Raw genomic sequence first — 57,671 nt, 5'->3', positions numbered from 1 at the left:
TCAGCACGATCACACCCAGGCCCCAGGCGATGACCATGGGCCGGCGCCCTACCCGATCGGACAACATTCCGCAGACCGGCAACCAGCACACACACAGAATCTGTGCCAGGAGACTGGCCACATAAGCACCCGTGGCGTCCATACCCTGGGCAATCGCCGTCGAAGCGCCGAACGTGACCCAGGCGTAGTAAGTGACATTGGCAGCAGCAGCAAGCATGACGATGTTACGCGCGACGCGTAGCATCTCCCCCATGGACAGCTTGCGCGGCGGCAGCGCTTGCGCCTGCTGCTCTACGAACACATGAGATTCCTGTGCACCGCGGCGCAAAAACAGCGCGTAAATACCGAGCACTCCACCAATGGCGAAGCCGATCCTCCAGCCGTAGTCACCCATGGCCTGCGCGCCCAGCATCCAGGTCAGCGCTGCCGCCACGGCCGTCGCCGCCATCACTCCCAGCGTCACCCCCACATAGACCGAACTCGACCATAAACCACGGTGCTTGCTTGGGGCGATCTCGGCGACATAGGTGTAGGAAACCCCTGTCTCGCCACCATGGGCGAGCCCTTGCATCAAGCGGAAAAACAGCAGCGCGACCGAGGCATACAAGCCAATGCTCTGGTAGTCAGGGATAAGCGCGATGCCCAGGCTGCTGATCGCAAGCAGCAGCATGGTAAGCACCATGATGGCCCGACGCCCCAGCCGGTCGCTCAGGCGGCCAAACAACCATCCACCGACAGGGCGTGCGACAAAGCCAACCGCAAACACAGCCAGGGTCGCGAGCATCGCCGAGCGCGCATCGGTCTTGTCGAACAGATTGCTTGCCAGATACACCGAAAAGGTTGCGTACAGGGTCCAGTCAAACCACTCGAGCGCATTGCCGATACCTGCCGCGCGCAACGATTTGAGGCGTCCTTGGTGAGACGTCGTATTGTTCATGGATTAACTCCTGATGACGGACTGGATCGAAGCGGTTTGGCAAACCGGATCAAAGGTGCAACGCGGGTTTGGCCTGGCGAACGCCATGGGCAGAAGGCCCCCGAACACGCAGCGCAATCAGCAGCGCGGCCAGCAGCATCAGCACGGCAGCCGCGACGAACACGCCTGCGCTGCCACCGAAGCTGAACACTGCACCGCCAGCCGCGGCGCCCGTTGCGATGGCTGACTGCACAGATGCCACCACCATGCCGCCGGCGCTTTCCGCCTGATCAGGTACCGCACTGGCAACCCAGTTCGACCACGCCACCGGCACACCACCAAAGGCCAAGCCCCAGATCGCCAGCAATACCGCCTGCCCCGGCAACGAGGCCGGCAACAGCACCAACGCCAGTGCTGCAACGCCGACCAGCGCGGGCATCAACACCAGAGTGGCCAGCGGGTGGCGCTCCAGCAGCTTCCCGGCCAACAGCGTGCCGGCGAAGTTCGCCACACCGAACCCCAGCAGCATCAGTGACAGGCCTTGCGGGCCGATGCCGGTAGTCCCTTCAAGGAATGGCCGAACATAGGTAAACATCGCGAAGTGGCCGCTGTGCACCAGCACACAACCAAACATCCCCATGGCGATGCCCGGGCGCTGCAACACCTCGAGTACGGTACGCAGACGTGCGGGCCGGCGCGGCGCAAGGCGCGGCAGAGTGAACGACTGGAACGCCAGGGTCACCATGCCGACCGCCGCCGCTGCAAAGAACGCGCTGCGCCAGCCATATAGACCACCCAGATAGCTGCCCAACGGCACCGCAACGACCGTCCCGATGGCAATGCCGCTGAAAATGATCGATAGCGCTCGGGGCAACAGAGCACTCGGCACCAAGCGCATCGCCACCGCCGCTGCCATGCTCCAGAACCCACCAAGGGCAATGCCCAGCAAGATGCGCATCAGCAACAGCACCGCGAAACTGGAGGAAATGGCGACCAACAGATTGGAGGCGACCATCAACGTGGAAAAGCCCAGCAACACCCAACGGCGATCGACGCCGCGAGTCAGACCCGGCACCAACAAGCCGGCGAACAGCGCTACCACTGCAGTCACCGTTACCGCCTGGCCGGCCAGCGCTTCGGACACTCCCAGGTCAGTCGCCATCAGCGTCAGCAGACTGGCCGGAAGGTACTCAGCGGTCAGTAATCCGAACACCCCCATTGCCAACGAGAAGACGGCCATCCACGCCGGGGTCACAGGCTCTACGTCCGAGCCGACGCCGGGATGGCGTTCGGTTACGGCATTACACACACAGTCAGTCATTGCACGAATCTCCCAATTTTCATTGCGAGCCGAGTCTAGGCGGGGAAAGCTGGATGATCTATGATCAGAAATCTCTACTTTTTGACTAAAACACCTGAACAATGCCTGCAGATCAGTTTGCTCTTTCCTCGGATCTCATCAACGAGCTGTTGCGCGGCATGCGCCTGCGTGGCGTGGAATACCGGCGTATCCAGACGGGTCCGACCTTCGGTTTGGGCTTCGCGGAAAAACCTGGGCACGCCTGGTTCCACTTCGTGGCCGTCGGCACTGCGGTGCTGCAAATGGAGGACGGAAGCACCTACGCGCTGTCCGCTGGCAATGCCGTGTTCATCTCCCATGGCGCGGCCCATCAACTGTTTTCCCATGCGGACGTGCCTGTTCAAGACATCGACCTTTTAGATGGCGCGCCCCTCGGTGACACCGTCAGCGCGGTGGATACCGGAACCCATGCCAGCCCCACGCCGAGCACTATTTTGTTCAGTGGTTGTATGGAGTTTGAACTGGGCAGCATCCATGGTCTTGGTCGGCTGATGCCGGGCCTGATGCTGATTGATGCCGGCGGCCAGCGTTACCCCGGATTGGTGCCTATCCTGACCACCATGGAACGCGAGGTCAGCGCCGCACGTGTCGGCTTCGCCGGTATCCTCGCGCGGTTGGCCGACGTGGTGGCGGCCATGGTCGTTCGCGGCTGGGTGGAGTGCGCCTGCGGGAATGCCTCTGGGTTAGTCGCCGCCTTGCGCGATCCACGCCTGGCCGGTGCACTGCTTGCGCTCCATCAACAACCGGGCCGCGACTGGACCGTTGCGCAGCTGGCCGAGCACTGCAATACCTCGCGCTCGGTCTTCGCGGATCGCTTCCAGGTGACGATTGGCATGACCCCGCTGCGCTATGTCACCGAACTGCGAATGCGGCTGGCGAGCCAGTGGCTGACCCTCGAAAGGCTGCCGATCGAAGAGGTGGCGCAGCGTTTGGGCTATACCTCCCAGGCCGCTTTCAGTCGCGCATTCAAGCGTATTACGGGCAAGACACCCGGATTGAGTCGCAAGGTGAGGCAGCCCACTGTTACTTGAAGCCGAGCGCAGGGAGCCGATGATCCGGGCCTTTGACTCATTTACCGCCCGTCACGTCGAGGAAGGTACCGGTAACGAATGATGCCTCCGCGCTCGCCAGCCACAGAATCGCGCGTGCCACTTCCTCCGGCTGACCACCCCGCCCCATGGGGATCGAGTCCTTGACTCGATCGACCCGCCCCGGCTCACCACCACTGATATGCATTTCGCTGCATCCGCTCGAAGCCGAGGTCCTCCAGGCGTGACTGAGGCGACAGCATCCCGGCGTTGTTGACCAGTACGTCGATGCGCCCGAACGAGCGATCGATGGCCGCGAACAAATCGGCCACCTGGTGGGGGTCCGCACTGTCGGCCCGCATCGCCAACGCCCTGCGCCCCAATGCTTCTACATCCGCAACCACCGCCAGCGCCGCGGGCTCGTTGGCAACGTAGCTGATAGCGACGTCATAACCTCTTGTGGCCGCGAGCCGGGCTGTGGCCGCACCCACTCCTCGACTTCCACCGGTGATTAGAATCAGCGGTGCCTGTGAGACGTTGACCATTAAACCTACCTCCTGTGTCAGCCGATGATGAGGGTGCCGCTGGCGATCACTACGCACGCCAGTATCCGGCGGGCGGTGAGCGTCTCGCCGAGGAACACATGGCCAATCAACGCCGCTACGCAGCAGCGCATTCCAGCTGGCGTGCAGGAGCGCGGCGAAAAGCACGAGGAAGATGAGATGAAAAGGCATGCGCCACTTTAGGTAATCCGGCGCCGAGACTAAAGCGAAGTCTCCTCATCGCAGCATGAACGGATGCTCATGACTACTGGTCTACACGTTGTACTTTCACGCCTCACCGACCAGCCATTGGCGAAAGCTGACGATATGCGGCTGCGATTCATCGACCGTCATATTGGTATCGCCAAATCTGACGCTTTCCTGGAGCGGCACATAGGCCAGTCCGACGGCTTGAAACCATACCTCCCATTTTGACACCAACTCGGCACCATCCCGAGTCAGCAGGGGGAATGCAACAGTTCTGCGGGGCTCTGCGGAGTTCCGACGCGCCGCAGCAGTTCGGGGCTGGCCACAGGAAATACCTGCTCCCCAAACAGGAACTCCGAATGCCGGTCCATCAGCGTCATGCCCCAGCCGTCAGGCAGCGAATCATAGACCGGTCCCGGAAGGCCGAATTGATGGTTTGGGAAGCCTCGACGTAAAGGAACACCCTCCAGCGGCAGCGTATAGGCCGACAGTTCCAGGCCCTTACTCTTCGCTTCACTGCTGTACTCAAACAGGATCTGCGGACGATCGGTGATTGCAGTCGTAGACACCAGTGTGCCCCACAACCAGCGTTCCCCCCAGCCAACGTAGAAAACCTCGACCTCATCAAGCATCGGTGATCCTCCGTTTGATACGCTGGCGTTTGACACTGGTTTCGTATCGGCGAATGTCGTCAAGGCTGTCGAGCTTTGGCATGAACAGCCCTTGGAGCTCTTTGGTACGTCCTAGAACCATCGCTACACGGATTACGGTTTCGAACCCGACATTGCGCCCGGCTTCTAGGTTCGACACAGTATTGGTGCCAATGCCGGCGCGTCCGGCGACATCGGCTTGCGTCAATTGCATAGCCAGGCGCTCTTTGCGCAGGCGATCACACAGACGTTCAACCAGCTCGCCTGGGGTAACAAAGTTTAACTCCAGCATATTGGGTCTTCCATCGCTTAACTCGACTTAATACCCAGAATCATGGAGTTACTAGAGTCGACTCAGTCAGAGTTCCTTATGTTTGTTCGCGCGCATCACGCGTTTAGAGCTCCCAATTCGCGAAGGCGTGCAAGTGATTCTTGCGACGCACGCAACACAGCATTACCCTCAAACCAATTGATAGCCGCCTAACTAAAGGTGCATGCTAGAGAGCTTGATTCGGCCTCGTATCATTCCGAATGATAGTTACCTTCGCCCCATTCGATTCGTGTGATACACCCCTCGCCGAGCATCATCCGCCCATTCTCAATACATTGGCGGATGCTTCCATGGAACAATCACTTAAACATTTGCGCTTCCCGTTGGCCTTGTTGGCCGTACTGGTGATGAGCGCGTGTGGCAAGACGCCGGACACGGCTGCCGCTCCACCAGCCGCCAAAGTAAGCGTGGCCAAAGTGCTGGAGCAGCCCGTCAACGAGTGGGACGAATTTACGGGTCGCCTTGAAGCACCGGAAACCGTGCAGATCCGTCCGCGAGTTTCTGGCCAGATTGACGACGTGGCCTTTACCGAAGGCGCACTCGTCAAGAAAGGCGACTTGTTGTTTCAGATTGACCCGCGTCCGTTCCAGGCAGAGGTGCGCCGCCTCGAAGCCCTGGTCTCTCAGGCTCGCGCCACCGCCACCCGCAGTGAAAACGAAGCCCAGCGCGGTGAACGCCTGCGCACCAGCAACGCAATTTCCGCCGAACTGGCTGACTCGCGCACCAGCGCTTCCCAAGAAGCCCGCGCCGCGGTCGGAGCGCTGCAAGCGCAACTGGATCTGGCCAAACTGAACCTGAGCTTCACCCGCGTGACCGCGCCGATCAGTGGCCGCGTCAGCCGCGCCGAGATCACCGCCGGCAACCTGGTGACCGCCGACACCACCGCGCTGACCAGCGTCGTCTCCACCGACAAGGTCTACGCCTACTTCGACGCCGATGAGCGTGTCTTCCTCAAATACACCGCCCTCGCCCGCCAAGGCAAACGCGGCGCCACCACCCCGGTTTACCTGGGCCTGTCGAACGAAGAAGGCAACCCGCACCAGGGCGTGATGAACTTCGTCGACAACCAGGTCAACCCGCAGACCGGCACCATCCGCGGTCGCGCCGTCTTCGACAACACCGATGGCACTTACACCCCGGGCCTTTATGCACGTCTGAAGCTGGTCGGCAGCGGCACTTACTCCGCGGTGCTGATCAATGACGAAGCGGTCGGTACCGACCTGGGCAAGAAGTTCGTGCTGGTGCTCGATGGCGAAAACAATACCGCGTACCGCGCCGTTGAGCTGGGTCCGAAAATCGAAGGCTTGCGCATCGTGCGCAGTGGCCTGAGCAAGGATGACACGGTCATCGTCAAGGGCCTGCAACGCGTACGGCCTGGTTCACCGGTCACCCCTGAAGTTATCCCGATGGCCAGCGAGCAAACCCTCGCCGCGCTGGCTCAACAACGACAAGCGCTGGAAGCCAGCAACCTGCCCCAAGTCGCGCCTGCCAAAGCCGCGCCGGGTACGGTTGTGAAAGTGGCTGCCGCGACCCCACGCGGTTAAGGGACGACAAACCAGATGAATTTTTCCCAATTCTTTATTTCCCGGCCGATCTTCGCAGCGGTGCTGTCGCTGCTGATCCTGATCGCCGGCTCCATTTCGCTGTTCCAGTTGCCGATCAGCGAATACCCGGAAGTCGTGCCGCCAACCGTTGTGGTCCGCGCGAACTTCCCGGGTGCCAACCCGAAAGTCATCGGTGAAACCGTGGCAGCTCCGCTGGAGCAGGCCATCACCGGCGTCGAGAACATGCTCTACATGTCCTCGCAGTCGACCGCCGACGGCAAGATCACCCTGACCATCACCTTCGCGCTGGGTACCGACCTGGATAACGCGCAGGTGCAGGTGCAGAACCGCGTAACCCGGACCGAGCCGAAACTTCCCGAGGAAGTGACGCGCATCGGTATCACCGTCGACAAGGCTTCGCCCGACCTGACCATGGTTGTGCACTTGACCTCGCCGGACAAACGCTACGACATGCTCTACCTGTCCAACTACGCCCTGCTCAACATCAAGGATGAGCTGGCGCGGCTGGGCGGTGTCGGTGATGTGCAATTGTTCGGGATGGGCGACTACTCGCTGCGGGTGTGGCTTGATCCGAACAAAACTGCTTCGCGCAACCTGACGGCAACCGATGTGGTGACGGCGATTCGCGAGCAGAACCGTCAAGTGGCGGCCGGTGCACTGGGCGCTCCGCCTGCGCCGAATGCCACCGCGTTCCAGCTGTCGGTCAACACTCAGGGTCGTCTGGTCTCGGAGGAAGAGTTCGAGAACATCATCATTCGCTCCGGCGAAAACGGTGAGATCACTCGCCTCAAAGACATCGCGCGCATTGAACTGGGGTCATGCCGAGATAAAGGGGAAATTCACTCACTTCGCTCGTAAGATGCTGATGCTGAACGATTTTCTAAATAGCCCGCACAGCCCCTGATCGTGGACTATCTTTTCTGATTCCTCAGAAAAGGAGGTCCTATGGCTTCATTAGAGCGCACGGCGTACCCCACTCTGCCAAAGACGTATTCAAAAGCTGAGCTGCAGCGTGATTTTTCCTTCTCAGATGATGAGATTAAGTGGGTACGAAGCAAGTCCAAGGCCCCCTTTCACCTCAATCTCGCCGTCCTGCTCAAGACCTTCCAGGTACTTCGATATTTTCCTGACATCACCGACGTGCCTGATCAACTGGTGGAGTTCATTCGCGGAGAGTTGGGTCAGCGTAGCAAGGTGAAATTCGCGGAATACAAGTGGTTTCAGCAGTATCGCCACATGAACGCGATCCGAGCTCGCCTCGGTGTGACTGCATTCTACGGCTCTGATGCTATCGAGCTCGCCGAGCGGCATGCCAAAGCAATGTCGTTCGTGCTTGACCAGCGTGCCGACATCATCAACTCCGTGATTGAAGAACTGATCCGCCAGGATTATGAGCTCCCTGCGTACTCGACCCTGAATGATCTCGCTGAGCGGATTCATGCCGAAGCCCAAGAGACAATATTCAACCTCGTGGTAACCAGAACGCCAATCGAGGTGATCCACAAGCTAAAGGAGCTGCTCGACACGGACTTCGGCCGACGCCAGAGCGACTTCAATGCGCTGAAACAGGCGCCCAAGAAGCCCTCCCGCAAGCACCTGGAAGTGCTGATCGATCATCTGGCTTGGCTTGAGAGCTTCGGGGATCTGGGTGCCATTTTTGAAGGGATCGTCGATGCCAAGATCCGCCACTTTGCTGCCCAAGCTGCTGCGTCGGACGTCGCCGAGTTGAAGGACTGCTCGCTGCCGAAACGCTACACGCTGATGCTTGCCTTGATCTACCGAATGCGCGTGCGGACTCGGGATCACTTGGCCGAGATGTTCATTCGGCGGATTTCGACGATCCACAAACGCGCCAAGGAGGAGTTGGAGCAAATTCAGGCGCGGCAACGCCAGAAGCTGGAGCAGTTGGCAGCGACCCTGAACGGCGTAGTGCAGATTCTGGTTCAAGAACCGGATGATCAGGAGGCTGGCAGCCTGATTCGGGAATACCTCTCCCCCGATGGCAATCTGGATCGGTTGCGTGAGACTTGCGCCGAAGTCCAGGCTACCGGCGGTAATAACTACCTGCCGCTGATCTGGAAGCATTTCAGGTCCCATCGCTCACTATTATTCCGTCTCAGTCACCTTCTCCAACTGGAGCCCACGACTCAGGATCGATCGCTGGTTCAGGCACTGGAATTGATCCAGGACAGCGAGAATCTACACCGCGAATGGATCGACGAGCACGTCGATTTGTCGTTTGCGTCGGAGCGCTGGGTCAAGGTCGTTCGTCGTCCTTCCAGTGAGGGGCCACCGACCAACCGGCGCTATCTAGAAGTTTGCGTATTCTCCTACCTGGCCAGCGAGCTGCGATCCGGTGACATGTGCGTACAAGGGTCGGAATCCTTCGCCGATTACCGCAAGCAGTTACTGCCTTGGGAAGAGTGTCTCCAGCGACTACCAGTCTACTGCGAGAAAGTGGGTCTGCCTGCCAACGCGACGGAATTTGTCGCCTCGCTCAAGAGCCAGTTGGAAGAAACCGCACAGCAACTGGATGACAAGTTTCCCTCCTGTCGGGGGGATGTGTCGATCAACGAGGCCGGCGAACCGGTACTGCGTCGTGTAACAGCACGGGACATCCCACTTTCGGCCATCTCGCTGCAGACAGCGCTTATGCAGCGCATGCCGGCTAGGCATGTGCTGGACATCATGGCCAACATCGAACATTGGATTCAGTTCACTCGGCATTTCGGCCCCATGTCCGGCAACGAGCCAAAGCTCAAAGAGCCGGCCGAGCGCTATCTGATGACTATCTTCGCCATGGGCTGCAACCTGGGCCCTAACCAGGCCGCACGGCATCTGGCCGGTAATGTCACGCCACACATGCTGTCCTATACGAATCGCCGTCACCTCTCGCTGGAGAAGTTGGACAAAGCTAACCGCGAGCTGGTGGAGCTCTACTTGCAACTTGACCTGCCTAAGCTCTGGGGCGATGGCAAGGCGGTGGCCGCGGACGGTACTCAGTTCGACTTCTATGATGACAACCTGCTAGCCGGCTACCACTTCCGCTACCGCAAGATGGGGGCCGTGGCTTATCGGCATGTGGCCAACAACTACATCGCGGTGTTCCAGCACTTCATCCCACCTGGTATCTGGGAGGCGATTTACGTAATTGAGGGGCTGCTCAAGGCTGATCTCAGTGTCGAGGCAGACACTGTGTATTCCGATACTCAGGGGCAATCGGCGACGGTCTTTGCCTTCACCCATCTGCTGGGCATCAACCTGATGCCACGTATTCGCAACTGGCGGGACCTGGTGATGTGCCGGCCGGATCGCGGCGCTTCGTACAAGCATATCAACCGTCTGTTCACCGACACTGCCGACTGGAACCTGATCGAAACCCACTGGCAGGATTTGATGCAGGTCGCGCTGTCTATCCAGGCCGGCAAAATCTCCTCGTCTATGCTGCTGCGAAAACTCGGTTCCTACAGCCGGCGTAACAAGCTCTACCATGCGGCACAGGCACTGGGCAGCGTGATCCGTACGATCTTCCTGCTCAACTGGATCGGCAGTCGCGAGTTGCGCCAGGAGGTCACCGCGAACACCAACAAGATCGAGTCCTACAACGGTTTCTCCAAGTGGCTATCCTTCGGCGGCGATGTGATCGCCGAGAACGATCCGGACGAGCAGCAGAAACGCCTGCGCTACAACGACATGGTGGCCTCGTCGGTGATCCTGCAGAACACCGTGGACATGATGCGCATCCTGCAGAAACTGGCCCGCGAGGGCTGGCAGTTCACCGATGAAGACGTGTCGTTCCTCAGTCCCTACCTGACCAGCAACGTCAAACGCTTCGGCGAGTTCAACCTCAAACTCAATCGGCCGCCGGAACCATGGATCAAGGATTCGGTGTTTCAACAAGCCGCCGGCTCGCTGCGGGTCAGCACGACCCGCCAGGCCGATACCGAGATGACCTCATGATCAACATATCTCCCACATCTTTTCGCGTTACGCCGTGTGGAGAGGTGGACGTCGCAGCATTGGACAAGCTTCGCAACAGCTTCTACACGTCACAGCTACTTGAACTTGTCGATCGACTGGACACTAGCCTGGCTGAGGTGGGTGGGATGATTGCTGTACGCGACGACTTGCTGAAGCTGCATACGATGGCTCAGGCGTTGGTCGAAGGCACTCTACCGCCGGTTACGACCGAGGAATCCTGCGTCTGGGAGGTAGCCGAATCAGTGCTATTAGATCTTGAGACGTTGAGCTCCTGGATTCGCACTGCTCAGATGATGATCGCGCCGTTGGTCGATCTGGTGCCAAAGCATAGAGTCATTGAGTCGCCAGATCGCGAAGGCAACTGAGCAGGTAATTACCGGAGATAGATCAGCGTTCTGGCTGACTCGGGCTTTTACACTGCGCAATCGGTTTGATTGGAATCCATAAGTGGAAGCTCGCTCTGAAAATTTGTGATCGAGAACTGGCCATTTTTTGCCAAGATGCCCAATTGCTCCTGAGGTGAGGTCGATACCTACCGGGCTGAAGGGCCTGGCTATATCGATGTCGGTTTGCCTACGACATGCGCAAACGCAATGAGCGTATTGCGTACCATGGAGCTGACCACCAGCAAATTGCCGTCAGCTTCAATAACCCACCTGGAGATAATGAGCGGCTTGCGATGCGCAATGCTTACGACGATTTTCGCGTCACGATCAAAGTTGGTATCGAGGACACGATCCTCAATGAAACCGTGGTGCGGTTCCATGACGGCATCTCGGTCGGCTAACAGCTTTTTGTAACGCAACCAACCGAACTCCTGCGAAACATCGAGCCCGTCCACGCCCTGTGTCACGATATCCGCCGGCGCAGGGGTTAAGCTTCGCGCCATCACTAAATTGGCGCAGGGAGTATCTGTTGGTCGGTAGCTGCCTATCATATAAAGCCGCCCGCCCTTCCGGAACGGTTGTTCGTTTTAGCGGAAACGTTCACTGGCTTGGCATCACCGTAATCAGCCCTGAGGACTGCGCTCAACCTGTTCGCAATAGCGACGGAAATTATCCGTCAGGTCGGGTGGGCAGACGCCGCACAGGCGATTTCCAGGCACGGCGTGATCGATGAACGCGGGATAGGGCAAGTTCAATTCCGCCATAATTTCTCGGAAGCGCTCCAGGGTGATCGCTTCACCGAGTCGGGGGTTGCGCTGCTTTTCCTGGGCGATGGTCGAGACTCGACGACCGCTGTAGTCATGGCCGGGATAGACCAGGGTGTCGTCTGGCAGCGTGAGCAGCTTGTTTCTAACGCTGTGAAACAGATCGTCGGCGCTGCCGTTCTGAAAGTCGGTCCTACCGCAGCCGTCGATGAGTAATGCATCACCGCTGAACAGGCGATCACCGAGGAGATAGGCAAAGTGCCCGTCGGTGTGCCCGGGGGTATGCAAGGGTGTGAACTGCAGGCTGCCGACGATGAAAGGAACACCGTCCTCAATGCCCACATCCGTGCAGGGCAATTTGTCGATAGCCGGCCCCGCGATACGGCAGCCGGTCTGCTTCTTCAGTTCCAGCGCGGCGGTGATGTGGTCGGCATGTATGTGGGTGTCCAAGGTGAACGCCAGCTGCAGGTCCAGCCTGGCTAGCTCGGCCAGGTCGCGGTCCGTTGCGGAAATGACCGGGTCGATGAGCACGGCCTGGCCGGTGCCCTCGCACCCGAGCAAGTAGGTATAGGTGGACGACACGGGCTCGAACAGCTGGCGAAATATCATGATGGTCTCGGCTAATGGTGAGTGTTCAGCGGTGCCTGTTCCAGCGCCCTGAGCAGTGCATACTTTTCCTGATCGATCTCGCCCCGCGTGCGAATACCCAGCCGGCGCAGAATCGCCAGCGGCGGGCACCAGCCCTGCAAACCGTGTTGCAGAAGAAACGGCAGCACGACGCCAGGCAGCAGAAACCACTTTCGGTTCGCTGTCAGGCCAAGTAGCAAGCCAGACAGCGCGAGCGAGGAGGCATTGACCTCGAGCACGCGCTCCACGTCCCACTCGCGATCCAGGGCGTCGATACGCTGAAGAATTGCGCTTCGTCCCATCCCGCTGAATCGACGAACGTTCGCGTCCGTTTGCCGATCGATTTCTTGGTTCACAGGTTGGGACGTTGAGCGGCGAACCCGGTCCGCCTGGTCATGATTCGTACTGTTTTGCTGTATCGATAACATGTCTATCTCCTGGTTCGCGCCGACGGGGGCGCAGCGAGGTGAAGAGAAAAGCGATGCCGCACAATTTTAGGTGCCTGTAGGGGACGTCGAGTTCCGAGCCGGGCGTCCGCTGTCGCGTCGATACTATATATTGAAATATATATTGATAAATTATATTGTCAAATCCACCTGACCAGCTGAAGAAGAATGGCCGACATGGCAGATCTCGATATCGAAACCCTCCGCCGCAGTGCTGCGGACGCCTGCGGCTTGCTGAAGGTGCTGAGCAACCCTGACCGCCTGTTGTTGCTGTGCCAGCTGACCCAAGGGGAGCACTGCGTGGGTGATCTCGCCAGTGCGACGGGCATCGAGCAACCGACCCTGTCCCAACAGCTAACCGTGCTGCGTCACAACGGCTTGGTCAGCACCAGGCGCGAAGGCAAGCAAGTGCATTACAGTATTTCCAGCCATCAAGCGATGGAGGTCATGCAGGTGCTTTACCGGCTCTACTGCCAGCATCCCGAACGTGAGGAATCCACGACATGACGATCGACTGGGCGAATTTCACACCGTGGTTCTCGCTCGCCGGGGGCACGTTGATCGGCCTCGCTGCGACCCTGTTCATCTTGTTGAACGGGAGAATCGCGGGCATCAGCGGCGTGGTCGGCGGGTTGCTGCGGCCTGCCAAAGGCGATGTGCTCTGGCGTGTTTCATTCATCGCCGGACTGGTCATCGCGCCGGTGCTGTTTCAGGCCGCGTTCGAGCAGCCAGATATCCAGATTGATGCGAGCACCTTGACCCTGATCGCAGCCGGATTGTTGGTCGGGGTCGGCACGCGGTATGGCTCTGGTTGTACGAGCGGGCATGGCGTATGTGGATTGTCGCGCCGGTCGCCGCGCTCGCTGGTCGCGACGGCCGCATTCATGGCCAGCGGCTTTCTGACCGTATTCGTCATCCGCCACCTGCTGGGCTGAGGAGTTGCCATGAAATTGCTAAGCGCATTTGTAGCTGGGTTGGTTTTCGGCCTCGGCCTGATCCTGTCAGGGATGGCCGATCCATCCAAAGTGATCGCCTTTCTAGACCTCACCGGGCCGTGGGACCCCTCGCTTGCGTTCGTTATGGGCGGTGCGATCGTGGTCGCCAGTGTCGGGTTCTATTTCGCCTCCAAACGGTCCCGGGCGGTGCTGGGAGATGTCATGCGGATGCCCACCGCCACCCGAATAGATCGTCGTCTCGTGCTGGGTAGCCTGGCGTTCGGAGTGGGTTGGGGGCTGGCCGGTTATTGTCCAGGACCGGCGGTCGCGACGCTTTTGAGTGGCCGGAGCGAGCCGCTGATCTTTATTCTCGCGATGCTAGCGGGCATGGCGCTGTACGAGCTGCAGACTCGCTTAGCGGATAAGCCGCAGTGATTAGCTGCGTTAGTATCCGCATGACTCGGCCGAGGCGCCCGGACAGGGCGGCTTATGGTCATTGAGTTTGGACTCGGCTTGCTCGTTGGCATTGTCCTAGCGCTTACAGGGGCGGGGGGAGGCATCCTGACGGTCCCCTTGTTGGTGTTTGTGATGGGCCTTGGTTTGCCTCAAGCGGCACCTATTGGCTTGCTTGCTGTTGGTTTGGCGGCCTGGGTGGGGGCGGTTATCGGTCTTAGGGAAGGAATAGTTCGCTACAAGGCGGCTGTACTGATGGCCTTCTGCGGCATGTTGCTTGCTCCTGCGGGTGTCTGGGCTGCGGGAAGATTAGAGCACAGCATGCTTGCCATGCTGTTCGCTCTTGTTTTGTTTTACGTAGCGTTCCGTTCCGTCCGGCAGCCAAGCCGTCATGCTATTCATGCGCGAGCAATTCCTTGTCAGCTCAATCCTCAGACGGGGCGGTTTCGTTGGACGTCTCGCTGCGCAGCAATTGTCTCAGCGTCGGGTTCGCTGGCTGGTTTCCTCTCCGGGCTTCTCGGCGTAGGCGGGGGATTTGTCCTGGTACCGGCACTGGGCCGTTACAGCGATCTGTCTATGCGATCTGTTACTGCAACATCATTGGCAGTCATAGGGCTTGTGTCGGTTAGCGGCGTATCGTCTTCAGTGTTAGCTGGCAATCTTGACTGGACAGTTGCTCTTCCATTTTCTGCGGGTGCGATTGCAGGAATGCTGACGGGGCAATCAATTTCTGCGCGCTTGGACGGCAAGAGGCTTCAGAAAGGCTTTGGGTTGATTGCATTTATTGCAGCGGTCGCCTTGATGATCGAAAGCATCCGGTATTGACGTAGGTTATCCGGGCATATGCTTGGTTTTAGCGCTGCAACGGCAGAGCTGCGCTTGGTTTGGCAGGATCAGCCGGCCAAGCGCTTCTGGAAATAGCGCAGGAATAAGGCGCATTACTGCACGGCTTCGAACAGATACCGTAATCAGTCTCCTCAGGAGAGAAAAGCCTTTATATCGGCAAACGACTGACCTCTATCTAGAATCCGATTCCGACAGCGCCTCGGACTGATTTGTGGTTTTTTTATCAACAACACCGGGAATGGATCGGGTGGGGCGTTCAAATTGGCCCTTGAGCGCATCCACGCCGCTCTGGGGCTTGGCCAGTGGCAAAAGGTCCTGTCTGGCGTTACGACGTTCCTCCGTATTGATATCCATACGCTTGTCTCGGCTTTCCACCAATCCCTTTTTGGCCTCACCAATCCGATTAAACGACCATGCGAGCTTCGGTTCTCCAAATGGCAACGACTCGCCTGGCTTGCCATGGGTTGCATCCCACGTATGCCAAGTCTTACCGTAGCTGTTCATTTTGCTTTTCATAAGTTCATGGTCTGCTTTAACCGGCAGGCCAGGTGCAACCAGCTGTCCCGAAAGAATCTCTCCATTATGGGGATGCCAATACTGTTTTTCTGATTCCGGTAAACTTTCGAAAATCTTTTCAGAAATTATGTATTCGATACCGTTCAAATTCGCGCTTCGTGTGTTTCCATCGAACAATGCGCATTGCGCAAAATCTTCGTTGGCTTGAGTGCAAAAATGATGCGCTTCCATTTGATGTGATGGATCATCTTTCATGGGATGAAAGCCGACCAAATAGACGTTCATGGGATCCAGAGGCGAATCCGTTTGGAGCATGGCTGCTCCTGCCTCCAAAACATTGGTTTTGGTAGATTCTGCTCTTCCAGCGGGTTCAGTTGACGAGCTGACCGTGCCGAAACCGGTACAGCCCGAAACCATCGCCATGGTTGCGATGCAGAAAACTTTCCTGTTCTGCTGAGCTAAATATTTTCCGCAAGTGGGCAAACGCTTATAGGTTGATTTCAGGGGCGCCAGTGGATTGCTGCAACTGGCGCGTCAATTGGTGCGGCATCAGGCGTTCAGCCGGTCAGTCGCGGCGCTAGCCGGGGTATGGGGCGTGGCGCTGCTGCTGGGGGCGGCTGGCGGCGCGCAGGATGTCATGCGGCCGCTCGGTGTGTTCACGGGCGGCGTTGCGCCCTCGCAGGGTGTTGAGTCTGCCCACGGATTTGTCGGTTTCAGCGAGCCGGCCGACCTTGATCGTGAGCTGGCTGCCGCCAAAGCCGCCGGCCAGTGGGTATTGGTGGACTATTACGCGGACTGGTGCGTGTCCTGCAAGGTCATGGAAAAGGAAGTATTCGGCGACGCGCAGGTGCAAGCCGCGCTCACTGGCGTGCGGATTCTGCGGCCGGACGTGACGCAGACCGACCCCTCCAGTCGCGAGCTGCTAAACCGCTATCAGGTCATGGGGCCGCCGACGCTGCTCTTCATCGGCCCGGACGGGGAAGAAAGACGTATCCAACGCATCACCGGCGAGGTCGACGCGATCCAATTTCTAAGCAGATGGAACGAAACAATGGAGCGAGGCTGATGCTGACAATTAATGCGGGGCCCTTGGCACTCGCCGTTCCGCATGCGCTCATGTTGGTGAGCCTGTTTCTGGCGATGCTCACCGGCTGGTGGGTCGGGCGGCGCAGCGAGCGGAATCCGGAACAGCAGCTGTTCAGGCTGCTGCTGGTGGCGCTACTGGTCGCTCGGCTGGCCTTCGTGCTGGTGTATGTCGAGCATTTCCGAGAAGAGCCCTGGCGCGTGATCGACATACGTGACGGCGGGTTTATTGCCTGGCCAGGCTTGTTGGTGGCGGTGCTGTTGGGTACTTGGCTTGCCTGGCGCGATAGCGGTTTGCGTAGACCACTTGGCGCTGCGGTGATGGTAGGTATGCTCAGTTGGGGATTTGGGACATTCGCATTGCATGCCTTCGAGCAGGGCACGCGGCTGCCCGAGATGGGGTTGCGAGACATCCAGGGCAAGCCGGCCGCCTTGCAGGATTACGTCGGCAAGCCGCTTGTGGTCAACCTGTGGGCCACCTGGTGCCCTCCCTGCAGGCGGGAAATGCCGGTCCTTGCGAAGGCGCAGCAAGACAACACCGAGGTGAATTTCCTGTTCGTCAACCAGGGTGAGGGCGAGCGATTGATCGCCGACTTCCTTGACGCCGAAGGGCTCAGCCTGGAAAACGTCCTGCTCGACACCGGCGGTCGCCTCGGCCAGCATGTAGGTTCTGCAGCACTGCCCACCACGCTTTTCTATGACGCCGAGGGACGCCAGGTTGGCAGTCATCTCGGTGAGCTTTCTCATGCCAGTCTGGCGCGCGCTCTTGAGCAATTTAAGGTAAAAAACCAGCCATGAAATCCGTACGATCACTTTCCTTTTTCATTTCTACGCTGGCCTTGCTACCGGCACCCCTGGTGCTGGCAGAGGCCCTGCCTCCTGCGGTTCAGGCCATTGAAGCGCGTGGAGCCAAAGTAGTCGGCAGCTTCGACGCACCGGGCGGATTGAAGGGCTATGCGGCGCGTTATAACGGAGAGGGCATCGCGCTGTACCTGACACCGGACGGCGATCATGTCGTGATCGGCAGTTTGCTGGATGCCGCGGGTGAAGACCTGACCAAGGCACCGCTTGAAAAACTGGTGTATGAGCCGATGAGCAGCGAGATGTGGCAGCGGCTGGAGAGCAGCACCTGGATAGCTGACGGCGCGGCCGAAGCGCCACGGGTCATCTACATGTTTTCCGATCCGAACTGCCCATTCTGCAACATGTTCTGGAAACAGGCGCGGCCCTGGGTCGAAGCGGGTGACGTTCAGCTTCGTCACGTCATGGTTGGCATGCTGCGTCCGGACAGCGCCGGTAAAGCCGCCGCGTTGCTGGCCGCCAAGGATCCCGAGGCGGCCCTCAATGTACACGAAGCAGCGGGTAAGGCGAGCACGCTCAAGCCGATCGAGGGCATCTCGCCAACAGTGAATGAGCAGCTAGAGGCGAACCTCACCCTGATGGGTGAAATGGGCGCCTCGGCTACGCCAGCGATTTATTACCTGGACGATGACGGACGGCTGCAGCAACATCAGGGCGCGCCTCGCCCCGATGCATTGAATGAGATCATGGGGCCGTTGTCAAAGCGCTAGATCGGCAAAGGTCCGCCAGCACCGATGCTGCATAAAATAATAATGATATGGAGGCTATATGAACGTCCCCCTATTGCCCTTGGCTGGGCTCTTTCTTGTGGTTTCCGTGTCCGCGCAAGCTGCGGATGCGACTGCGGTTTACAGCAAAGGCGGGGCCAACCCCGCCGCCATGGCGTGTGTTACCTGTCACGGAGCCGAGGGTGGGGGGATGGCCGCTGCGGGCTTCCCCCGCCTTGCGGGCCTGTCAGCCGAGTACATGCGTAAGCAGCTGGCTGATTTCGCATCCGGTGCACGCGCCAACCCAATCATGCAACCCATTGCCGCGGCGTTGAGCGCCGACGAAGCCGATGCGGTCACAACCATGTTGGCCGGCAAGCCGCATCCGCAGCCTGATCGAGTCGACCGTACCGCTTTGGCCGATGGACCTGGCGAGACACTTGCCCTGCGCGGTGCGTGGGATCGCAATATTCCAGAATGTGTCGCCTGCCACGGTCCCAGCGGAACAGGAGTCGGCGACGCCTTCCCACCGCTGGCCGGGCAGTCGGCACAGTACCTGTCGTCGCAGCTGACCGCCTGGCGACAGGGCACCCGCAAGAACGACCCCAACGACTTGATGGGCCACATCGCACGTAGCTTGACCGAGGACGAGGTAACGGCGGTCTCGACGTACTTCGCAGGCCTGACCGACAAAGGAGCAGCCAAATGAAGACCCATACAACCGCACTGCTGTTGATGTCATTGGCCTTCCCGGTGCTCGCGGACGACATCGCGATGGAAGATCAGTCGCAGATCCTGACCGGGGCCGGTGATCCCGCTAGCAGCAAGTACTTCCAACCGCCAAAGGAAAGCGAACTGCCTGACAACGCCTACGGGCAACTGGTACAGCAAGGTCGGGCCATATTCGTCGATACCAAGACGCATGCGCCCGACTATGTGGGCAACGGCCTAGCCTGTGCGAACTGCCACCTCGAACAGGGCCGGAAAGCCAACTCTGCACCGCTCTGGGCCGCCTACACCATGTACCCGGCGTACCGAAAGAAGAACGACAAGGTGAATAGTTATGCCGAGCGCCTTCAGGGCTGTTTCCAGTTCAGTATGAACGGCAAGGCACCCGAGGCTGACGGCCCCGTTATCGCCGCGCTTTCAGCCTATTCATACTGGCTTGCAACCGGAGCACCCACGGCGCAAGAGCTACCAGGTCGGGCCTATCCGGAAGTGCCACAACCCGAAGGCGGATACGACCTGGCAAAGGGAGAACAGGTCTACGACGCACAATGCGCCGTCTGTCATGGGCCGAACGGGGAAGGACAGAAGTCTGGTGACCTTTATGTATTCCCGCCACTATGGGGGGCGGACTCGTTCAACTGGGGTGCAGGCATGCATCGGATCAACACAGCCGCGGCGTTTATCAAGGAAAACATGCCACTGGGCAAAGGCGGCACCCTGTCAGACGAAGACGCTTGGAACGTGGCGGCATTTATGAATAGCCACGAGCGACCGCAAGACCCGCGCCTGGTCGATGGCTCAGTCGAGAAAACCCGTGATAAATACCATGCCAATGACGGCGTGAACCTTTACGGCGAAACCGTTAACGGCAAGATGCTAGGTAAGGGGATCTGACAAGCAAGCACGCGTTGGCGCACTTACATGCGTTTGGCGGTTAATCGGTCTGAACAGATGGGCTGAGGAGGCCCGCTTACCTGGCAGTCCGCTTTTGGCCTATTCCATTGAAAAACTAGGTTGAGTGAGCTGGCTGAAGCTGGCTCACTCAACCTCCATCAGCTCAGTGGAGTTCTCCACGATGGTGGGACGTCAGCAGGCCGCTCAGGCCCCTCTGTTCTACACGTTCAATCTGGACGATCACATTCCAGCCAATCACCTGTTGTGCTGTATCGATCAGTTCCTAGACCTGAGTGAGTTGCATCAGCATCTGGATTCGCACTATACGGCCCTGGCTATCGGAATGGTCATAGAGGCAGCTCAGGTCGCTGGGTGTATTGCAGAATTCACCTTGGGGCAAAACCTTCACCCTACTAGGGCAACTCGCTTAGAGATTCTGCTTTGCCCGACTGGGATTGCTTTGCTGCTGCCCGCGCAGCATGGCCGGCATTCGTGACAATGGCGCTGTACGGAGCTGGGAATGGCATCCTGACTATCACGGAGCGACTGTCGAAGGCCAAAGCACCGCGGTTCACCTGGATCATCACTTCGTGCCCAGCGGCTGCCTCAGCGAGAGTTCCCCAAGCACTTCGAACTGATCGAGATCATCGAGGCCCGTGCACAGCTCACGCTGGCGGCAACCTTTCAACAGCACGAGGCCTAGGATCACAGGTCAGGGCTTTTTGGCAATAACCAAAAGCCCGGCCACGATCAACCCGGCACCGGCCAGCATCCGCAGCGTGATCACTTCGCGCAGCAGTAGCCAGGCCATCAGCATCGCTACCACGACGCTGCCCTTGTCGATCAGCGCCACCGTGGCTACGTCCCCCAGCTTCAACGCCTTGTAGTAGAAGATCCAAGACAGCGCCGTGGTGATGCCGGAAAGGCCAAGCCACAGCAGGTTGCGCTGGTTGACCTCGGCAATTTGCTGCACGGGCACCGCCCAGACCGCAAAGATCAGCACGAAGGTGCAGACGAACAGGGTGCGAATCGTCAGCCCCAGCTCGCCGGGCAGCGTGAATCGGGCGTCCAGAATAGGATTCTATAATCGACTATAAAGGCCTATAAAGTTCATTCTAGAGCGGCTCAGCTGCCTGTAAACGCCAGCAGCGAGTCCGATTGCGGTTCATACGGCGCCGTTGTCCCTGATGTGTACCGGTGTTAATGAGAAGCTGAAATTTGGCCCAGAGGTCCAGCATGAAGCTCAAGGGCAGGTTTAGCTGCAAGGCCACCAAAGGATATGGCGGGGTCGATGTAGCGCATGGCGGACTTGATGTCTTTCCAGCCTACATAGGTCATCAAGGCCTTGAGATCCCAGCCATTTGCCGTGGCCCAGGTGGCGAAGCCTCGGCGTAGCGAATGGCTGGTGTACAACTCGGCCGAGACACCGGCGCGTTGCAGGATGTGACGCAACAAGCTGATCAGGCTGCCGGGGTGCAGGGCCTCGCTGCCCAGATGCCCCCAGCGATCCAGGCGACAGAACACTGCGCCACGGGCAATGCCGGCGGCACTGATCCAGTCGAGATAAGCCTGCACAGGACAGAGGCATTTCAAGGCTGGTACGTAATGAGTCGTGCCGAGGTTTTCCCGGTCACCCTTGCTCTGCGGCAGGAATAGGCTCATGCCCGCACCGGCTTCGGCTTGGATATGCTCGACCTGCAGTCGACAGAGTTCGTCGCTGCGAAAACCCCGCCAGAAGCCGATTTGCAGCAGCGCCGCATCGCGCCGGCTGCGCAGCAGGCTTGCCAAATTGCCGGACTGCTGAGCCCGTTCGGCTTCCTGATTCAGCCATTGAATTGCTTGCTCCAGGTGCTGCAACTGCAGCGGTGCAGCCTGCTTCGTTTGCGCCGGATGCAATGTGCGGATGCCTTTGAGCACCTGACGCACCGTGGGCGTCTTGGTCGGATCAGGAAAGCCCTGGGTGATATGCCACTGAGCCAGAGCGGCCAAGCGCTGTTTGAGCGTGTTGCTGCTTAGGGTGTCGGCGTAGTCCACCAGGTAGCGCACGATGCTATCGCTGGTGGCAGGCAGAAAGCCACCCCACGTCACTTCGAAGTGCTCGATGGCCGACTGGTAGCTGCGGCGGGTGTTTTCCCGCGTACCGGCTTGCAGATAGCGCCCGACGTCTTTCATCGCTCGAAATGCCCTTTGTGTACTTGAAAACGGCAGCTAAGCGACCGTTTGTGCCGATCTTATTGGATAACGCTCCATTATTTTATCTGATTTATACACTTGAGAATCGCTTTACATCGGATCGTTTTGGAATGTAAATACATGGTATGTAATCCACTACGAAATCGTAGGAGCAAACCATGGCTCGCGGCGGCATCAACAAGGCACTGGTTCAGAAGGCGCGACAAGCCATCCTGGCGCGGGGCGAGAACCCCAGCATCGATGCTGTACGAGTCGAACTAGGCAATACCGGCTCGAAAACCACCATTCACCGCTATCTAAAAGAACTCGAAGATGCCGAGCGCGGCCGGGTTGCGGCCTCGATCCCGCTCAGCGAACAGCTGGCCAACCTGGTCGGCCAGTTAGCGGATCAGCTAAAGGAGGATGCGCAGGCCGCCGTGGCCCAAGAGCGCGAGCAACTGGCACGTGAGCGGCTCGGCTACCAGAACCAGGCTCGGCAAGCCGAAAGCCGCATCCAGCAGTTGGAAAGTCAATGCGGCGGGCTCACGGAACAGCTTCAGGCTGTTCAGCAAGCGCTACAGCAGGAGCAGCAGCAACGCCAACAGGCCGAGGTTGAGAATGCCCGCCTATTGCAGGCCAACCGCGATTTGGAGGAGCGCCTGCAGGACCGCGATGGGCAGATTCGTTCGCTGGAGGAAAAACATCAGCACGCACGCGACGCCTTGGAACACTACCGACAGGCCAGCAAGGAGCAGCGTGAGCAGGAACAACGTCGACACGAGTCGCAGGTACAGCAGCTGCAACTGGAACTGCGGCAACTGCAGCAGACCTTGATAATCAAGCAGGACGAGTTGACCCAGTTGAACCGCGACAATGCGCGCCTGCTCGCCGAGGCGCGGCAGTTGCAAAAAGAGCAGCATGCGCAGCAACAGCTACTGGCGCAGAAGGTCCAGGCTTTGGAAGCCGCCCAGAGCGCGTTGACCGGCACTGAGCGAGCGAATGAAGCCCTGGAACAGCGTTGCAGCACATTGCAGGAGGAGGTGTCCCGGCTGGGCGAAGCCTCCGCGACCCAGGCGCAGCAAGCGCAGGGCCTGCAGGAGCGCTTGGTCGAAGCGACTACACAGCTGAAGCTACTCGGGGCGTCGCTTGCGAACAGCGATGGTGCACGTAGCACATGAGGAGAACTGTTCCTACACCTGTACGAGGCCGCTCTTCGTTTGATCAATGTCAGAAATGTTGCTAGGTTTCTGACATATCTCAAAAGCTAGCCTTCATCATGAAATCCCTTCCCGAGACGATCATCGAGCACAGCAGACTTCTCCCTGAAGGAGGGGCTCTTGCGCCAAAAGAGTTTCTTTATTTGGCTAGCCGAGCGGCGGTGGACCAAGCATTCTCCCGATTAGTCAAAGGCGGGAAGTTGATGCGAGTTTCTCGTGGCCTCTATGTGGCTCCGGTCACCGGTCGCTTCGGCAAACGTGCGCCGGCGACGGAGAAGGTCATCAGCGCAATGGCTTCGAAAAGCCATCAGGTAATCGCGTTGGGCGGTGCCCGTGCGGCGAACGCGCTAGGGCTGACGCAACAGATGTCGATTCGGGAGGTATTTGTCACCAGCGGACGGCCGAGAATCCTGCAGTTAGGCAAGACTCAGGTGAGAATCGAGCATGCGCCACAGTGGCAAGTCGCCCTCGGAGCGACCATTGCTGGCGACGCTGTACGTGCGCTTGCCTGGCTGGGAAAACCTCACGCCCAAGAGACAGTCGCAAAGCTACGCGTGTGCCTGTCGAGTAGCGATTGGCAGATCTTGAAATCGCATAGATCCAACCTTCCTCCATGGATGGCTGAAGCAATTGGGCGCGAAGCGGCCTTCGCTTGAGCAGGACTTCCAATCTACTCGTTTAAATACAGCAAGTTACAGAGCATATATCCTAATTTTTGCTTTTTCTCGGCATGCCCCATCTAAACGTCAGAATCGCTTCATTGCTACAGCTTTTCTTAATTCGGCAATGAAAATGTCCACATTTTAGAAAACCCAAACAAATCATGTAGATAGAAGAGAAGTGAGTGAATTTTTCCTTTATCTCGGCATGACCCCGAACTCGGTTCCAGCCAGTACGCGTTGCGTTCGCTGCTGAACAACCAACCGGCGGTGGCGATCCCGATCTTCCAGCGTCCCGGCTCTAACGCGATCGACATCTCCAACGATGTGCGCGGCAAGATGGCCGAGCTGAAAAAGAACTTCCCGGAAGGCATGGACTTCAGCATCGTCTATGACCCGACGATCTTCGTGCGCGGCTCCATCGAGGCGGTGGTTCACACGCTGTTCGAAGCACTGATCCTCGTGGTGCTGGTGGTGATTCTGTTCCTGCAAACCTGGCGCGCCTCGATCATTCCGCTGGTGGCAGTGCCGGTCTCGCTGATTGGTACGTTTGCGGTGATGCACCTGTTCGGCTTCTCGTTGAATGCCTTGTCATTGTTCGGCTTGGTGTTGGCCATCGGTATCGTGGTCGACGACGCGATTGTGGTGGTGGAGAACGTCGAACGGCACATCGAGCTGGGGGAGACGCCATTCGAAGCCACCAAGAAAGCCATGCGTGAGGTGACCGGGCCGATCATCGCGACGGCACTGGTGTTGTGTGCGGTATTTATCCCGGCGGCGTTCATTTCCGGACTCACCGGCCAGTTCTACAAACAGTTCGCCCTGACCATTGCCATCTCCACCGTGATCTCCGCGTTCAACTCGCTGACACTGTCGCCTGCCCTGGCCGCCGTGCTGCTCAGAAGCCACGACGCACCGAAAGACCGCTTTACCAAAGTGCTCGACAAACTGTTGGGCGGCTGGCTGTTCCGTCCGTTCAACCGCTTCTTCGAACGTGCCAGCCGTGGCTATGTCGGGACGGTGGGCCGGGTCATTCGCAGCAGCGGCATCGCCATGATCGTCTACGCCGGTTTGATGGTGCTGACGTTCTTCGGATTCTCCAGCACGCCGACCGGCTTCGTACCCGGCCAGGACAAGCAATACCTGGTGGCTTTCGCGCAATTGCCGGATGCCGCGAGCCTGGACCGCACCGAAAACGTGATCAAGCGCATGTCCGACCTGGCCCTGAAACAGCCGGGTGTGGACAGTGCCGTGGCCTTCCCTGGCCTGTCGATCAACGGCTTCACCAACAGCCCGAACGCCGGCATCGTGTTTGTGACCCTCAAACCGTTCAACGAGCGTAAAGACGCCAGCATGTCCGCCGGTGCGATTGCCGGTGCCTTGAACGGCCAGTTCGCCGAGATTCAGGAAGCTTACATGGCGATCTTCCCGCCGCCGCCGGTACAAGGCCTGGGCACCATTGGCGGTTTCCGTCTGCAGATCGAAGACCGGGGCAACCTCGGTTACGACGAGCTGTACAAAGAAACCATGAACATCATCAACAAGAGCCACAACGTGCCGGAACTGGCCGCGTTGTTCACCAGCTACACGGTGAACGTGCCGCAGGTCGATGCTGCCATCGACCGGGAAAAAGCCAAGACCCACGGCGTGGCCGTCAGCGACATCTTCGACACCCTGCAGATCTACCTGGGTTCGCTGTATGCCAACGACTTCAACCGCTTCGGTCGTACCTATCAGGTCAACGTGCAGGCCGAGCAGCAGTTCCGCCTTGAGCCGGACCAGATCGGTCAGCTGAAAGTGCGCAACAACAAAGGCGAGATGATCCCGTTGGCGACCTTCATCAAGGTCAGCGACACCTCGGGCCCGGACCGCGTGATGCACTACAACGGCTTCATCACCGCTGAAATCAACGGTGCAGCGGCCCCTGGCTACAGCTCTGGCCAAGCCGAAAAAGCCATCGAGAAATTGCTCGCGGAAGAACTTCCGAACGGCATGACCTACGAATGGACCGACATGACCTATCAGCAGATTCTGTCCGGTAACACCGCGCTGTTCGTGTTCCCGCTCTGCGTATTGCTGGCATTCCTGGTACTCGCCGCGCAGTACGAAAGCTGGAGCCTGCCATTGGCGGTGATCCTGATCGTGCCGATGACGTTGCTGTCGGCCATCATCGGTGTGATTGCATGGGGAGGCGACAACAACATCTTTACCCAGATCGGATTGATCGTACTGGTGGGACTTGCCTGTAAGAACGCGATTCTGATCGTCGAGTTCGCCAAGGATAAACAGCAGGATGAAGGCATGAGTCCGCTGGAAGCGGTGCTCGAAGCGTGCCGCTTGCGTCTGCGGCCCATCCTGATGACCTCCCTTGCGTTCATCATGGGTGTGGTGCCACTGGTGTTCTCCAGCGGTGCCGGTGCCGAAATGCGTCACGCGATGGGTGTGGCGGTGTTCTCCGGGATGCTCGGGGTGACCTTCTTCGGTCTGCTGCTGACGCCGGTGTTCTACGTGCTGATCCGTAACTTCGTGGAGCGCGGTGAAAAACGCAAAGCGGCCAAAGCGCTCAAATTGGATAAGCAACTGGAGGCGCAACAATGAGCCTGAAAGTCTTCCTGCCGAGTCTCTTGGTACTGGCCCTGAGCGCCTGCGCCGTCGGCCCGGACTATCAGACACCGGCCACCGAACGGGCCAATATCACCAGCGCCACCGACGGCGCGGCCGGTCAAAAGAATTACGACCGCGCACGTTTCGAAGGCATCTGGTGGCAGCAATTCGAAGACCCGACCCTCAACCGTCTGGTCACCCAATCGCTGCAAGGCAACCGCGATTTACGCGTTGCTTTCGCGCGCTGGAAAGCCGCCCGGGCGATTCGTGATGACGCCAGCAACGACGCCATGCCGACCATCACCAGTCGCGCCAGCAGTGAAGTGGGCAAAGGGCAGATTCCGGGCCAGACCACGCAACGGGTTAACAGCGAACGCTATGACCTGGGGCTGGACATGGCCTGGGAACTGGACTTGTTCGGACGCATCCAGCGCAACCTGGAATCCAGTGACGCCGAACAGCAAGCCGCTGAAGCCGATCTGTATCAGCTGCAAGTCAGCATGATTGCCGAGCTGGTGGACGCCTACGGTCAACTGCGCGGTGCACAGCTGCGCGAGAAGATCGCCCTGGCCAACCTGAACAACCAGCAGGAATCGCGCAAGATCACTGAAAGCCTGCGCGATGCCGGTGTCGGCGATCAGCTCGACGTGGTGCGTGCCGATGCCCGCCTGGCCTCCGTTGAAGCCAGCGTGCCGCAACTGCAGGCCGAACAGGTTCGCCAAAAAAATCGTATCGCCACCCTGTTGGGTGAGCGTCCGGACAAGCTGAGCGTTGACCTCAGTCCGAAAGATTTACCGGCAATCGCTAAAGCACTGCCGATTGGTGACCCGGGCGAACTGCTGCAACGACGTCCGGATGTGCGCAGTGCCGAACGCCAGTTGGCCGCAGCCACCGCGCGCATCGGTGTGGCCAAGGCTGATTTGTTCCCGCGAGTGAGCTTGAGCGGTTTCCTCGGCTTCACCGCCGGGCGCGGTTCGCAGATCGGTTCTTCGGCGGCCAACGCCTGGGCACTTGGCCCGAGCATCACCTGGGCAGCATTCGATCTGGGCAGCGTGCGTGCGCGGTTGCGCGGCGCCGATGCCGAAGCTGAAGGCGCCCTGGCGACCTACGAACAGCAAGTGCTGCTGGCATTGGAAGAATCGGAAAACGCTTTCAGCGATTACGGCAAGCGTCAGCAACGCCTGATCTCGCTGATTCGCCAGAGTGAGTCAAGCCGCGCCGCCGCCGAGCTGGCGCAGATTCGTTACCGCGAAGGCACTGACGATTTCCTCGTGCTGCTCGACGCGCAACGCGAGCGCCTCGCCGCAGAAGATTCGCAGGCCCAGGCCGAAGTTGATTTATACCGCGGCATTGTCGCGATCTACAAAGCACTCGGCGGTGGCTGGCAACCGGAGACGGTCGCCGCCCAGTAACGTTTCAACGAGCTCCTTTGGTTGGCCGCAACCAACCAAATTTTTAGCCCCGCGCCTTCATTCGGTCGCGGGGTTTTTTTATGCCGTTTGATGGTGTTTTTCCAACTGACCGCCGTCGGTTCAGCGCGCGTTCAAGTCGACCACTACGGCCCCGGCAACGGCCTCGCTCGCGTTGGCGCCGATCGCTGATTTTATGACGTCCATATTGGCGTTGAACGCTTGCTCGTTAGTGATGCGCTGGCTGAGCAACGCCACCAACAACGCATAGGAGTCAGCATTCACCAGCGCTTGCGAATGATCGTAATGACCAGCCGTCGTTTCTCCGCCAGGCACTGGGTGATTTCCTGCCGCCAGGTTCAGCAAGGCAGCCACGTTCAGTGCCTGATCGGTCGCGCCTTGTCCTTGTGTATCTTCAGCGCTTACCAGATCCAGCGCGCCCGGCCCACCACGTAACAGGCTCTGAATAAGGTCATCGGCGACTTGCCCATAGTTGTACCCTGACTGCGCAAAACGATCTGTCAGACCGTACGGATTGATCGTCAGATATTGATGATCCTTCTTCGCCGAATCAGTCGCGTTTTTCCATTCCTGGTACTTGTCGGCCTGTATCGAAATGGTTCCTGCGTGGTCTTTGAAGCCGTCCAGAAAAACGTTGCTCACGGAAACACCTTGCACGTCGGCCCTGATTATTCTGAGGCTGTTGAGCAATTGATCCCGAGCATTGGAAGAACTCCCCAGAAAGAGCCCGATGGCAAGGTCCGTCTCGAACGTGAAGGCTGGCGTTGTAAGCACCGATAGCGCGTTGTCGATTTTGTGCCGGGCAATTGGCAGGCTCTGCTCAATCAGATGCTTACTGACGTCATTGGGCAGCGACCGGCGTACGCGTGACAGTGATGCTTCCTGAGTGGGGATGAAATTGGTCAACGGCTTGCCCCAAGGCCTGTTATGCCGATTGATGGCGTACCACTGATCGTTCTTGAGAATGACATGCACGTCAAAGGCTACTGCATCACTACCATGCGGTCGCCATTTACCCTGGCTCAAGCGCCGAGTGTTCGCTGCCTGGAGCAAATCGACGGATTTGGCACCTCCGGTCAGTGAGCGCATATGGAACGAAGCCTTTTCAATCAAATGAAGGCTGTGCGTGCTTAAACGTAAACCAGTCTGATAGAGGGATTTGATTTTTTTGTAAACGAGCGTCGGTACCCCATCGAGCGGATTGAAAACCGAAATCGCTGTTTCGACGGCGTAGAGTGCCAGAGTCGTTGCCTTTGAGGCGGCCGAACCAACCTTTGCCAGCGTAGTGAGCGTCATGGAGACCGCACCTAGAGCAGTGAACACCAGCCCGATCGTATCCATGATGCAGCCGTAGATGCCGTCGACAATTTTGTTCCTTTCACCTGACATTAAATCTTCAGAGCACTTTTTAAATGGCACGATCAGATCAACAATGAAGGTGACCCACTCGTCAAAAGTGTTGCTTGCTCTTTCGCGATCGGTGGGCACCGTCGCTGCGTATTTCAGTTCTTCAATCGAGGCGAAGAACTTGTTGTCCGCGATAAACTTTGTAATCAGGCCGAACTGCGGGTTGACGAAATTGGTGTAAAGACTGCGCTCGTGAGAAAAGCTTGTGGAGGGTGCTTCAACGCATCCCAACTTCTCAATCACGACCGTACTGAGGGTACCGTTCCGGGATTTGGCACCTTTGGTGTAGGCATTGATGTCCAGAGGAAGGTGATACGGTGTAGCTGCAGGCTGCAGCTCGTTCAGATCTCCGTGGAAGTCGACTCTGGATGCCGAGTGCATTTTCCCGGAACCGTTGATCAACTGCCCGAGTTTGATATTTTTGCGGCATTCGCCTCGCAGCGTAAACATTTCGTAGCACGTCACCCGACCATTGTTATCTGAAGCGCACATGATGACGCCGTAGCGGCCGGTTGCCTGATCTCGGCTTAGTTGGCTTTCCTTAAGTTGAGGTGTTTTGAGATTGGTGCCCGAATATCCGGCTTGGCCAGTCGGGGTGCCTACCAGTTCGCCTCCGGCTGGACGCACTGTAAAGAAGGTTATTTTGCTAGATTTCAGAATTTCCCGATCAGGCATCGGCAGTCCTGACAAGGCAAGCTTCATCGTCGTCGCTAGCGCGGCTTTCAGATTGCTGTGGTGCTCGGACACTGCGGCTTCGAAAGCGACCTGATTTGATGGCAAGTGATACAGGGCCGGGTAGAGATCGCGGAAAACAGGCGTCTCCCATCGATCCCAATCTTCCATGTCCCCTTCTATGTGCAAATCAAGCATTGACATCTTGAAGGGCCTGGAGAGTCTGTGGGTATTGTGACTGAGCAATTTCTCCTCAAGCACATTACAACCGGGCAACGCTCCCTTTAAAGTTCGTAATGCAATTTTACGGCGATTGGGCAGTGGTGCCAAAAGCGCCTGGCCGGTCTGGACCAGTTCGCTCGCGAATGCCTGGTAAGCCGCAACGGCTTTCTGCTGCGCCTGCTGGCGTGTCGAGAGAGCCGCCTCAGCCGTAATCACTTCGTTGATCACGGCCCAATCGACAATCGATTCGATCGCGGCAATGGCCCGCACACTTTTCATCGCTTCATTGACGGGTTTTACATCTGCGAAGTCCATGATTTCGCTGTAGCTCATGTAACGTGCAGCGCCCTTCAAGGTGAGCTCGATGTAACTCACTGCTTGCGAAAACAACACCCAACGTACCGAGCCCACCGTTAGTTCGGCCGGGATGGATTTCACAATCAGCTCGGGCGCCACACGGGCAAGTAACAAGTGGGAAGCAAGTGGTACGAGGTCCCGTGAGACCCGTTCGTTTTGGACAAGGTACCCTTCCAATTCCAGTCGAGATGAGAACGGGTGCGCATCTACCAGATGGGTGCCGTAAATATCATAGGTCCCGACCCGATGTCGTCCCGCGTCCTGCCAAGGAGTGAGATCGAGCAATATCGCGGTAACCAGCAATTGTCCCAGCTCTTCTTTGCTGACTTCTTCATGTTCTTTCACCCCATACCACTGCAGAGGTTCGATGTATTTTTTTGCGAAAGCCTGGGATGAGCTCTCAAGTACCAGATCAGCAATAAGTACATCGGCGTTATGATGACTGGGATTATCTGGAAGATTGTCCCGCGCAGCCTCATACAATGTATCCAGCAGACTTTTTTTTGCCGGTACGAATTGCAGTGTAAGTCGGCGAATCTTTTTCATTTCATCAGAGGTCAGCACTATGGAAGTACTGTCGAGGCCGGTAATTTGATCCCAGTAATTACCGAGGTAATCGACAGCGGGAAGATCCGCCTCAAGATATTTTAGAAGATTTCTGGCACCCTCCGCATCCGCTGGCACATCAAGCCCGTGGAAACGGAGCCATTGAGGAATACTGGCATACTGAGCGCAATACAGTTCGCCACCGGTAAATTTTGCGGCAGACACTAGGTTCTGCAAAGCTCTTGTGGCTTCTGGGTCTCTCTTGACGCGTTCCGTGAGCTCCACTGATCCTTTAGGGTTGTAAACATACAGGCCACCGTCTGCGCTCACAAAACTGTTTCTCGAATGCAGGTTTTCCTCCGCAAATATCGATAATATCAGGGGCAACTCCAGAAAAGCCTGAAACAAGGCTATTGCCGGAGCCTGAACTTTATACAAAGAGGATTCCGCCTCCAAAACCATATAACTTTCAGCCCATGTAAAATCTGCATCGTCATATGCATCAAATAAACTGGAACCGATACGGTGGATTGCATTTTTGCGCTCCGCGAGATCCGCTTGCATGCACGCGTTATTATCTTCGGAGGCGAGGATCATTCGATTTAAACGTTGATCTAGTTTCATTGTGTAGCCTTCATTTGGTTATGGATTTTCACCTCCCAAACTCAACCACATCATTATCAAGATCAACGCACAAATTATTAATTTACGTAACTACAACGCAAGCATCAATACTAGTGCTCGGTTCGGCGCGAACGGTAGAGCTGATATATGTTTGTTAATCCACTAATCCCCACTCCCCCGACGGCGAGTGCGATGAGAGTGTTGTCTCGGTGTGCAACTTAAGCCGCAGCCGCAGGTTATTGACTGAATCGGCGTGCTTGAGTGCTTCTTCCTCTGTAATCGCGCCTTCTATGACGAGGCCAAACAGCGCGCCGTCGTAAGTCTGCATGCCGGATTCGGCGGATTTCTCCATGATCCCTTTGAGCTCATCGAGCGCGTTCCGGCGGATCAGATCGCCAACGGTTGGCGTGCCCAGCATGACCTCCACCGCCGCCCGGCGCTGCCCGTCGCGGGTGCGCACCAGCCGCTGGGAAACGAACGCCTTGAGATTGTTTCCCAGGTCATGCAACAGCTGCGTATGCCGTTCTTCCGGGAAAAAATTTATGATGCGATCCAGCGCCTGATGGGCGTTGTGTGCGTGCAAAGTAGAGATCACCAAGTGACCGGTATCGGCAAATGCCAAGGCATGTTCCATGGTTTCGCGGTCGCGAATCTCGCCGATCAGCACCACGTCCGGGGCCTGGCGCAGGGTGTTCTTCAATGCCGCGTGGAAGCTGCGGGTGTCGACGCCGACTTCACGCTGATTGATGATCGATTTCTTGTGCCGATGGATGAACTCAATGGGGTCTTCGATGGTAATAATGTGGCCGCTGCCATGCCGGTTGCGGTAATCGATGAGGGCCGCAAGTGAGGTGGATTTGCCCGAACCGGTGGCGCCGACGAACAGCATCAACCCTTGTTTGAGCATCACCGTTTCCAGCAACACCGGTGGCAGATGCAAGTCCTCGTAGCGCGGAATATCCAGCTTGATGTTGCGTGCCACGATCGACACGTCGTTGCGCTGTTTGAAGATGTTCACCCGGAAACGTCCGACGCCCGGTAGCGACATTGCCAGGTTCATCTCCAGTTCCCGATCGAACTCCAGGCGCTGTTCGGCGTCCATGATGGACGCTGCAATTGCAGCTATCTCGCCCGGCTTGAACGGCTGGTCAGAGAGTATTTTCAATACCCCGTCGAAGCGTGCGCTGGGTGGCGCACCGGTAGACAGGAAAAGATCGGAGCCATTTCGCGTGGCCAAGAGACGTAACAGGGCATCGATTTCCATGGCAAAAGGCATCCGCAACATTGAATGAATAAAAAATGACCGAAAAAATTCGTCCCGCGTCTACCAACATAGGATAGTAGACGCCGCCACACGACAGACGTGCAGGAAATCTTGATGAACGCATCACCTATCGGCAGCGATGCCCAGGCCTTGATTGCCAGACTCGACTGGGCAGCCACGCCACTCGGCGCCGCCAGCACCTGGCCGCAAAGCCTGCGAACCGCGGTGGACATCGTAATCCACTCACCGATGCCGATGCTGCTCCTCTGGGGGCCACAGCTCACGCAAATCTACAACGACGGCTTCGCGCTGCTGGCGGGCAACAAGCATCCTGCCGCTTTCGGACAGCCGACACACCAGGTCTGGCCAGAACTCGAAGATTTCACCGCGCCGATTTACCGCGCTGTTTTCCAGGGCCAGGTGCGCACCTACAGCGAACAGCGCTTTAATCTGCAGCGCAACGAAGGTAATTCCGATTTCTGGCTGGACCTCACCTACAGCCCGATCTGTGATGAGAGTACGCAAGTCGCCGGGATTCTGGTCACCGCCATTGAAACCAACGAGCGCCGGCGCATTGCCCTGGAGCTCGAGCAGCGCTCCGCCGCCAGCCTCAAAGCGCAACGCGAAACCGAGGAGCGCCTGCAACTGGCGCTGGCCGCCACCGACGCGGTCGGCACCTGGGATTGGGACATCAGCGAGGACCGCTTCATCGCCGACGCGCACTTCGCCCAGTTGCACGGCGTCGACCCGCAGCGCGCCGGCCAGTTGCCGATCAGCGATTACCTCGAGGCGGTGCACCCGGAAGACCGTTCGATGGTCACGCGCAGCATCAAGCATTGCATCACCCACGGCACCGAATACGCCGAGGAATATCGCCTGTTACAAGCCGATGGCCAGGTCCGCTGGGTGTTTGCCCGAGGGCGTTGCTACAAGGACCACCATGGCCGGCCGATCCGTTTCCTCGGCGCCGCGCTGGACCTGACCGAGCGCAAGCACACCGAGCAGGCCTTGCGGCAGAGTCAGACCGAGTTGCAGTTGATCATCAACGCGATGCCGATCCTGATCAGTTATGTCGACCGCGATGAACGCTTCCGCCTGAACAACGCCGCGTACCTGGACTGGTACGGGCTGACGCCGCAAGAACTCTATGGCAAGACGGTTCTCGAAGTCCTGGGGCCAGAAGCCTACGCGTTGCGCGCCGGATACATCGCCCAGGCGCTTGCCGGCAATACCTGTCGCTTCAGCATCAGCACCCCTCATCGTGATGGCAGCGTGCGGCAGGCCTTGATGAATTATTTGCCTCGCCACGGCGCGGATGGTGCGGTGAACGGTTTCTACATTTTTGTGATCGATGAAACCGAGCGTACAAAGACCGAAGAAGCCATGCGCAATCTCAATGAAACGCTGGAAGAACGCGTCGCAGCCCGCACCCGTCAGCTGGCCGAAGCCAACGAAAACCTGCTCAGTGAGATGTTCGAGCGTGAGCGCGCGGAAGACGCGCTCCGCCATGCGCAAAAAATGGAAGCGGTTGGTCAGTTGACCGGCGGCATCGCTCACGATTTCAACAATATGCTCACCGGCATCATCGGCAGTCTCGACCTGGTGCAGCGCTACATTGCCGACGGCCGCGCAGCGGAAATCGGCCGGTTCACCGAGGCAGCAGTGTCATCGGCCAACCGTGCCGCCGCCCTCACCCATCGTCTGCTGGCGTTCTCGCGGCGCCAGTCGCTGGATCGCAAACCTCTTGACGTCAACGAGCTGATCCACTCGCTGGAAGATTTGCTCAGCCGCACCAAGGGCGATCACATCGAGCTGCAACTGCAACTCGGCGCCGACATCTGGGCCGTCAACACTGACGTCAGCCAGTTGGAAAATGCCTTGCTCAACCTGGTGATCAATGCTCGTGATGCGATGCCCGATGGTGGCCGACTGCTGATCGCTACTGCCAATGTGCACCTGAACGGCAGTGCCGTGCCGACGGTGGAGACGGCCAAACCTGGCGATTATCTGATGATTGCCGTGAGCGACAATGGCACGGGCATGACGCCTTCGGTGCTGGCCAAGGTCTTCGACCCTTTTTTCACTACCAAACCTATCGGTCAGGGCACGGGGATGGGGCTGTCGATGATCTATGGCTTCGCCCAGCAATCCGGTGGTCACGTCGACATTGACAGCGTGCCGGGCCAAGGCACGTGCGTACGTTTGTACTTGCCCAGGTTGCTGTCGTCGGAGATCGAACAGCCGCTGTCACCGCCCACAACCGAGGCGCCGGCGGCCTTTGCCGGGGAGACGGTGATGCTGGTCGAAGATGATCCGGCGGTGCGGATGCTGGTGCTCAATCTCCTTAACGAACTGGGCTATCACGCTCATGAAGCCAAGGATGCCCAGTCTGCCCTGCCCTTGCTCGATTCAGACCTGCGTGTGGATCTGCTGGTCACCGATGTCGGCCTGCCTGGCATGAACGGTCGCCAGCTGGCGGAAATTGCCCGTCAGCACCGGCCGCAACTCAAGGTGCTGTTCATGACCGGTTATGCAGAAAAAGCTGCGGAGCGCCAAGGGTTTCTCGAGGACGGCATGGACATGGTCGCCAAGCCGTTTTCAATCGATGTGCTGGCCAACAAGATTCGCACGATGATCAACCATTCCGAGTGACTTGAGGCATAATCGCGCGCCCCGCTGTCACCACCGTTGCAAGGTATCGTCCTGATGAAAGCTCAAGCCCGCCACATCTTGGTGAAGACCTCGGAAGAAGCCGAGCAACTGAAACAACGCATCGCCAAGGGTGAAGCCTTCGATGTGTTGGCCAAGAAATACTCCACCTGCCCGTCGGGCAAACGTGGCGGCGACCTTGGTGAAGTGCGGCCGGGGCAGATGGTCGGGGTGATTGATGCGGTGATTTTCAAGAAGCCGCTGCGGGTGGTGCATGGGCCGGTGAAGAGCAAGTTTGGCTATCACTTGGTGCAGGTGTTTTATCGGGATTGAAGAATGCTGCACACAGTCCACTGTAGGAGCGAGCCTGCTCGCGAATCGACTGCGCAGCAGGCGGCCATTCCATCACCGCGGAATCAACGCCCCCGGCACCTGAATAACCCGACTCGCCAAACGATGCCCCGCTTCAGCTGCTTCCTCCGGATCGCCACCTTTCAGCCGACAGGCCAGGTATGCTGCACTGAACGAATCCCCCGCCGCTGTCGTATCCACTACCCGCTCGACCTTCTGCGCGGGCACTTCAAACACCTCGCCTTCACACCGAATCAAACACGCCTCCGCGCCGCGCTTAAGCACTACCTCCGACGTACCAATTTGCTCATACGCCGCGAACACCGCGTCGCAATCGGAAAAGTGAAACAGTGCCTGTTCGTCTTCGACGGTCAGCAGCGCCAGATCTAAGTGGGGCAGAACGCTGCGGTAGGCGGCCCGCGCATCTTCGACTGTCGCCCACAGGCGTGGTCGATAGTTGTTGTCGAAGACGACTCGTGCACCCCGCATGCGCGCTTCGATCAGGGTTTCCAGCAACTTTTCGCGCCCCTGCACACCCAGTACTGCCAGGGTGATACCGCTGAAATAAAGCACGTCGTACTGCGGCAACGCTGCCAGAATCGGCGCCGCCGCTGCGGTGGTGAAGCACTCGCGCACGGCGGCTTCGTTGCGCCAGTAGAGAAACCGTCGCTCGCCAGCTGCGTCGGTCTGGATGCAATACAAACCCGGCAGGCGACCCGGCAAGCGCTGGACCATCGAAAGGCCGACGTTCTCCTGCGCCCAACTGCGACACATGGCATCGCTGAAGCTGTCATCGCCCAGCGCAGTGACGTAATCCACCGAACCCTCGCTGCCCAGTTCGCGGGAGAGATAGACCGCCGTGTTCAAAGTGTCACCGCCGAAGCTTTGTTGCAGCGTGCCGTCGGCGCGTTGCTGGAGCTCGATCATGCATTCGCCGATCAGGGCGATGCGCGGGGAGGTTCGGGTATTCATTGGAATAAGGTCTCTGCCGTAGCGATGTTGTCTGGATGGCCCTCATCGCGAGCAGGCTCGCTCCCACAGGAAACGCATTCCAGTGTGGGAGCGAGCCTGCTCGCGAAGGCCGCACCTCGGTCCAAAACCTTAAAAACAGGTTTCCATGGTCTCGATGACGTTCAACTGCTCATCCACCAGACAGCCGACCCGCCACTTGTCAAAGGTCAGGCACGGATGGGAAGTGCCGAAAGAAATGATATCCCCGACGCGCAAGTCAACGCCCGGCGCCACGCTCATGAACGCATGCTGGTCCATGACCGCCGTCACTTTGCAGGCGCTGACATCGTCGCCCGTTGCCGGAATCGCGTCCGCTTTGTAACGCAGCAATGGCACCGGCAAACCGGCGTCATACGCGACATCGCGCTTGCCCAGTGCGATCACCGCTAACCCCGGTTCCGGCAGCGACTGCACGTGCGCCCATACTTCCAGCGCCGGACGCAGGCCTTCGTGCAGATCGCTGCGACGGTCGAGTACGCAGCATTGCGCTTCCTTGTAAATGCCATGATCGTGCGCCACGTAACTGCCCGGGCGCAGCACGCTGAGGAAACGGCCGGCAGCATTCTGCGCTTCGAACGATTCAGCGATCAGGTCATACCAGGCTGATCCCGAGGCAGTGACGATCGGCTTGGGAATGGCGAAGGCGCCGCTGTCCTGCAACTGCACGGCGAGACGCACCAGGGACGCTGCAAATGCGCGGATGCCGGTTTCCGCTTGATCGCCGTGGATCACCCCTTCATAACCTTCGATGCCGGTCAGCGCCAGGGCCGGTTGCGCATTGATGGCTTTAGCCAGAGCGACCACTTGATCTTCGGTGCGGCAGCCGCAACGACCACCGACCACGCCGTATTCGATCATCACGTTGAGGCGCACACCGCGCGAGCCGAAATACGCGCCCAAGTCCGCAACGTTGTCCGGGTGATCGACCATGCAGTGAAATTCGAATGCCGGGTCCGCCAGCAGGTCGGCAATCAGCGCCATGTTCGGCGTGCCGACCAATTGGTTGGCCATCAACACCCGGCGAACGCCGTGGGCATAGGCCGCACGGGTTTGCGTGGCGTTGGCGAGGGTGATGCCCCAGGCGCCCGCGTCCAATTGCCGGCGAAACAGCGCCGGGGTCATGCTGGTTTTGCCATGGGGCGCCAGTTGCGCGCCGCTGTTGCTGACGAAGGCCTGCATCCAGCGAATGTTGTGCTCCAACGCCTCGCGGTGCAGCACCAGCGCGGGCAGGCTGACGTCGCGCACCAGGTTGGCGCCGGTATGTGCAGCGCCTTTCTCCACGGCGGCTGAAGAGTGGACAGAAGACATGTTCAAATTCCTTATGTGCGCGGCCGTGAGCAGCCGCTGTTATTCGTTGATGCGACGCGCCAGGCTGTTGGCGCTGTCGATCAGCACCCGGCGATAGTCGTTGTGGTTTTTCTTCGCATCGGCGCGCGGGGCGACAATGCAAAGAGTCGCGATGGCCACGCCGTTCGGGTCTTTGACCGGGGCGGCGAAGCAATGCGTGAAGGTGTCGGCGACGCTGTCGAAGGAGAAAAAACCGTCAATGTGCGCCTGACGGATCTCCGCCAGAAACTGCTCCAGCGGCAGACGCTCGCCATCGGGCAAAATGAAGTCGTCGGGGTCGATCAGGTCAGCGATGGCCTGGTCGCTCAAGTGCGCGAGCAGCAATCGTCCGGAAGCCGTCCACGGGATTGGCGCGTTTTCACCGATGTCCGAAGAAATGCGAAAGTGCCGCTCGCCCTCCTTCATCAACGCCACGGTGTATTTGCGCCCGTTAAGCAGGCACATCTGCGCCGTTTCACGGGTTTGGCTGACGATCTCCTGCAACGCGTGATCGGCTTCGCGGGTCAGGTCGAAATGGCGCAAGTGCGCCTGGCCGAGGAAGTACAGCTGCCGGCCGAGGTAGACGTGACCGTCCTTGCCGACGGGTTCCAGAATACGGCGTTCCAGCAGCGAGGCGACCAATTCGTAGACCGTGGATTTGGGGCTGCCGATGCCGCTGGCGATTTCATTCGGGCGCAGCGGCTGGCCGATTTCCTTTAGAAAATCGAGAATATCGAACGCCCGATCCAGGCCCCGGGCCCGGCGTTTGATGGTGTCTTCGGTCATGTCAGTGATTCCCATACAAAGTGCCGGGAGTTTAACCAGAGTGCGTCGTCGACAGTTAGGCCGCCATCGCGAGCAGGCTCACTCCCACACAGGAATGCGTTGCCTTGTGGGAGCGAGCCTGCTCGCGAAGAATCCACCGCAGGGTTCAGGCCTTCTTCTTGTACGCGATGCAATCAATCTCGACCTTGCAATCCACCATCATGCTCGCCTGCACACACGCACGCGCCGGTGCATGCTCACTTTTGAAGTACTCGGAAAACACCTTGTTGAAACTGGTGAAATCCCGCGGGTCCTCCAGCCACACGCCCGCCCGCACCACGTCCTCCAAGCCATAACCGGCCTCTTCGAGAATCGCGATCAGGTTCTTCATGGTCTGGTGGGTCTGCTCGACGATGCCACCCGTAATGATCTCTCCGTCGACCGCCGGCACCTGTCCCGAAACGTGCAGCCAGCCATCGGCTTCAACGGCTCGGGCGAAAGGGCGAGGCTGACCGCCAGCGGCGGTGCTGCCAGTGCCGTAACGAGTAATGCTCATGAGTGTTTCTCCTGATGTAAAAATGAATTCTGTGAAAAATCAGAACCGCGTGTTCTTCAGAAACTCCGCCAGACGCGGCGACTGCGGGCGTTCGAACAATTCCTTGGGCGGTCCCTGTTCCTCGATCCGGCCCTGATTCATGAACACGATCTTGTCGGAGACTTCGAAAGCGAAGCGCATTTCGTGGGTCACCAGCAACATGGTCATGCCTTCATCTGCCAGGCCTTTGATCACGTTCAACACTTCGGCCACCAACTCCGGATCCAGTGCCGAGGTGACTTCGTCGAACAGCATCAAACTGGGGTTCATCGCAATCGCTCGGGCAATCGCCACACGTTGCTGTTGACCACCGGACAACTGCCCCGGAAAGTGATCACGACGCTCCAGCAAACCGACGCGCTCCAGCCATTTCTCGGCCAGCGCAACCGCTTCGTCCTTGTGCATTTTTTTCACTTTCAGCAAGCCGAGGGTGACGTTCTGCAGCGCGCTGAGGTGCGGGAACAGGTTGAATTGCTGGAACGCCATGCCGGTCATCGCGCGATGCCGGGCGATGACTTTTTCCGCATGCCGCACACGTTTGCCGCCGACCTCGTCATAGCCGATCGACTCGCCGTCCAGCAGGATTTGTCCGCCCTGGAATTCTTCGAGCATGTTGACGCAGCGCAGCAACGTGGTCTTGCCCGAGCCGCTGGAGCCGATCAGTGTGACGACATTGCCGCGCTGCATGGTCAGGTCGACGCCCTTGAGCACTTCGAGCTGACCGTATTTTTTGTGCAGCCCGCGAATGTCCAGCAGGGGCTGAGCGCTGGCGATAGTGGTAGGTTGAGTCATGGCAAGGCCACCCGCTTTTCAATGTGCCGGCCGAATAATTCGATGGCGAAGTTGATGACGAAAAACAGAAATCCTGCGAACAGGTAAAACTCCAGGGTCATGAAGGTGCGGGCGATGATCTGCTGCGTACTCAGCAGCAACTCCGCCACGCCGATCACCGACAACAGCGTCGAGGCCTTGACGATCTCGGTCGAGGAATTGACCCAGGTCGGCAGAATCTGCCGCAGTGCCTGGGGTAACAACACGTAGCCAAGGGATTGATAAAACGTTAGACCAATCGCTTTGCCCGCCTCCATCTGGCCACTGGGCAAGGCTTGCAACGCGCCCCGCACAATCTCGGCGACGTGCGAACCGCAAAACAGTGTCAGGCCAAGCGCACCGGCCTGGAACGCGCTGATCTGCCAACCCAGTGCCGGCGCCATGTAAAAGCAGGCCAGCACCAGCACGAAGACTGGCGTGCCGCGAATGATGTCAACGTAAAAGCGGAACGGCGCACGCATCCAGAACCTGCCGTAGGTCAGCACCAGCCCGGTGACGATGCCGAGCATCGTGCCGAACAAAATTGCCAGCGCCGAGACTTGCACGCTGGTCAGAAAGCCTTGCAACAGGACTTCCCGCGCCACCCATAATTCATGCAACCAACTGGGGGATTCGTACATGGGGCCTCCTATCGGCGGATCGCCAGACGCCGCTCGAGGTAACGCAGCAGCATGGCAATGAGGTAACAGGCCGCTACATAGAGCGCGGTCGTGACCATCCAGGTTTCAATCACCCGGTAGCTTTCGACGTTGATCTTGCGCGCGTAATAAGTCAGCTCCGGCACGGCAATCGCCGCCGCCAGCGAGGTGTCCTTGAACAGCGAAATGAAGTTGTTCGACAGCGCCGGCAGCACGTTGCGCAGCATCACCGGCACGGTGACGTACGCCTTGACCTGCCACTCGCCGAGCCCGATTGCCAGGCCGGCTTCACGCTGACCCTTTGGAATGCTCAGCAAACCGCCGCGGAACACTTCGGTCAGGTAAGCACCGGCGTACAGCGACAGGGTGATGATGAAAGAGGGAATCTTGTCCAGACGAATGCCAAGGCTCGGCAGCGCGAAGTAGATCAACAGAATCAACACCAGAATCGGCGTGTTGCGCACCACCGTGACATACACCGACGCCAGCACCCGCAATGCGCGATGCTTCGACAACAAGGCAAACGCCATCAGCAGGCCGATCACGCAGCCGATGGCGATCGACACCAGTGCCAGTTGCAAGCCCAGACCGAGCCCCACCAGCAAGGTGTCGAAATCGCGCCACACGGCGGCAAAATTCAACTGATAGTTCATGGTCAGCAGTACCTTGAACAGGGCGCGTCAGCCGCGCCCTGCCCTCACGGGATCATTTGAATTCGGCAGGGAAACCAATGGCGGGGGTCGGCAGATCGACGCCAAACCATTGTTTGAAGGACGCCGAGTAGGTTGGGAATTCAACGCCGGTCATGGCTTCATGCAGTGCCGTGTTGACGAAATTCAGCCAGTCCTGATCGCCACGTTTGACCGCGCACGCATAGGTTTGCGGGCTCCAGGCAAAAGCCGGGCTGCGATAACGACCCGGGTTCTGCACCATCAGGTATTTCACTGACGACTGATCCGTCGCCGCCGCATCCGCGCGCCCTGAGTTCACCGCCTGATACATCAGGTCGACGCTGTCGTACTGATCGACCTTTGCCTTGGGCAGCGCCTGGTGCACCAGTTCTTCGGCGTACACGTTTTGCAGCACCGCCACGGTTACGCTGTCATCGCCGGCCTTGAGGTCTTCGATTTCCTTGTATTTGCTGTTGGCCGGCAGCAGCAGGCCGACGCCTTCGCGGTAGTACGGCAGCGTGAACGCCACCTGCTGCGCGCGGCTGGCGGTGACGGTGATGAACTGGCAGCTCATATCGACCTTGTCGGTCAGCAGGTTGGGAATCCGCGCATCGGACGACTGCACCACGAATTCGACTTTTTCCGGGTCGTTGAACAACCCCTTCGCAACGATGCGCCCGATATCGATATCGAAGCCCTGCAACTTGCCATCCGCTCCCTGGAAGTGCCACGGCGCATTGGTGCTGCCCGTGCCCACGATCAATTTTCCGCGGGCCAGAACGCTGTCGAGCTTGCTGTCTGCCGCTTGCGCGACACCCACAGCAGCCGCAGTGGCCGCGAACACAAGTACACACGCTTTTAACAAAGAAGGACGGCGATGCATGGCAAGCACTCCAGGGTGATGTATATTCCGCTATACCGGACGTCGGCGTGTAACAGCGGAATAGACAGCAGAAAGTGTGCCACAGGATTTGGACGTCCTGCAGGAGATTTTGAAATGTGTTTTGAATCAGAGGGATGGGGGAAATTGCCGTTTTGCTCATACGGCAATTGAAGTCAAGTGGCGCTACCGATGGCTACGGATATCGGGTAGCAGGTTCACATTTGGTGCGCAGTGCGGGTTTTGTGTCGATCACTCAATCTACGCATCGCCACAGATCCACTGTGGGAGCGTGGCTTGCCCGCGATGAGGGCGAGTCAGGCGCTATAATTGTTACTTGACCCACCGCCATCGCGAGCAGGCTCGCTCCCACAGTGGATCGCAGTCAATGAAGTAACCGCGTTCCCTGTGGGAGCGTGGCTCCCACAGGAGTGATGTCGATCATCCAACTACGCATCGCCACAGATCCACTGTGGCGCCCTGACCTGCCCCGTGAAAAGCCCTGTGCCGCGGGCGAGATTATTCACCGATCCGCGCCAGCAACACCCGCGTCACCCGCCGCTCCTCCACCGCCACCACGGTCAGCCGCCAGCCTTCCCATTCCGGGCTGTCACCGATCATCGGCAACCGGTCCAGCAGGCTCACCACCAACCCGGCAAGGGTTTGGTAATCCTCGGTAGGTTCCGCCGCGAATCCGGTTCGCTGGCGCACGCGCATCAGGTTCAAGGCGCCGCTGACGATGAATCCGCCCTGGTCTTCAACAACATCAGGGCCTTCGATCTCGCTGGCATCGGGCAATTCGCCGGCAATCGATTCAAGGATGTCGGTCATGGTCAGCACACCCACGAAATCGCCGAACTCGTTGACCACAAAGGCAATGTGCGTCGAGGCTTTGCGCATTTGCTCCAGGGCATTGAGGATCGAATAATTGTCCAGCAGATTAATGGCCTGACGCGCCAGGTGTTCCAGGCTTGGCTCGTTGCCGGCCAGGTATTCCTTCAACAGTTCCTTTTTGTGCACGAAGCCCAACGGTTCATCCACGGCACCATTGCGGATCAGCGGCAGCCGCGAGTAGGACGAGTGCATCAGTCGCGTGCGAATGGTTTCGGCATCGTCGGCCACGTCGATAAGATCGACGTCGGCGCGCACGGTCATCAATGTGCGGATCGGTCGCTCGGCCAATTGCAGCACACCGCTGATCATCACCCGCTCGCGACGGTCGAACAGCTCTTCACTCGGCGTTTCGCCGTTATCCAACAGGTCGGCAATTTCTTCGCCCACTTCGTCCGAGGCCACTTTGCGCCCGCCGAGCAAACGCAAAACAGCATGGGCCGTGCGTTCGCGCAGGGGAAGCACGCCTTGCGCCGACTTTTTGCGCCGCGCCCGGGCGATCTGGTTGAAGATTTCGATCAGGATCGAGAAACCGATGGCGGCGTATAAATAGCCTTTCGGGATGTGGAAGCCTAAGCCTTCGGCAGTCAGTGCGAAGCCGATCATCATCAGGAAGCCCAGACACAGCATGATTACGGTCGGGTGGGCGTTGACGAACCGGGTCAGCGGCTTACTGGCAACGATCATCAAGCCAATGGAAATGATCACCGCGATCATCATGATTGCCAGCTCGTCGACCATGCCTACAGCGGTAATCACTGCATCGAGCGAGAACACCGCGTCGAGCACGACGATCTGAGCAACGATCGGCCAAAAAAGCGCGTAGGCGGTGTTGGACGAGCGTTCGCCGATATGGCCTTCGAGCCGCTCGTGCAATTCCATGGTGGCCTTGAACAACAGAAACACACCGCCGAACAGCATGATCAGGTCGCGTCCGGAGAAGCTCTTGTCGAACACCTCGAACAACGGCTGGGTGAGCGTCACCAGCCAGGAAATACTGGCCAGCAGGCCCAGGCGCATCAGCAGCGCCAGCGACAGGCCAATCAGCCGGGCGCGGTCACGCTGCTCCGGTGGCAGCTTGTCAGCAAGAATTGCGATGAACACCAGGTTATCAATGCCGAGCACCAGCTCCAGCACGATCAACGTCAACAGGCCCAGCCACGCGGTGGGGTCAGCAATCCATTCCATAAAAATGTCTCGATCTCTTCAGTAAATTCAGAATGCCGGGCACGGCAAGGCGCGGCTCAGAGGCCGTGGAATTGCAATGGCAGAAAGATTCAGAAGGCGAAAGACCGGGTGCTTCGTGTGCATCGAGGCAGCGCGTTTGCGCAGGCATAAAGAGAAACCGGGAGGCTCCAGGAGGGTGTTCATGCAAGTCCAGAAAGGAAAAAGGCCTTGAAGAGTACAGGCCGCAGCGACTTTTCCTACAGCGGGAATTCATTACAAAATCTGTAGAAACCCATTCACGCTTGATACAAAACTATAGAAGCGAAGCTTGATCGCGATTGCCGCACCAGGGTCCAACGCCCGTTCACGAGTAGGTTGCTCCGCGCGTTGACCCGACGAAAACCTCAAGAACCCTGCCGCACCCGCTCGACATACCGTACCACCGCCGCCGACTTTTCAAACCGTCGATACACCAGCGACAACCATGAACTCGCTTCACACCCCTTGATCGACCGGTACACCACACCCGGCAGCCCCACATGCCCAACCACCGATTCGGGAACCACCGCCACGCCCTGCCCCAGCGAAACCAGCGCCAGCACCGCTACCAACCCTCCCGGTTGAGGACCGAGCCTGGGCGCGAATCCACCCTCGGCAGCCACCTGCAAGGTGCCGCTGATCTGCTCCGGGAGGACGAACATCTCAGCCTGCAAATGCTCGGGGCCGATGTCCGGCAAGCGGCACAACCACGACTCTGCGGATAACGCGAGGACAAACCCCTCCGCGTCCAGGCGAATCGCGTCGAGCCCGTCTGGCAGGTTCATGGGCGAGCGCACGTAACCAATATCAAAGCGCCCCTCCAGCACCAGCGCCGGCAAACTGACCATGGGATTTTCGCGCACGTTCAGACTGATATCCGGGCACTCGCGGCTGAAGGCCTGCACCTGCTTTTGCAGAAGCCCGGAGTAAACCGCCGAGGCCACGTAACCCAATTCGATGTGGCCAATGTCGCCGCGTCCTGCACGCTGCGCATTGCGTTGCGCCAACTCGAACTGGCGAACGGTGGCTTCGGCCTCGATCACCAGTGCAGCGCCCGCCTCGGTCAAGCTGACTTCGCGGGTCTGGCGCACGAACAGCCGCGTGCCAAGTTCGCTCTCCATGTCCTGGATCTGCCGCGTCAGCGTCGGTGGCGCGATGCCGAGTTGCTCGGCGGCACGGGTGAAGTTGCCTTGGCGGGCAACGGCCAGGAAATAGCGGAAATGGCGAATGTCCATTGGCGCATTAGCTCAAAGGTAATGAAATGCCGGTCCCTGGCTAATAAAAAGACTCAGCGGTCGGGCTAAGCTCATCCGTCACTACAGTAGAGAGCCGCGGCCATGCCCGTCAAACCCCTTGTTCCTGCCGATATTGCCCAAAAGGCAACCGCCTCATGAACGGGGTCAGTCCGCGCCTGACCCTGCTGGCCGCGTCCGGGGTGTGTTCGCTGATTGTCCTCGACACCAACATTGTCGCCGTGACGTTGCCGACGATCGCCCGGGATCTGGGGGCCAGTTTCGCTGACATCGAATGGGTGGTCAGCGCCTACATGCTGGCGTTCGCGGCATTGCTGCTGCCCGCCGGGAGCATCGCTGATCGCTTCGGACGGCAGAAAACCCTGATCTGCGGTCTCGGCATTTTCATCCTCGCTTCCATTGGCTGCGGCGCCGCACCGAGTGCGTTGTTCCTCGACATCGCCCGCGCGATCAAGGGCGTGGGCGCGGCGCTGCTGCTGACCTCGGCGCTGGCGTCCATCGGTCACACCTTTCATGACGAAGTCGAGCGTGCCAAAGCCTGGGCGTTCTGGGGCGCCTGCATGGGCGTGGCGATGACAGCGGCGCCAACACTTGGCGGTGCGATCACTGAATACATCGGCTGGCGCTGGATTTTCTACCTCAATCTGCCCGTCGGCCTGTTCTTGATGGCGATGGTCTGGCGCGCTGTGCCGGAATCCCGTGATCCGCAATCGGCACGGCTTGATCCATGGGGAAGTCTGGCATTCAGCGCCAGTTTGCTGTGCCTGATCTGGGGCCTGATTGAAGCCAACCGCATCGGCTGGAGCAACACGGCCACCTATGCGCGATTGGTCGGCGGGGCTGTTTTGCTGGGGTTGTTCGTCGTTATAGAACGAGTCCAGCAACGGCCGATGGTCGACCTGCAATTGTTCAGGCATCCGCGCTTTATCGGCGCGCTGCTGGGCATGTTTTTCTATGCCGGCTGCGCTCAGGTGATGATGACGCTACTGCCCTTTTATCTGCAGAACGGCTTGGGCTTTTCTGCCATCGCCTCGGGTCTGGGCATGCTGCCGTTCGCCGTTACCATGTTGATTCTCCCGCGCATTGGTGTGCGCCTGGCGCGTCGATTCGCGCCCGCGACCCTCATGGCCGCCGGCCTGACGCTGGTCGGCAGCGGCAACCTGCTCAGCGCCTGGGCGGTGAGCAGCGGCGGTTATCTGGTTTTCGCACTGGCGATTGCGGTGACGGGCGCCGGTGCCGGCCTGCTCAATGGCGACACGCAAAAAAACATCATGGCCTGCGTGCCGCGCGAGCGCACCGGCATGGCGTCGGGCATGAGCACCACCATGCGTTTCAGTGCGATCGTCCTGGGCATCGGTGTCTACGGCGCTTTGCTGGCCAGCCATACCGAGCAAGTGCTGCGCGCCAGCCTCTCGGCGCAGGGTGGGCAGTGGCTTGATCACGCGCAGGAGATTGCATCTCGGGTGGTCGCAGGTGACATGACGGCGGCGATGAACCTGTTGCCTGAAGCTGCACGTGCGTTGATTGAACCGTTGGCGCGCCAGGCCTTCGTCGGTGGTTTCAGCGTGTTGCTGTGGGTCGCGGGTCTGCTGTCTCTAGTGGGCGCGCTGGTGGTCGGCACGCTGATGCGCAAACCGATCCCGGTCAAATCGCCGGGAGTCATGGACGCCATGCCGCTGTCCCTTGTAACCAAGGACACTCATTAAGCGGGAGCACCTCATGGCGAAAATTACTCTGGCCCAGCAATTGGCAACCACCCTGGAACAGGCCGGCGTCAAACGCATCTGGGGGCTCACCGGTGACAGCCTCAACGGCCTCACCGAAGCGCTGCGCAGCATGGACAGCATCGAATGGATGCACGTGCGCCACGAGGAAGTCGCGGCGTTCGCGGCCGGTGCCGACGCTGCCGTGACCGGTGAGCTGGCGGTGTGTGCCGGCAGCTGCGGGCCCGGCAATCTGCATTTGATCAACGGGCTGTTCGACTGCCACCGCAACCATGTACCGGTGCTGGCCATCGCTGCGCAGATTCCGTCGTCGGAAGTCGGCCTGAATTATTTTCAGGAAACGCACCCGCAGGAATTGTTTAAGGAATGCAGCCACTTCGTGGAGCTGGTCAGCAGCCCGGCGCAGATGCCACAGGTGCTGCATCGCGCCATGCGCAGCGCGATCCTTAATCGTGGCGTGGCGGTGGTGGTGATCCCCGGTGACGTAGCGCTGCAGGAAGTCGAAGACAACCTCAAGCCTTGGCCGATGCTGTCGAAACCGCGCACCCTGCCCGCGCCGACCGATCTTGATCGGCTGGTCGAACTGCTGAGCCAGAGCAATGCCGTGACGCTGATGTGCGGGGCCGGTTGCGCTGGCGCCCATGACCAGGTCGTGGCGTTGGCCGATGCCCTTGGCGCGCCGGTTGTGCACGCATTGCGCGGCAAGGAACATGTGGAATGGGACAACCCGTTCGACGTCGGCATGACCGGGTTGATCGGTTTCAGCTCCGGTTATCACGCGATGCTCAACTGCGACACGCTGGTGATGCTCGGCACCGATTTCCCCTATCGCCAGTTCTACCCCACCGACGCGACCATCATTCAGATCGACCACGACCCGCAGGCGCTTGGTCGCCGTACCGCGCTGGACCTGGGCATCGCCGCCGACGTCAGCGAAACCCTCGCCGCCTTGCTGCCGCGCCTGCCCTATCGCGCTGACCGGAGCTTCCTCGAGTCGTCGCTCAAGCACTATGAAAAAGCGCGCAAAGGCCTGGACGATCTGGCGCAGCCCTCCGCGCCCGGTCGGCCGATTCATCCGCAGTACGTCACGCGTCTGCTCAGCGAACTGGCCGATGACGACGCGATTTTCACTGCCGACGTCGGTACCCCGACGGTGTGGGCCGCACGCTATCTGAAGATGAATGGCAAACGCCGCTTGCTGGGCTCGTTCAACCACGGCTCGATGGCCAACGCGATGCCGCAAGCGATCGGTGCGCAAGCAGCGTTCCCGGACCGGCAGGTGATTTCAATGTCCGGCGACGGCGGCTTCAGCATGTTAATGGGGGATTTCATTTCGCTGGCGCAGTTGAAGCTGCCGGTGAAAATCATCATCTACGACAACGCCTCGCTCGGCTTCGTCGCGATGGAAATGAAAGCCAGCGGCATGCTCGACACGGGCACTGATCTGCATAATCCGGACTTCGCAGCGATGGCTAATGCGATGGGCGTTCTGGGGATTCGTGTTGAAGAATCGGAGGACCTGGAAGCGGCATTGCGCCGTGCACTTGCGCATGACGGGCCGGTGCTGGTTGATGTCGTGACGGCTACGCAGGAACTGGCCATGCCGCCGACGATCAAGCTGGAGCAGGCCAAGGGGTTCAGTTTGTACATGCTCAAAGCGGTGATGAGCGGGCGTGGTGATGAGGTGATCGAGCTGGCGCGGACCAATTTGTTCCGCTGACGCACCCGGATTGCTCTGGCGCCATCGCCAGCAGGCTGGCTCCCACCTTCAGGGGGCTGACATGGCGTGGGAGCAAAGCTTGCTCGATTCCAGGGACCGACATGTTGTGGGAGCAAAGCTTGCTCGCGATGGCGGTCTCGGATTTTGCAGGATTTTTGAGGGTGTACTCAATCGGCTGTAGGAGCTGGCCTGCCGGCGATGGCGATGTCTTGGGCGATCAGGTTTTGCGGGTGTACATATCCATTGCTGCGGTGATGGCTTTTATTGGTTTCGCCCTTACGGCGAGTCACTTGGAAAAGCACCAAGTAACCAAGTGCTCTTGCCCCTGACGTCCGGTGGCTCGCTAATGCTCGCCATGCCCTCGCTCCGGTCCTGCTCCGTGGGCCCGCTGCCATCGGCCTTCCATGGCCGGCGGCAGCTAACCCGGCATCCATGCCGGGTTGCCCACTGCGCAGAACCTCCACTCAGCCTCCCGACGGGACGCTTACCGCCACAGCCGCCGAGGCGGCCTGATAGCCGGCCTGGCTCGTGGGTTTGTCCGCATTCCAAATTGATGATTGTTCCCTCGCTCCGCGTGGGGATGCCGCCAGGGACGCTCCGCGTTCCGGAGTGAGCGCTGGACTGCAGCCATGCACAATCGTGACGCAGAGCGTCGCCGGATGCATTACCACGCGGAGCGTGGGAACGATCAGTGAGCGGGCCGAGAGTAACCCGTAGTGAGCTTTGCGCTCTGTGCTGAAGTGGGCCTGCTCGAGACCGGCGCGGCGTTCAGCCCGACGTGAGCTGATCGATATGGCAATAATCTGCGCCCAGCCCCACCGCCAACTGCCGCGCCCGCCCCAACCTGATCGGCCCGCGTTCGATATCAATCAGCAGCCCCGGACAGTCCAGCGTCGGCAACCCCGTCCATTCTTTTACCCGGCCATCTGTAACCAACAACAAACGCTGCTGCTCCGCCGGTAAACGCTTGCGGCGCACGCTCAGCCATTGCTGCGCCTGATCCAGCGCCGCGAGCAACGGGGTGCCTCCGCCGGCTCCCAAATCATCCAGCCACTGGCGTAATCCCGCCGAGGCTTTCAGCCCTTGCACCTGCCATGTGGGCGTGTGGCCGCTGGCTGTCAGCAGCGCCAGCCGAGCGCGCTGGCGATAGGCATCGTCGAACAATTGCGCGAGCACACCCTTGGCGTCGCTTAACGCGTGATGCCGGCGGGTCGACGCCGAGGCATCGACAATAACCAGCCACAGTTCATGCGGCGAACGCGTGCGCATTTCGAACTGCACATCAGCGCGCTGACGCGGGCGGCCGTTGAGCAAGGTTGCGGGCCAATTGATCGAGCCACTGCGTGCCATGTGACGCTGGCCCTGTTTGCCTTGGTCGAGGTGTCCGGCGCGGGGTCTGGCATTCGCCCCCGCTTCTGAACGAGGGCGAATGCCTAGGGCTTTTTTGGCCAGCTCGGGACTTCACGGCGGGCGCCGGTGGGCAATGCCTGAGCGGGCAGCTCACCCCACTGGCCCTGGCCTTCTTGCGGATTCGAGGGTGGCGCAGAAGGTGCCTGACCTTGTTGCGGCGCGGGCGGCGACTGTTCGCGCCGACGATGGCGCAAGGCGAATTCAGCGACGGCGTCGATGTCTTCTTCAGCAATCGCCTGCGCTCCCCGCCAGGCAGCGTGAGCACGGGCGGCGCGCAGCCAGACCAGATCGGCGCGCAGGCCATCGACACCTGCCGCGAAACAGCGCTCGGTAATCCGCGCCAGTGCGGCGTCGTCCAGCGGGATGCTGGCCAGCGCCGTGCGTGCACGTTGGCAGCGCTCGCGCAGCGCTTGCTGTTCGCCTTCCCACTCCGCGCAGAAATGCTGCGGGTCGCTGTCGAAATCCAGTCGACGGCGGATAATCCGGCTGCGCTCGGCCGGTGCCGTGTGGCCGCCGAGTGCGACGTTGAGGCCGAAGCGGTCGAGCAACTGCGGACGCAATTCGCCCTCTTCCGGGTTCATGGTGCCAATCAGTACGAACTTCGCCGAATGGCGATGGGAGATGCCGTCGCGCTCGATGACGTTGGTGCCGCTGGCAGCGACGTCGAGCAGCAGATCGACGAGGTGATCCGGCAGCAGATTGACTTCATCCACGTAGAGCACGCCGCCATCGGCCTTGGCCAGAACACCGGGAGAAAATTGCGCGCGGCCTTCGCTAAGGGCCGCGTCGAGGTCAAGGGTGCCGACCAGCCGCTCTTCGGTCGCGCCTAGGGGCAAGGTGACGAATTGGCCGCTGGCGAGCAAGTCCGCGAGGCCTCGGGCCAAGGTCGATTTGGCCATGCCACGTGGGCCTTCGATCAGTACACCGCCGATTTTTGGATCGATGGCGGTGAGGCAAAGGGCGAGCTTCAGGTCGTCAGCGCCGACCACGGCAGAGAGCGGGAAATGCGGGTTGTCAGTCATCTTTGATTCTCAGTCATGGTCGGTGATCTCAAAGGCACTTTGGACCCTGTAGGAGCGAGCCTGCTCGCGATGGCGGTGGATCAGCCACCCTTTATATTGACTGATCCAGCGCTATCGCGAGCAGGCTCGCTCCTACAGGGATCTGTGTTGTGTCAGCCATCTCGCGATAGCGGTGGATCAGCCACCCTTTATATTGACTGATCCAGCGCTATCGCGAGCAGGCTCGCTCCTACAGGGATCTGTGTCGTGTCAGCTGTCTTCTTCAATATCCAAAAGCAAATTCTCCAGCGCTTGCTGGTATTCGCCCGGCTCTTTCCACATCCCGCGTTGCTGCGCTTCCAGCATCCGTTCGGTCATATTCCGCAAGGCGTGGGGATTATGTTCACGCACGAATTCGCGGGTTGCCGAATCCAGCAGGTAGGCATCCGCGAGCAACGCGTACTGATGATCGTCAATCAACTGCGTGGTGGCGTCGAAGGCGAACAGATTGTCGACGGTGGCCGCCAGTTCAAACGCGCCTTTATAGCCGTGACGTTTCACCCCGTCGATCCACTTCGGATTGGCCGCGCGTGAGCGAATCACCCGGTTCAGCTCTTCTTTCAGGGTGCGGATTTTCGGCAGATCCGGCTGGCTGTGATCACCGTGGTAACTGGCGGCCGCTTCACCGCTGAGGCTTTCCACCGCAGCGAGCATGCCGCCCTGAAACTGGTAATAGTCGTTCGAATCGAGCAAGTCATGCTCGCGGTTGTCCTGATTGTGCAGCACCGCTTGTACCTGGCTCAGGCGCTGGGCGAACTGTTCGCGGGCGGCGGTGCCTTCGTCCGCACCGCCATAGGCGTAGCCACCCCAGTTCAGGTACACCTCGGCCAGGTCCTCGCGGCTCTGCCATAGACGTCCGTCGATAGCGCCCTGCACACCGGCACCATAAGCACCGGGTTTGGCCCCGAAAATGCGCCAACCCGCCTGTCGTCTCGCAGCCTCCTCATCCAGCCCCGACTGCAGCAACGCTTCGCGCTCGGCGCGGACTTTGGCGGCTAGAGGGTTTAGGTCGTCAGGTTCATCCAGCCCGGCAACCGCCTGCACGGCCGCATCGAACAACCGAATCAGATTGGCAAAGGCATCGCGGAAGAACCCCGAGACGCGCAGCGTCACGTCTACCCGTGGACGGTCGAGCAGGCTCAACGGCAGAATTTCAAAATCGTCGACCCGCTGACTGCCCGTCGCCCACACCGGCCGCACGCCCATCAGCGCCATGGCTTGGGCAATGTCGTCACCGCCGGTGCGCATAGTCGCTGTGCCCCACACCGACAAACCGAGCTGACGCAGGTGATCACCGTGATCCTGCAGGTGCCGCTCCAGAATCAGGTTCGCCGACTGGAAACCGATCCGCCACGCCGTGGTGGTCGGCAGGTTGCGCACGTCCACCGTGTAAAAATTGCGCCCGGTCGGCAGTACGTCCAGGCGCCCGCGACTCGGTGCCCCGCTCGGCCCGGCCGGGACGAAACGGCCGCTGAGGGCGTCGAGCAGGCCGCTCATTTCGGCGGGGCCACAGGCATCGAGGCGAGGTGCGACGACTTCGCGGAGGTGGGTGAGGATGGCGGCTACCTCATCCCACTCCGGTCCCTGCGGGAGCGAGCCATTGTGGTGAGGGGATTTATCCCCGTTGGTTCGCGCAGCGGACCCAGAAAATGGGACTGCTGCGCAGTCCAACGGGGATAAATCCCCTCGCCACAGGGGATCATTCGCAGGGAGTTCGGTGGTGGCTAATGTCTGCGCGATAAGCTTGGCAGCAAACAATTCCAGACGTTCGCGGGTGTCGCCAGCGGTCCGCCAAGGTTCATCGCTGACCGCCGACAAGGCATCAGGCCGCGGCCCAGCCCACGGCTCGGCCAACGCACAATCCAGCGGATCAAACCCCAACGCAAACGCCTTGGCCAACGCCCGCAATAAACTCGACTGCGCGCCACGCCCGTCGCCACGGGGTATGCGTAGCAACGCCAGCAACGTATCGATGCGCAGACGCCCGCTCGGTGACTCGCCGAAAATGTGCAAGCCATCGCGGATTTGCGATTCTTTCAAATCGCACAGATACGTATCGAGTCGCGGCAGCCAGATCGCCGCATCGGCATCGCTGTCGAGCCGCTCGTCCAGTTGCAGTTCGCGATCGATGTGCGTGTCGCGCACCAGTTGCAGAATGTCGCGCTGCAATTCCCGGGCACGGCGCGGATCGAGCAGTTGCGCTTCGTAATATTCGTCAGCCAACAGTTCGAGGTTGCGCAGCGGACCATAGGTTTCGGCGCGGGTCAGCGGCGGCATCAGGTGGTCGATGATGACTGCTTGCGTGCGGCGCTTGGCCTGTGCGCCCTCGCCCGGATCGTTGACGATGAATGGATAAATGTTCGGCATCGGTCCGAGCAACGCATCCGGCCAGCAGTGCTCCGAGAGCCCGACACCCTTGCCCGGCAGCCATTCGAGGTTGCCATGCTTGCCGACATGGATTACCGCGTGGGCACCGTAGGTGTTTCGCAGCCAGAAATAGAACGCCAGATAACCATGTGGTGGCACCAGATCAGGGTCGTGATACACCGCACTCGGGTCGACCTGATAACCGCGCGCTGGCTGGATCCCGACGAAGGTCAGGCCAAAGCGTAGCCCGGCGATCATCATCCGTCCGCCACGGTACATCGGATCGCTGTCCGGCGGGCCCCAACGGTCCAGCACGGCTTGGCGATTGGCCTGCGGCAACGCGTCGAACATCTGCAGGTAGTCATCAAGCGGAAGGCTTTGATGGCAGGGACGCTGATCGAGGGTGTCGAGGTCATTGCTGACGCCGCCGAGCAATTGCTGGATCAACGCGGTGCCACTGTCCGGCAGTTCGGCCGGCAGCGGGTAACCTTGCTGATGCAACGCCCGCAGGATATTCAGCGCCGCCGCCGGGGTGTCGAGACCGACGCCATTGCCGATGCGTCCGTCGCGGGTCGGGTAGTTGGCGAGGATCAGGGCGATGCGTTTTTCCGTGTTGGGTACACGCGCCAGATCAACCCAGCGCCGCGCCAGTTCAGCGACAAAATCCATGCGCTCGGGCTGGGCCCGATAGCACACCACGTCCGACTGACTGCGCTCGCTGCGCCACGCCAGATCCTTGAAGCTGATCGGGCGGCTGATGATTCGCCCGTCCAGTTCCGGCAGCGCAATGTGCATCGCCAGGTCACGGGGGCCAAGGCCCTGTTCGCTGGCGCGCCAGCCGGGCTCGTTGTCCTGCGCGCAAATCGCCTGAATAACCGGAATATTGCGGCGAAAGGGTCGCAAATGCGGCGCTTCAGGGCTGGACTGGGCGAAACCGGTGGTATTGAGAATGACACTGGCGCCAACCTCATCAAGCCAGTCCTCGACCACCGTCAGGCAGCCGGGTTCTTTCAGACTGGCCACGGCAATCGGCAACGGATTGAGGCCGGCCGCTTGCAGGCGCTGGCAAAAGACATCGATGAACGCAGTGTTCGCGGCCTGCAAGTGCGAGCGATAAAACAGCACCGCCGCCACGGCTTGACCGGGCTGCCATTCGCCTTGCCAGTCACTCAGGTTCGCAGGGCTTTTGCGCGGATGGTAAATCGCCGAGCGCGGCAGGGTTTGCGGCTCGGCCCAGGCGTAATCGCGACCAAGCCAACCGCTCGCCAGGCAATGAAAGAAGTCCAAAGCATTGTTCATTCCGCCCTGACGCAAAAACTGCCAGAGGCGATCGCGATCTTCCGCATTCACGGTGCTGAGGTCGCTAAGCTCCGGGTCCGGGCGATCATCACCCGGCACCAGAATCAGCTGCACGCCGCGCGCGGCCAGCTCGACCAGACGCTCGACGCCGTAACGCCAATAGCCGATGCCGCCGTGCAGGGAAATCAGAATGACCTTGGCGTGGCGCAGCACGTCATCGACGTACAAATCCACCGACGCATGATTTTGCACCTGCATCGGATTGGCCAAGCGAACGCTCGGGTAATCATCGGGCAATTGCTGCGCCGCTTCCGCGAGCAACGCGAGGCTGGAATCACCGCTGCACAGGATCACCAGTTCGGCGGGCGTCTGGCCAAGGTCGGCAATGTTGTCGTCCGAGACGAAGCCCCCGGGCTGGGTCCTGAGCAGGTGCATGGCTTTAAACGCTGAGCGCGGCGCGCAGTTGCGCTTCAAGCAACGCGGCGTCGAGTTCCTGACCGATCAGCACCAGGCGCGTGGTGCGCGCTTCATCGGCGCCCCACTTGCGGTCGAAATGCTTGTCAAACCGCGTACCCACGCCCTGAATCAGCAGGCGCATCGGTTTGTTCGGGATCGCCGCGAACCCTTTCACGCGCAGAATGCCGTGCTTGACCACCAGTTGCGTCAGCGCATCCAGCAGCAGGCTTTCGTCGGCTTGCGGCAGTTCGATCGAGATGGAGTCGAAGGCATCGTGGTCGTGATCGTCTTCACCTTCATGGTGATGATCGTGATGGCTGTGGCGGCTGTCGATGTGTTCTTCGGAACCGGCGCCGAGGCCGATCAGTACGTCCAGTGGCACGCGGCCGCTGCTGGCTTCGATGACCTTGACGGCGGGCGGCAATTCTTCGGCGACTTCCAGGCGGACGCGAGCGAGGTCTTCGGGGCTGATCAGATCGGACTTGTTGAGGATCACCAGGTCGGCACTCGCCAGTTGATCGGCGAACAACTCATGCAGCGGCGATTCGTGGTCCAGATTTGGGTCGAGTTTGCGCTGGGCATCCACCTGATCCGGGAACGCCGCGAAAGTGCCGGCGGCAACGGCCGGGCTGTCGACCACGGTGATCACCGCATCAACCGTGCAGGCGCTGCGGATTTCCGGCCACTGGAAGGCTTGCACCAATGGTTTCGGCAGGGCCAGGCCCGAGGTTTCGATGAGGATGTGATCGAGGTCGCCGCGACGGGCAACCAGCTCACGCATGACCGGGAAGAACTCTTCCTGAACCGTGCAGCACAGGCAGCCGTTGGCCAGTTCATAGACGCGGCCGTTGGCTTCTTCTTCGGTGCAGCCGATCGAACATTGCTTGAGGATTTCGCCGTCGATGCCCAGCTCGCCAAACTCGTTGACGATCACCGCAATGCGACGACCCTGAGCATTGTCGAGCATGTGCCGCAGCAAGGTGGTTTTGCCCGAGCCGAGGAAACCGGTAACGATGGTGACGGGAAGTTTGGCCAGTGTTTTCATCGGATGCCCTATCGCAAGGTGGCGGGCATACGGGACGACAATCGCTGCGACAGACGCGCGCGGAAGAGTTCGCCACCGGATCACCCCGCCCGGTTGTAGTGAGAATCTGTGTCGAGGCAGGTCTCCTGGCTGACGGTGTGCCGGCCGTTGGGCCTTGCATTCGCTGCGCCTTCCCGCGGACCCGTAGGACAGGATCTGCAGTGGCGTGGCAGCGAACAGCACCGTTCACAGTTGCGGGGGCAGCCGCGGCATTGACCGCGTTCCCTTCTTAGCTTCGGCAAGTGCCGAAGAACCTCGAAGGCGCAAGGCTACGCATCGCGTGGGAGCGGGTCAATGTCCGGGAGTCGTCGCCGACGATTGTGGTCAGGGGACTTGCTTTTATTGAAGGGCTTGCCTGTGATGAGGATTTTCCTGTGGCGAGGGGGCTTGCCCCCGTTCGGCGGCGAAGCCGTCGTCAGACCTGCTCGCGCGGTATTTCTGGAAGAATGATGGGGTCGCTTCGAAACCCAACGGGGGCAAGC

Annotated in this window: 45 protein-coding genes, 7 pseudogenes and 1 riboswitch (1 of these 53 running past the window's edge); of the genes and pseudogenes, 24 read left to right on the top strand and 28 right to left on the bottom strand. The window is 59.4% G+C overall.

Annotated elements, in window-relative coordinates; translation table 11 throughout:
* Together DU29_RS0117190 and DU29_RS0117185 are read right to left on the bottom strand one after the other, a co-directional pair.
* Window positions 1-937, bottom strand: the 5' portion of a protein-coding gene (locus DU29_RS0117190) for an MFS transporter (protein WP_028622778.1). The gene continues 389 nt to the left of window position 1, outside the view; 937 of the gene's 1,326 nt are visible here — the first part of the coding sequence; the start codon lies at window positions 935-937; its stop codon lies off the left edge, out of view.
* 49 nt (window positions 938-986) lie between these two features.
* The gene (locus tag DU29_RS0117185; protein ID WP_028622777.1) at window positions 987-2,237 is read right to left on the bottom strand and encodes an MFS transporter; all 1,251 of its coding nucleotides are present in this window, start codon (window positions 2,235-2,237) and stop codon (window positions 987-989) included.
* Window positions 2,238-2,338: 101 nt separating this feature from the next.
* Here DU29_RS0117185 and DU29_RS0117180 point away from each other — a divergent pair, with 101 nt between their 5' ends.
* Entirely contained in the window at window positions 2,339-3,307 is a 969-nt protein-coding gene (locus DU29_RS0117180) for an AraC family transcriptional regulator (RefSeq protein WP_028622776.1), read from the top strand.
* A 37-nt stretch (window positions 3,308-3,344) separates the two neighbouring features.
* Here DU29_RS0117180 and DU29_RS01000000130110 read toward each other — a convergent pair.
* From DU29_RS01000000130110 to DU29_RS0117155, 5 genes and pseudogenes are all read right to left on the bottom strand, one after another.
* Window positions 3,345-3,849 (bottom strand): annotated as a pseudogene (locus DU29_RS01000000130110) (SDR family oxidoreductase).
* Between the two features lie 17 nt (window positions 3,850-3,866).
* Window positions 3,867-3,965: pseudogene (locus DU29_RS1000000132450) on the bottom strand (EamA family transporter); the annotation flags it as partial.
* Between the two features lie 146 nt (window positions 3,966-4,111).
* Window positions 4,112-4,415, bottom strand: a pseudogene (locus tag DU29_RS1000000132440) (LysR family transcriptional regulator); the annotation flags it as partial.
* Window positions 4,416-4,685: pseudogene (locus tag DU29_RS0117160) on the bottom strand (HipA N-terminal domain-containing protein); the annotation flags it as partial.
* A complete protein-coding gene (locus DU29_RS0117155) occupies window positions 4,678-4,995 on the bottom strand; it encodes a helix-turn-helix domain-containing protein (protein ID WP_028622774.1) in 318 nt (105 codons plus the stop codon). The pseudogene DU29_RS0117160 and the gene DU29_RS0117155, both read right to left, overlap by 8 nt.
* 329 nt (window positions 4,996-5,324) lie before the next feature.
* On the opposite strand from DU29_RS0117155, the gene mexE reads away from it, so the two are divergent.
* The 5 genes and pseudogenes from mexE (at window position 5,325) to DU29_RS1000000132435 (ending at window position 11,367) form a co-directional block, all read left to right on the top strand.
* Complete coding sequence (gene mexE, locus DU29_RS0117150; protein WP_028622773.1) at window positions 5,325-6,578, top strand: multidrug efflux RND transporter periplasmic adaptor subunit MexE; 1,254 nt, start codon at window positions 5,325-5,327, stop codon at window positions 6,576-6,578.
* Window positions 6,579-6,593: 15 nt separating this feature from the next.
* Window positions 6,594-7,418, top strand: a pseudogene (locus DU29_RS0117145) (efflux RND transporter permease subunit); the annotation flags it as partial.
* 126 nt (window positions 7,419-7,544) lie between these two features.
* Window positions 7,545-10,559, top strand: coding sequence for a Tn3 family transposase (locus DU29_RS0117140; RefSeq protein ID WP_028622771.1), 3,015 nt, complete (start codon window positions 7,545-7,547; stop codon window positions 10,557-10,559).
* Complete coding sequence (gene tnpC, locus DU29_RS0117135) at window positions 10,556-10,945, top strand: Tn3 family transposase post-transcriptional regulator TnpC (RefSeq protein ID WP_028622770.1); 390 nt, start codon at window positions 10,556-10,558, stop codon at window positions 10,943-10,945. The genes DU29_RS0117140 and tnpC overlap by 4 nt, the downstream gene beginning before the upstream one ends.
* Window positions 10,946-11,160: 215 nt before the next feature.
* A complete protein-coding gene (locus DU29_RS1000000132435) occupies window positions 11,161-11,367 on the top strand; it encodes a hypothetical protein (RefSeq protein ID WP_144000652.1) in 207 nt (68 codons plus the stop codon).
* 222 nt (window positions 11,368-11,589) lie between these two features.
* Here DU29_RS1000000132435 and DU29_RS0117125 read toward each other — a convergent pair whose 3' ends face one another.
* A complete protein-coding gene (locus DU29_RS0117125) occupies window positions 11,590-12,339 on the bottom strand; it encodes an MBL fold metallo-hydrolase (RefSeq protein ID WP_028622768.1) in 750 nt (249 codons plus the stop codon).
* Between the two features lie 11 nt (window positions 12,340-12,350).
* Window positions 12,351-12,785 carry a hypothetical protein gene (locus DU29_RS0117120; RefSeq protein ID WP_033050640.1) on the bottom strand — a complete coding sequence of 145 codons (435 nt, stop codon included), beginning with the start codon at window positions 12,783-12,785 and terminating at the stop codon, window positions 12,351-12,353.
* Between the two features lie 186 nt (window positions 12,786-12,971).
* Here DU29_RS0117120 and DU29_RS0117115 point away from each other — a divergent pair, with 186 nt between their 5' ends.
* From DU29_RS0117115 to DU29_RS0117100, 4 genes are read left to right on the top strand one after another with little or no spacing between them, the layout of a single operon-like run.
* Complete coding sequence (locus DU29_RS0117115) at window positions 12,972-13,310, top strand: ArsR/SmtB family transcription factor (protein WP_028622766.1); 339 nt, start codon at window positions 12,972-12,974, stop codon at window positions 13,308-13,310.
* On the top strand, window positions 13,307-13,738 hold the full coding sequence (locus DU29_RS0117110; protein ID WP_028622765.1) for a YeeE/YedE family protein: 432 nt from the start codon (window positions 13,307-13,309) through the stop codon (window positions 13,736-13,738). The genes DU29_RS0117115 and DU29_RS0117110 overlap by 4 nt, the downstream gene beginning before the upstream one ends.
* Window positions 13,739-13,747: 9 nt before the next feature.
* Window positions 13,748-14,173, top strand: a complete 426-nt coding sequence (locus tag DU29_RS0117105; RefSeq protein ID WP_028622764.1) for a YeeE/YedE family protein — start codon at window positions 13,748-13,750, stop codon at window positions 14,171-14,173.
* Window positions 14,174-14,227: 54 nt separating this feature from the next.
* Window positions 14,228-15,016, top strand: a complete 789-nt coding sequence (locus DU29_RS0117100) for a sulfite exporter TauE/SafE family protein (protein WP_028622763.1) — start codon at window positions 14,228-14,230, stop codon at window positions 15,014-15,016.
* 192 nt (window positions 15,017-15,208) lie between these two features.
* Here the strand turns inward: DU29_RS0117100 and DU29_RS01000000130105 are convergent, their stop codons facing one another.
* On the bottom strand, window positions 15,209-15,976 hold the full coding sequence (locus tag DU29_RS01000000130105; RefSeq protein WP_050483123.1) for an OBAP family protein: 768 nt from the start codon (window positions 15,974-15,976) through the stop codon (window positions 15,209-15,211).
* A gap of 85 nt (window positions 15,977-16,061) precedes the next feature.
* On the opposite strand from DU29_RS01000000130105, the pseudogene DU29_RS0117090 reads away from it, so the two are divergent.
* The 6 genes and pseudogenes from DU29_RS0117090 to DU29_RS1000000133335 form a co-directional block, all read left to right on the top strand.
* A pseudogene (locus tag DU29_RS0117090) lies at window positions 16,062-16,619 on the top strand (thioredoxin family protein); the annotation flags it as partial.
* Entirely contained in the window at window positions 16,619-17,434 is an 816-nt protein-coding gene (locus DU29_RS0117085) for a TlpA family protein disulfide reductase (RefSeq protein ID WP_028622761.1), read from the top strand. The pseudogene DU29_RS0117090 and the gene DU29_RS0117085, both read left to right, overlap by 1 nt.
* Window positions 17,431-18,207 (top strand): thiol:disulfide interchange protein DsbG, encoded by a 777-nt coding sequence (gene dsbG / locus DU29_RS0117080; protein WP_028622760.1) that lies wholly within the window; start codon window positions 17,431-17,433, stop codon window positions 18,205-18,207. The genes DU29_RS0117085 and dsbG overlap by 4 nt, the downstream gene beginning before the upstream one ends.
* A gap of 58 nt (window positions 18,208-18,265) precedes the next feature.
* A complete protein-coding gene (locus tag DU29_RS0117075) occupies window positions 18,266-18,913 on the top strand; it encodes a c-type cytochrome (RefSeq protein WP_028622759.1) in 648 nt (215 codons plus the stop codon).
* Complete coding sequence (locus DU29_RS0117070) at window positions 18,910-19,827, top strand: c-type cytochrome (protein ID WP_028622758.1); 918 nt, start codon at window positions 18,910-18,912, stop codon at window positions 19,825-19,827. Before DU29_RS0117075 ends, DU29_RS0117070 begins: the two co-directional genes overlap by 4 nt.
* 181 nt (window positions 19,828-20,008) lie before the next feature.
* Window positions 20,009-20,323 carry a hypothetical protein gene (locus DU29_RS1000000133335; RefSeq protein WP_033050637.1) on the top strand — a complete coding sequence of 105 codons (315 nt, stop codon included), beginning with the start codon at window positions 20,009-20,011 and terminating at the stop codon, window positions 20,321-20,323.
* Between the two features lie 216 nt (window positions 20,324-20,539).
* On the opposite strand, the gene DU29_RS01000000130095 is transcribed toward DU29_RS1000000133335, so the two are convergent.
* Together DU29_RS01000000130095 and DU29_RS0117055 are read right to left on the bottom strand one after the other, a co-directional pair.
* A complete protein-coding gene (locus tag DU29_RS01000000130095) occupies window positions 20,540-20,848 on the bottom strand; it encodes an EamA family transporter (protein WP_225104399.1) in 309 nt (102 codons plus the stop codon).
* A 179-nt stretch (window positions 20,849-21,027) separates the two neighbouring features.
* Window positions 21,028-21,999, bottom strand: coding sequence for a site-specific integrase (locus DU29_RS0117055; protein WP_028622757.1), 972 nt, complete (start codon window positions 21,997-21,999; stop codon window positions 21,028-21,030).
* A 179-nt stretch (window positions 22,000-22,178) separates the two neighbouring features.
* On the opposite strand from DU29_RS0117055, the gene DU29_RS0117050 reads away from it, so the two are divergent.
* The 4 genes and pseudogenes from DU29_RS0117050 to DU29_RS0117035 all read left to right on the top strand — a co-directional run bounded on the left by DU29_RS0117050 (window position 22,179) and on the right by DU29_RS0117035 (window position 27,891).
* Window positions 22,179-23,177, top strand: a complete 999-nt coding sequence (locus tag DU29_RS0117050) for a DNA-binding protein (RefSeq protein WP_028622756.1) — start codon at window positions 22,179-22,181, stop codon at window positions 23,175-23,177.
* A 98-nt stretch (window positions 23,178-23,275) separates the two neighbouring features.
* Entirely contained in the window at window positions 23,276-23,872 is a 597-nt protein-coding gene (locus DU29_RS0117045; RefSeq protein ID WP_028622755.1) for a DUF6088 family protein, read from the top strand.
* Between the two features lie 219 nt (window positions 23,873-24,091).
* Window positions 24,092-26,473, top strand: a pseudogene (locus DU29_RS01000000130090) (efflux RND transporter permease subunit); the annotation flags it as partial.
* Window positions 26,470-27,891, top strand: coding sequence for an efflux transporter outer membrane subunit (locus DU29_RS0117035; RefSeq protein ID WP_028622754.1), 1,422 nt, complete (start codon window positions 26,470-26,472; stop codon window positions 27,889-27,891). The pseudogene DU29_RS01000000130090 and the gene DU29_RS0117035, both read left to right, overlap by 4 nt.
* Window positions 27,892-28,011: 120 nt before the next feature.
* Here DU29_RS0117035 and DU29_RS0117030 read toward each other — a convergent pair whose 3' ends face one another.
* Window positions 28,012-31,737, bottom strand: coding sequence for a hypothetical protein (locus DU29_RS0117030; RefSeq protein WP_028622753.1), 3,726 nt, complete (start codon window positions 31,735-31,737; stop codon window positions 28,012-28,014).
* Window positions 31,738-31,891: 154 nt separating this feature from the next.
* Window positions 31,892-33,001: a PilT/PilU family type 4a pilus ATPase gene (locus DU29_RS0117025; RefSeq protein ID WP_028622752.1), complete on the bottom strand. Its 1,110-nt coding sequence runs from the start codon at window positions 32,999-33,001 to the stop codon at window positions 31,892-31,894.
* A 114-nt stretch (window positions 33,002-33,115) separates the two neighbouring features.
* Between DU29_RS0117025 and DU29_RS0117020 the strand changes: the two genes are divergently transcribed.
* Both DU29_RS0117020 and DU29_RS0117015 read left to right on the top strand, forming a co-directional pair.
* Complete coding sequence (locus DU29_RS0117020) at window positions 33,116-35,653, top strand: PAS domain-containing hybrid sensor histidine kinase/response regulator (RefSeq protein ID WP_028622751.1); 2,538 nt, start codon at window positions 33,116-33,118, stop codon at window positions 35,651-35,653.
* Window positions 35,654-35,707: 54 nt separating this feature from the next.
* Window positions 35,708-35,983 (top strand): peptidylprolyl isomerase, encoded by a 276-nt coding sequence (locus DU29_RS0117015; protein ID WP_028622750.1) that lies wholly within the window; start codon window positions 35,708-35,710, stop codon window positions 35,981-35,983.
* 72 nt (window positions 35,984-36,055) lie between these two features.
* Here DU29_RS0117015 and DU29_RS0117010 read toward each other — a convergent pair whose 3' ends face one another.
* The 10 genes from DU29_RS0117010 to DU29_RS0116965 all read right to left on the bottom strand — a co-directional run bounded on the left by DU29_RS0117010 (window position 36,056) and on the right by DU29_RS0116965 (window position 46,050).
* Window positions 36,056-36,973, bottom strand: coding sequence for a sugar kinase (locus DU29_RS0117010; protein WP_028622749.1), 918 nt, complete (start codon window positions 36,971-36,973; stop codon window positions 36,056-36,058).
* Between the two features lie 129 nt (window positions 36,974-37,102).
* A complete protein-coding gene (locus tag DU29_RS0117005; RefSeq protein WP_028622748.1) occupies window positions 37,103-38,320 on the bottom strand; it encodes an amino acid deaminase in 1,218 nt (405 codons plus the stop codon).
* Window positions 38,321-38,359: 39 nt separating this feature from the next.
* Entirely contained in the window at window positions 38,360-39,124 is a 765-nt protein-coding gene (locus DU29_RS0117000) for an IclR family transcriptional regulator (protein WP_028622747.1), read from the bottom strand.
* A 145-nt stretch (window positions 39,125-39,269) separates the two neighbouring features.
* Window positions 39,270-39,659 carry a RidA family protein gene (locus DU29_RS0116995; RefSeq protein WP_028622746.1) on the bottom strand — a complete coding sequence of 130 codons (390 nt, stop codon included), beginning with the start codon at window positions 39,657-39,659 and terminating at the stop codon, window positions 39,270-39,272.
* Window positions 39,660-39,698: 39 nt separating this feature from the next.
* The gene (locus DU29_RS0116990; protein ID WP_028622745.1) at window positions 39,699-40,490 is read right to left on the bottom strand and encodes an amino acid ABC transporter ATP-binding protein; all 792 of its coding nucleotides are present in this window, start codon (window positions 40,488-40,490) and stop codon (window positions 39,699-39,701) included.
* Window positions 40,487-41,149, bottom strand: coding sequence for an amino acid ABC transporter permease (locus DU29_RS0116985; protein WP_028622744.1), 663 nt, complete (start codon window positions 41,147-41,149; stop codon window positions 40,487-40,489). Before DU29_RS0116985 ends, DU29_RS0116990 begins: the two co-directional genes overlap by 4 nt.
* 8 nt (window positions 41,150-41,157) lie before the next feature.
* The gene (locus DU29_RS0116980; protein WP_028622743.1) at window positions 41,158-41,820 is read right to left on the bottom strand and encodes an amino acid ABC transporter permease; all 663 of its coding nucleotides are present in this window, start codon (window positions 41,818-41,820) and stop codon (window positions 41,158-41,160) included.
* A 52-nt stretch (window positions 41,821-41,872) separates the two neighbouring features.
* The gene (locus DU29_RS0116975) at window positions 41,873-42,721 is read right to left on the bottom strand and encodes a transporter substrate-binding domain-containing protein (RefSeq protein WP_028622742.1); all 849 of its coding nucleotides are present in this window, start codon (window positions 42,719-42,721) and stop codon (window positions 41,873-41,875) included.
* Between the two features lie 516 nt (window positions 42,722-43,237).
* Window positions 43,238-44,797, bottom strand: coding sequence for a TerC family protein (locus DU29_RS0116970; protein WP_028622741.1), 1,560 nt, complete (start codon window positions 44,795-44,797; stop codon window positions 43,238-43,240).
* 383 nt (window positions 44,798-45,180) lie between these two features.
* Window positions 45,181-46,050: a LysR family transcriptional regulator gene (locus DU29_RS0116965; RefSeq protein ID WP_028622740.1), complete on the bottom strand. Its 870-nt coding sequence runs from the start codon at window positions 46,048-46,050 to the stop codon at window positions 45,181-45,183.
* A gap of 155 nt (window positions 46,051-46,205) precedes the next feature.
* Between DU29_RS0116965 and DU29_RS0116960 the strand changes: the two genes are divergently transcribed.
* Together DU29_RS0116960 and poxB are read left to right on the top strand one after the other, a co-directional pair.
* Window positions 46,206-47,774 carry an MFS transporter gene (locus DU29_RS0116960; protein WP_028622739.1) on the top strand — a complete coding sequence of 523 codons (1,569 nt, stop codon included), beginning with the start codon at window positions 46,206-46,208 and terminating at the stop codon, window positions 47,772-47,774.
* 13 nt (window positions 47,775-47,787) lie between these two features.
* Window positions 47,788-49,512 carry a ubiquinone-dependent pyruvate dehydrogenase gene (poxB, locus tag DU29_RS0116955; RefSeq protein ID WP_033050633.1) on the top strand — a complete coding sequence of 575 codons (1,725 nt, stop codon included), beginning with the start codon at window positions 47,788-47,790 and terminating at the stop codon, window positions 49,510-49,512.
* A gap of 768 nt (window positions 49,513-50,280) precedes the next feature.
* On the opposite strand, the gene DU29_RS0116945 is transcribed toward poxB, so the two are convergent.
* From DU29_RS0116945 to cobW, 4 genes are all read right to left on the bottom strand, one after another.
* Window positions 50,281-50,862, bottom strand: coding sequence for a VWA domain-containing protein (locus DU29_RS0116945; RefSeq protein ID WP_028622736.1), 582 nt, complete (start codon window positions 50,860-50,862; stop codon window positions 50,281-50,283).
* An 83-nt stretch (window positions 50,863-50,945) separates the two neighbouring features.
* Window positions 50,946-51,944 (bottom strand): ATP-binding protein, encoded by a 999-nt coding sequence (locus tag DU29_RS0116940; protein WP_028622735.1) that lies wholly within the window; start codon window positions 51,942-51,944, stop codon window positions 50,946-50,948.
* Between the two features lie 249 nt (window positions 51,945-52,193).
* Window positions 52,194-56,084 (bottom strand): cobaltochelatase subunit CobN, encoded by a 3,891-nt coding sequence (gene cobN / locus DU29_RS0116935; RefSeq protein WP_028622734.1) that lies wholly within the window; start codon window positions 56,082-56,084, stop codon window positions 52,194-52,196.
* 4 nt (window positions 56,085-56,088) lie between these two features.
* Window positions 56,089-57,150, bottom strand: a complete 1,062-nt coding sequence (gene cobW / locus DU29_RS0116930; RefSeq protein ID WP_028622733.1) for a cobalamin biosynthesis protein CobW — start codon at window positions 57,148-57,150, stop codon at window positions 56,089-56,091.
* 98 nt (window positions 57,151-57,248) lie between these two features.
* A riboswitch (cobalamin riboswitch) is annotated at window positions 57,249-57,462 on the bottom strand.
* Window positions 57,463-57,671 lie beyond the last annotated feature (209 nt).

The sequence above is a fragment of the Pseudomonas sp. Ant30-3 genome, assembly GCF_000690905.1.
GTDB lineage: Bacteria > Pseudomonadota > Gammaproteobacteria > Pseudomonadales > Pseudomonadaceae > Aquipseudomonas.
The sequence above is the reverse complement of the archived record's forward strand: the minus strand, read 5'-3'. Positions and strand labels throughout refer to the sequence as shown.

Excerpts from the sequence above, each read along its gene's own strand:
- cobW (WP_028622733.1), bottom strand. The coding sequence starts at position 57,150 with ATGAAAACACTGGCCAAACTTCCCGTCACCATCGTTACCGGTTTCCTC.
- DU29_RS0117000 (WP_028622747.1), bottom strand. The coding sequence starts at position 39,124 with ATGACCGAAGACACCATCAAACGCCGGGCCCGGGGCCTGGATCGGGCG.
- DU29_RS0116975 (WP_028622742.1), bottom strand. The coding sequence starts at position 42,721 with ATGCATCGCCGTCCTTCTTTGTTAAAAGCGTGTGTACTTGTGTTCGCG.
- DU29_RS01000000130105 (WP_050483123.1), bottom strand. The coding sequence starts at position 15,976 with ATGGCGATGGTTTCGGGCTGTACCGGTTTCGGCACGGTCAGCTCGTCA.
- DU29_RS0117070 (WP_028622758.1), top strand. The coding sequence starts at position 18,910 with ATGAAGACCCATACAACCGCACTGCTGTTGATGTCATTGGCCTTCCCG.
- DU29_RS0117045 (WP_028622755.1), top strand. The coding sequence starts at position 23,276 with ATGAAATCCCTTCCCGAGACGATCATCGAGCACAGCAGACTTCTCCCT.
- DU29_RS0116965 (WP_028622740.1), bottom strand. The coding sequence starts at position 46,050 with ATGGACATTCGCCATTTCCGCTATTTCCTGGCCGTTGCCCGCCAAGGC.
- DU29_RS0116960 (WP_028622739.1), top strand. The coding sequence starts at position 46,206 with ATGAACGGGGTCAGTCCGCGCCTGACCCTGCTGGCCGCGTCCGGGGTG.
- DU29_RS0117100 (WP_028622763.1), top strand. The coding sequence starts at position 14,228 with ATGGTCATTGAGTTTGGACTCGGCTTGCTCGTTGGCATTGTCCTAGCG.
- DU29_RS0117120 (WP_033050640.1), bottom strand. The coding sequence starts at position 12,785 with ATGTTATCGATACAGCAAAACAGTACGAATCATGACCAGGCGGACCGG.
- DU29_RS0117180 (WP_028622776.1), top strand. The coding sequence starts at position 2,339 with ATGCCTGCAGATCAGTTTGCTCTTTCCTCGGATCTCATCAACGAGCTG.
- DU29_RS0116990 (WP_028622745.1), bottom strand. The coding sequence starts at position 40,490 with ATGACTCAACCTACCACTATCGCCAGCGCTCAGCCCCTGCTGGACATT.
- DU29_RS0117110 (WP_028622765.1), top strand. The coding sequence starts at position 13,307 with ATGACGATCGACTGGGCGAATTTCACACCGTGGTTCTCGCTCGCCGGG.
- DU29_RS0117075 (WP_028622759.1), top strand. The coding sequence starts at position 18,266 with ATGAACGTCCCCCTATTGCCCTTGGCTGGGCTCTTTCTTGTGGTTTCC.
- DU29_RS0116995 (WP_028622746.1), bottom strand. The coding sequence starts at position 39,659 with ATGAGCATTACTCGTTACGGCACTGGCAGCACCGCCGCTGGCGGTCAG.
- DU29_RS0117105 (WP_028622764.1), top strand. The coding sequence starts at position 13,748 with ATGAAATTGCTAAGCGCATTTGTAGCTGGGTTGGTTTTCGGCCTCGGC.
- poxB (WP_033050633.1), top strand. The coding sequence starts at position 47,788 with ATGGCGAAAATTACTCTGGCCCAGCAATTGGCAACCACCCTGGAACAG.
- DU29_RS0117030 (WP_028622753.1), bottom strand. The coding sequence starts at position 31,737 with ATGAAACTAGATCAACGTTTAAATCGAATGATCCTCGCCTCCGAAGAT.
- DU29_RS0116940 (WP_028622735.1), bottom strand. The coding sequence starts at position 51,944 with ATGACTGACAACCCGCATTTCCCGCTCTCTGCCGTGGTCGGCGCTGAC.
- DU29_RS0117010 (WP_028622749.1), bottom strand. The coding sequence starts at position 36,973 with ATGAATACCCGAACCTCCCCGCGCATCGCCCTGATCGGCGAATGCATG.
- DU29_RS0117025 (WP_028622752.1), bottom strand. The coding sequence starts at position 33,001 with ATGGAAATCGATGCCCTGTTACGTCTCTTGGCCACGCGAAATGGCTCC.
- DU29_RS0116985 (WP_028622744.1), bottom strand. The coding sequence starts at position 41,149 with ATGTACGAATCCCCCAGTTGGTTGCATGAATTATGGGTGGCGCGGGAA.
- DU29_RS0117020 (WP_028622751.1), top strand. The coding sequence starts at position 33,116 with ATGAACGCATCACCTATCGGCAGCGATGCCCAGGCCTTGATTGCCAGA.
- DU29_RS0117115 (WP_028622766.1), top strand. The coding sequence starts at position 12,972 with ATGGCCGACATGGCAGATCTCGATATCGAAACCCTCCGCCGCAGTGCT.
- DU29_RS1000000132435 (WP_144000652.1), top strand. The coding sequence starts at position 11,161 with ATGCGCAAACGCAATGAGCGTATTGCGTACCATGGAGCTGACCACCAG.
- DU29_RS0117050 (WP_028622756.1), top strand. The coding sequence starts at position 22,179 with ATGGCTCGCGGCGGCATCAACAAGGCACTGGTTCAGAAGGCGCGACAA.
- DU29_RS0117155 (WP_028622774.1), bottom strand. The coding sequence starts at position 4,995 with ATGCTGGAGTTAAACTTTGTTACCCCAGGCGAGCTGGTTGAACGTCTG.
- cobN (WP_028622734.1), bottom strand. The coding sequence starts at position 56,084 with ATGCACCTGCTCAGGACCCAGCCCGGGGGCTTCGTCTCGGACGACAAC.
- DU29_RS0117085 (WP_028622761.1), top strand. The coding sequence starts at position 16,619 with ATGCTGACAATTAATGCGGGGCCCTTGGCACTCGCCGTTCCGCATGCG.
- DU29_RS0117125 (WP_028622768.1), bottom strand. The coding sequence starts at position 12,339 with ATGATATTTCGCCAGCTGTTCGAGCCCGTGTCGTCCACCTATACCTAC.
- mexE (WP_028622773.1), top strand. The coding sequence starts at position 5,325 with ATGGAACAATCACTTAAACATTTGCGCTTCCCGTTGGCCTTGTTGGCC.
- DU29_RS0117055 (WP_028622757.1), bottom strand. The coding sequence starts at position 21,999 with ATGAAAGACGTCGGGCGCTATCTGCAAGCCGGTACGCGGGAAAACACC.
- dsbG (WP_028622760.1), top strand. The coding sequence starts at position 17,431 with ATGAAATCCGTACGATCACTTTCCTTTTTCATTTCTACGCTGGCCTTG.
- DU29_RS0117005 (WP_028622748.1), bottom strand. The coding sequence starts at position 38,320 with ATGTCTTCTGTCCACTCTTCAGCCGCCGTGGAGAAAGGCGCTGCACAT.
- DU29_RS0116945 (WP_028622736.1), bottom strand. The coding sequence starts at position 50,862 with ATGGCACGCAGTGGCTCGATCAATTGGCCCGCAACCTTGCTCAACGGC.
- DU29_RS0116970 (WP_028622741.1), bottom strand. The coding sequence starts at position 44,797 with ATGGAATGGATTGCTGACCCCACCGCGTGGCTGGGCCTGTTGACGTTG.
- DU29_RS1000000133335 (WP_033050637.1), top strand. The coding sequence starts at position 20,009 with ATGGTGGGACGTCAGCAGGCCGCTCAGGCCCCTCTGTTCTACACGTTC.
- DU29_RS0116980 (WP_028622743.1), bottom strand. The coding sequence starts at position 41,820 with ATGAACTATCAGTTGAATTTTGCCGCCGTGTGGCGCGATTTCGACACC.
- tnpC (WP_028622770.1), top strand. The coding sequence starts at position 10,556 with ATGATCAACATATCTCCCACATCTTTTCGCGTTACGCCGTGTGGAGAG.
- DU29_RS0117185 (WP_028622777.1), bottom strand. The coding sequence starts at position 2,237 with ATGACTGACTGTGTGTGTAATGCCGTAACCGAACGCCATCCCGGCGTC.
- DU29_RS0117035 (WP_028622754.1), top strand. The coding sequence starts at position 26,470 with ATGAGCCTGAAAGTCTTCCTGCCGAGTCTCTTGGTACTGGCCCTGAGC.
- DU29_RS0117140 (WP_028622771.1), top strand. The coding sequence starts at position 7,545 with ATGGCTTCATTAGAGCGCACGGCGTACCCCACTCTGCCAAAGACGTAT.
- DU29_RS0117015 (WP_028622750.1), top strand. The coding sequence starts at position 35,708 with ATGAAAGCTCAAGCCCGCCACATCTTGGTGAAGACCTCGGAAGAAGCC.